The following is a 57,671-nucleotide window of genomic DNA, read 5'->3' on the forward strand; positions in this document are numbered from 1 at the left end:
CACGGTCGTCTGCTACCGGGCGTTCAACGAGCGTTCCGGCCGCCGCTTCGGGCAGCCGAGCTCCGGCCTGACCGGGCAGTCCACCTCGCAGGGGCTGGAGATGAGCTGGCACGTCCCGTACGGGCTGATGACGCCCGCCGCCTGGGTCGCCATGTTCGCCCGCCGCTACATGCACGTGTACGGCGCCGCCTCCGAGGACTTCGGCCGGGTGGCGGTGGCCATGCGCCGCCACGCCGCCACGAACCCGGCCGCCTGGTTCCACGGCCGGCCGATCACGCTGGAGGAGCACCAGGCGTCCCGGTGGATCGTGGAGCCGCTGCACCTGCTCGACTGCTGCCAGGAGAGCGACGGCGCGGTCGCCCTGGTCGTCACCTCGGCCGAGCGCGCCCGCGACCTGCGCAGGCCGCCCGTGCTGATCGCCGCCGCCGCGCAGGGGGCCGGGGCCGAGCAGATGATGATGACGAGCTACTACCGCGATGACATGACCGGCCTGCCGGAGATGTCCGTCGTCGGCCGGCAGCTCTGGGAGAGGTCGGGGCTGTCACCGGCCGACGTCCAGACGGCCATCCTGTACGACCACTTCACCCCGTTCGTGCTGACCCAGCTGGAGGAGCTGGGTTTCTGCGGGCGCGGCGAGGCCCCGGGCTTCGTCCGCGACGAGGGCATCGAGCTGGACGGCCGCCTGCCGGTCAACCCGCACGGCGGGCAGCTCGGGGAGGCGTACATCCACGGCATGAACGGCATCGCCGAGGCCGTCCGCCAGATCAGGGGAACCGCGGCCAACCAGATCCCGGACGTCTCCAACGTCCTGGTGACGGCCGGGACCGGCGTGCCGACCAGCGGGCTGATCCTGACCGCCGGCTGAGGACCTTCCCCGAGGGTTCCGGGGAAGGTCAGGGGCCGAGGACGCTCGGCATCGAGAAGAAGACGATCATCGCGATGGCCACGCAGAGCAGGAACCCGGCCGCCTCCCACACCCAGTCATAGTGGCGGTCCTTGCGGCGCTGCTTCGGCGGGCGGCGGGTCACCTCGGGACGGCGCTTGGGCACGGGACGCGCCCGCACCGGACGCGGCGCGATCGGCGACGTCTCCTGCCAGCCCGCCTCGAACACCAGCTCGCGGACGGCCCGCGCCCCGGCCTCGCGCGGGGTCTCCCGCACGACCCGCCGCTCCGCCGTGCCGGTGGAGCCTGGAACGGCGCCGGCCTCCTGGGCGGTCGCCTGCACGGCCTGGCCTCCCGGCTCCGGTGCGGACGGGCGCTCGGGGAGCCGGTAGACGGGCTCGTCCGCGGGCTTGCCGTGCCGCTCGCGCTTGGCGGCCTGCCTCCCGGAGGCGCGGCGCGCCGGCCCGTCCGGCCGCTCGCCGGGCCGGGTGCGCGGCTGGAACAGCGGCGCGGCGGGCTCGCGCACCGCATCCGGCGTCCGCACCGCGCCGAGCGGCGTCTCCGGCAGGCGGAGGAACTCCTCGGGCGTGGGCTGCGGCTCCAGGGAGGGCGGCCGCCGGTCGGACCGCTTCGGCCGTGGGGCCGGCCGGGCCGGACCCTTGTGCACGAGCACGTCGCCCGTCATGTACGGATCCGGCGCGTCCTTCGGCAGGATCACATCGCCGGTCATGAACGGATCGGTCGCGCTGGGCGCAGGCTCGGCCAGGTAGAACGGCCGCTCCACCGGCTTGCCCGCGCTGCCCGCGGCTCCGTCTGCCGTGCTGCCCGCTGTCGTGCCGGGCCAGGCCGGCACGTCGCCGACGTCGCGCGGATCGCGGGCGGACCCATGCTCGCCGAGTGGCAGCCCGGTGCGCGGGTCCCGGAACGGCCGGGTGGAGCCGAGCGGGTCGCGCAGCGGCAGATCCGGGTCGAGGATGTCGCCCGGCGGCCTGAGCGGGTCGCGCAGCTTGGGCATCGGGGCCGTGGTGGCGTCGTGCTCGGGCCTGCGCGACGAGGCGGGCGGCGTCAGCAGCTCGGCGGGGAAGATCACGGTGCTGGTGGCCGGGTCGGCCTCGGCCGGCGGCTGCGGCCAGACGGGCGGGCTGGGCCAGCGCGGCTTGGTGAACAGCGGGCCCGGCGCGGCCGGGCGCGAGCCGGCGAAGTGGATGCGCAGCGCCCCGGGCGGCTGTGGCCACGGCAGGCGGCCGAGCACGTCGGGCAGCGGCGCGACCCGCAGCGCGCCGTAGACGTCGGCGACCGGCTTGGGCAGGCGCGTCCCCGTCGAGGCCAGTGCCGTGCCCAGCGCCTGGCGGAACTGCTGCCCCGCCGCGGCCGTCAGCTCCTCGGCGGTGTCGGGTGCGACGTCGAGCACCCAGGCCAGCTCGTCCTTGCTCAGCCCGCACACCGCGCACAGCACCAGCACCTCGCGCTGGTGCGGGCGCAGCTCGCGCAGGGCGCGCTCGACGAGCGCCGTGGCCGGGTCGATGAACGGATCGACGGCAGGGGGCGTGTAGACGATGTCCCTGCGGTGGATCTCGCGGCGCGCGAACGCGTACAGGGCGGCGCGCGGCGGCGCGGTGTCCGGAACTCCGTTGAGCACGGCCGCCAGGACGTCGGACGCCGCGCCGAGATCGCCGAGCTGGTCGGCGCAGTACGCGAACAGCCCGGCGGCGTGGCGGTCGTAAAGCTCTGCGATCAGTTCTGCGCGCCGGCGCTGATCGGTGAGCGGCTGAGACACGGGCCGGTCCTCTTGTGGATGCGAACGCTGGGGGATGTGGTGCGCGTCGGGAGGTTATGAGCTGATGCGTCAGGATTCGTGAGGGTAATCATGCCAACTGGCGTGGTCCGGCGCAGCACCAGATAAAGAATTCATGTGAATCTCCCCCTCGAGGGCCACGTTCGGTCACGAGTCCACTGAAGCGTTTAAGGAAATCCCGAGGGGACACATCGGGAAGTATCGCCGTAGTCTGTGGGTTCAGGAGATCATGCGGCGGTCGTGGCACGGGGGCTGCGGCGCTGCCACCGAAAGCCCGAAGCGAGAGTTCGCGCGTGATCACATTCGAGTCTGTCACCAAACGCTATCCCGACGGCACCGTCGCCGTCGACAATCTTGATCTTGAGGCGCCCACGGGCGAGATCACCGTGCTCGTCGGCCCGTCGGGCTGCGGAAAGACCACCTCGCTCCGGATGATCAATCGGATGATCGACGCCTCGGAGGGCCGCATCCTCCTCGACGGCGTCCCCGTCCAGGGCATCGACCCGCCCACGCTGCGGCGCGGCATCGGGTACGTCATCCAGCAGGCCGGTCTCTTCCCGCACAGGAAGATCGTCGACAACATCGCCACCGTCCCCTACCTGCTCGGCTGGGACCGCAAGAAGGCCCGGTCGCGGGCCATGGAGCTGCTCGAACGCGTCGGGCTCGACGCCGCGCTCGGCCAGCGCTACCCGTTCCAGCTCTCCGGCGGCCAGCAGCAGCGCGTGGGCGTGGCCAGGGCGCTGGCGGCCGATCCGCCGGTGCTGCTCATGGACGAGCCGTTCAGCGCCGTCGACCCGATCGTCCGGGCGAGCCTGCAGGACGAGCTGCTGCGGCTGCAGAGCGAGCTCAACAAGACGATCGTGTTCGTCACCCACGACATCGACGAGGCCATCAAGCTCGGCGACCGGGTCGCGGTGATGCGGGTGGGCGGCAAGCTGGCCCAGCTCGCCGACCCCAAGACGCTGCTCGCCCAGCCCGCCGACGACTTCGTGCAGGAGTTCCTGGGGCGCGACCGGGGCATCAGGCGGCTGCAGTTCGTCTCCACGGACGGGCTGCGGCTGCGGACGGACCTGACCGTGCCCGAGGGGTCGCCGGCCGCGTCACCCGAGCCGTGGGTGCTGGAGGTGACCGGCGACGGCCGTCCGGTGGGCTGGCGCACGGGCGAGCCGGGCGGAAGGCTGGAGCCGTACGGCGCCTACCGCCACGGCCGCGACAGCATGCGGGCCGCGCTCGACGCCGCGCTGCTGTCGCCGTCCGGCTGCGCGGTGGCGCTCGGCGACGACGGCAAGGTCGTGGGCGTGGCCACCCGGCAGGCCCTCGACGAGGCGCTGGCGGAGGCCGCGGATGGGTGACGGTCCTCCCTCTTTGTGGGAGTGGATCGGGCGCAACTGGGACACCGGCCGGGCCGACAGCATCCGCAACCTGCTGGCCGACCACCTCGTGATGTCGTTCATGCCGATCCTGCTCGCGCTGATCGTGTCGGTGCCGCTCGGCCTGGCCTGCGCGCGCTGGCGCTGGCTCTACCAGCCGACGTCGGGGCTGATGAACGTGGTGTACGCGCTGCCGTCGCTGCCGGTCTTCATGCTGCTGATCTCGGTGACCGGGCTGTCGCAGACCACGGTGATCATCCCGCTGGCCTTCTACGGCACGGCGGTGCTGCTCCCTGCCGTGGTCGACGGCCTCGACTCGGTGCCCGACCACGTACGCCAGTCGGCGATCGCCATGGGCTACACCCCGCTGCGCCGCCTCCTCGCGGTCGAGCTGCCGATCGCGATCCCGGTGGTGCTCGCCGGGCTGCGGGTGGTCGCGGTCTCCAGCATCAGCCTGGTCAGCGTGGGCGCGCTGATCGGGCAGGGCGGGCTCGGCGGGCTGTTCACCCGCGCCTACCAGAACCCGTTCATGCCGCCGGTGATCGTCGGCATCGTGCTCATCGTGGTGCTCGCGCTGGTCGCCGACGGTCTGCTGGTCCTGGCGCAGCGGCTGCTGACCCCCTGGGTGCGCGCGCGGAAGGGATCGGCGTCGTGAACTGGCTGACCTCGTTCATCGGCTGGCTCGCCGAGTTCTTCGGCAACCCCGAGAACTGGTCGGGCTCCGGCGGCATCCCCGCCCGCCTGCTCGAACACCTGGAGTTCTCGGCCCTCGCGCTGGTGCTCGCGGTGCTGATCGCGGTGCCGCTCGGCCTGCTCATCGGCCACACCGGGCGCGGCGCGCTGCTGGTCGTCGTCTCGGCGAACCTGGCCAGGGCGCTGCCCACGCTGGGGCTGCTGGTGATGTTCGTGCTGCTGCTCGGCACCAGCTCGATCTGGCCGGTGATCATCCCGCTGGTGCTGCTGTCGGTGCCGCCGATCCTGGTCAACACCTTCGAGGGGATCAGGGGCGTCGATCCCGAGCTGCGCGACGCCGCGTACGGGATGGGGCTGCGCGGCGGGCAGGTGCTCGGACGGGTGCTGGTGCCGGTGGCGCTGCCGCTGATCCTGCTGGGCTGCCGCCTGTCGGCCATCCAGGTCGTGGCCACCACCACGGTGGCCGCCTACACCGGGCTCGGCGGGCTCGGCCGCTACGTCATCGACGGTTTCGCGACCAAGGATTACGCGAGCGTCGTCGGTGGTTCCGTACTGATTGTGCTGTTCGCGCTCGTCGTGCAGGCCCTGTTCGCCCTTGCCCAGAGGGTGGTGGTCTCTCCAGGGGTGAGCCGGCGCCTCAAGGTTCGCTAAGTTTTGCTGTATAACCTCCCGCTAAGAAGGGAAAAGTCATGAGACGCACGTACGGCATCGCGGGGGTGCTCCTGTCGGCGATGCTCGCACTGGCCGCCTGCGGTGGGGGTGGATCCACCGGGAGCAACCCGCTCGACACGACGAGCGCGGCGCCCTCCGGCTCGGCTTCCGGTGCGGGAGGCAAAGCGATCATCGGCTCCTTCGACTTCGACGAGAGCGTGCTGCTCGCCTCCATCTACGCCCAGGCCCTGGAGGCCAAGGGCGTGCAGGTGGAGGAGAAGCCCCGCATCGGCAGCCGTGAAGTCGTCTTCGACCAGGTCAAGAGCGGCGGCCTGACCATCGTCCCCGAGTACAACGGCAACCTGCTCGCCTACATCGACGTCAAGGACACCTCGGTGACCACCGACGAGGTGGACGCGGCGCTGAAGCAGAAGCTGCCGCCCGAGCTGGAGGTGCTCGACTCCTCGCCCGCCGAGGACAAGGACAGCCTGTCGGTCACCAAGGAGACCCAGGACAAGCAGGGGCTCAAGACCATCGAAGACCTCGCCAAGGTCTCGAAGGACATGGTGCTGGGGGCTCCGCCCGAGTTCAAGAAGCGCTGGGAGAGCCGCTTCAAGGAGGTCTACGGGCTGGAGTTCAAGGAGTGGAAGCCCACGGGGCCCACCACGGCCGACGCCCTCAAGGACGGCTCCATCCAGGTCGGCAACGTCTTCACCACCGACCCCAAGATGACGACCAACAACCTGGTCCCGCTCGAGGACACCAAGAACGTCTTCGCCGCTCAGAACGTGATCCCGCTGCTGCACAAGGCGTCCGCCGACGACACCATCAGGACCACGCTCAACGGCATCTCGGCCAAGCTCACCACGGACGCGCTGCTGCAGATGATGCAGAAGATCTCCGTCAACAAGGACGAGCCCGCTACTGTTGCCAAGGAATGGCTGACCAGCAACGGCCTCGCCTGAGCGCCGCCGTCCGTGCCAGGGGCCTCCGCCCGTGCGGAGGCCCGGCCGCGGCGTGCCGCCCGTCCGGAGGCCGCCCCTGCCGCCGGAGCCTTTCCCGCGGGCGCTCAGACCTGTCGACCCCGTCCGGCCGGTGGAGCCCGTCGCGGTGACCGAGCTGTTCACCGAGGCGATGGCCCAGCTCGCGGCCGGCGTGGCGGTGGTGACCGCCCGCGAGGGGCGCGACGACATCGGCACGACCGTCTCGACGCTGATGTCCGTCTCGCTGGAGCCGCCGCTGGTGCTGGTGAGCCTGGCCGGCACGGGCTACCTCAACGAGGTGCTGCTCCGGCAGGACCGCTGGGCCGCCTCCCTGCTGTCGTCCGATCAGACGGCCGTCGCCAGCCGCTTCGCCGCCGCGGGACGGCCGAGCGCCCGCCTGCTCGTGGCCGGCACCCCGCACCACCGGGGGCCGCACACGGAGGCGCTGGTGATCGAGGGCGGGGTGGCCGCCATCGAGGCCGAGACCACCAAGGTCGTCGTGGCCGGCGACCACACGATCTTCATCGCGGCCGTGCTCGCGGTCGACTACGTCGACGCGAGCCGGCAGCCGCTGGTCCGGCTGCGCAGCCGCTACCGCACCATCGCCACCTGAGCCCCGCCGTCCGGCCTGCCGCGAGACCGGCGGGACCCGGTACGCCCGCGGTCGGCTGATCCGGAACGCCGCGCGGTCGGCTGATCTGGAACGCCGCGCGGTCAGCTGATCCGGTACCAGGACGGCAGCAGCAGCGGGCCGCCCGCGGGCAGGCCCAGCTCGGCCGACAGCCGCGCCAGCGGCCCCCACGCGTCGAGCCGGATCCGCGCCAGCGCCGCCGCCTTGTCCTCGCTGGACTCGGGGCCGCGCAGCCGTTCGAGCGGGTTGAGCCGGGGATAGGTGCGTACGGGCGCGTCATCGGCCAGCCCCACCCGCTTCCTGGCCAGCGCCAGCGCGTCCTCAAGCCCGCCGAGCTCGTCCACCAGCCCGTGGGCGTGCGCGTCGGCGCCCGTCCAGACCCGGCCCCTGGCCAGCTCGTGCGTACGCTCGCGGCTGAGGTCTCGGCTCTTGGCGACCTTGCTCACGAAGTCGTCGTAGATGCGGTCGAGCCAGGCGTTCACCCGCTCCCACTGCTCGGGCGAGAAGCCCCTGGTGAGGGAGAACATGCCGGCGTTGGCGCCCTCGGCGAGCAGCTCGGAGTTGATCCCGGCCTTCTCCATCAGCTCCGACAGCACCGGCTTGCCGCCGTAGACGCCGATCGAGCCGGTCAGCGTGCCCGGCTGGGCCATGATCACGTCGGCCGCCATCGCCACGAAGTAGCCGCCGGAGGCCGCGTAGTCGCCCATCGAGACGATCACCGGCTTGACCTTGCGGGTCAGCGTCACCTCGCGCCAGATCGTGTCGCTGGCGACGTACGAGCCGCCTGGGCTGTCCACCCGGAACACCACGGCCTTGATGTGCTCGTCACGGCGGGCGGCGCGCAGCGAGGCGGCGATCGTGTCGGAGCCCATCGCGCCGCCGCCGCCAAGCGGGCTGCGGCCGCTGCGCCCGGTCCTGATCAGGCCGCTGCCGTGGACGAGCGCGATGCCGTCGGCCATGGGCTGCGGCAGCTTGCGCACGCCGGCGGCCCTGGCGTAACGCGCCAGGTACAGCAGGTGCGCGTCCTCGCCCGCGGCGCGCTTCAGCTCGTCGTACACCTCGTCGCGGTAGGCTAGCTTGTCGACCAGCCCAGCCTCCTGCGCCTCAGAGGCGATGAACGGCCCCCGGTCGATCAGCTCGCGCACCTTGTCCGGGTCGAGCCCGCGGCCGTCGGCGATGCCCGCCACGACCGTCTCGGTCAGCGACTCCAGCAGGCGGGCCGCGGACTCGCGGTGCGCGTCCGTCATGCGGTCCTCGGTGAAGGTGTTCATCGCCGTCTTGTACTCGTGGCGCCGGCCCGCCTCGTAACCGACGCCGAGCCTGGTCAGCGCGCCCTTCACGAAGCGCTGCTCCATGGCGAGGCCGGTCAGCCCGACATCGCCGCTCGGCTGGAGGTATAGGCGTTCGAACGCGGTGGCGAGGTAGTAGGGGACCGTGCCACCGCTGAACTCGCCGAACGTCTCGGCGTACGCGACGGTCAGCTTGCCCGCCGCCCGGAACCTGATCACCGCCTGGCGCAGCTCCTGCACCATGGCGAAGCCCAGCGGGTTGCCGCCGATCTTCACGACCAGCGCCTTGACCCGGGGGTCCTGGCGGGCCCGCTTGAGCCCGGACAGGACGTCGGCCAGGCGCGGCTTGCGCATGGACAGCACCGCGGCGAGCGGGTCGGCCGGCGGGCCTTCGGTGAGGCCCTCGGTCAGATCGAGCTCCAGCACGAGCGGGGCGGTGCGCCGCTGGCGGAGCTTGCCGACGGTGTCGAAGATCGCCTTGCCTGCGTCCATAGAAGCCACCCTAAGCGACACAATTCGAAAAGCACGTCTTTGCCGGAACAGGGCCGCCCGGACCCGTGAAGCGGCAGGTCAGGGACATCTCATCCGCTCTAGGCGAAAAGCCGGTCTCGGCGCGCGGGCGGCGGCCGATGCAGGAGCGCTCCCGATGGAGCCCGAGAGGCCGGGCACGTGCGTACGAGAGCGGAACCCCGCCGTCGCTGGGCGGAAACGCGCGACGGCCGGGCCCGCAGGTGCCGGGCCCGGCCGATGCGCCGGTCGCTCAGGGGGTCAGCGCAGCGCCGCCCAGACGTTGATCCTGGGCGTGGTCACCTGCGTGCCGCCGCTGTCGTACGTGATCGGCTTGCCGGTGCTCTTGAGCGCCTTGAGCAGCGTCTCGGCCGACGACCACGTGTCCTTCTGGCGCAGCAGGGCGAAGGCGCCGGCGACGTGCGGGGCGGCCATGGAGGTGCCGCTGAGGGTGGCGTACGCGTCGCCCGCGAGGGCGCCCGTGATGCTCACGCCCGGCGCGAACACGTCGAGGAGCGTGCCGCGGTTGGAGAAGGAGGCGACCGCGTCCTGCTTGTCCGTGGCGCCGACGGTCACGACGGAGGAGACGCAGGCAGGCCAGGAGACGCCCGCCTGGTTGCCCTCGTTGCCGGCCGCGACCACGGTGGGCACGCCCTTGGCGAGGAGCTTGTCCGCCTCGGCCTTGAAGTCCGCGCCGTCGTCCTCGTCGCAGTTGGAGGTGTACGCGCCGCCGCCGAGGCTGAGGTTGACGGAGGCGATGCGGTACTCGTGGGCCAGCAGCTCGGCGTAGGCCATGCCGGTCAGGATGGAGGAGTCGTAGGCGAGGATGCAGACCGGCTGGCCGTCACAGTACGGCGAGTCGTCGAAGCGGCTGAACACCTGCACCGCGATGATCTTGGCCTTGGGGGCGACGCCGTCGGCGGGGAAGTCGGCGGTCCGCTGCCCGGCGGCGATGCCGGCGACGTGCGTGCCGTGGTAGCACAGGCCGTACTGCGGCTGCGGCGCGCCGTTCATGCACGCCTCGGTCTCGGCGTCGGCGGCGCCGTCACCGAGCTGGAACTGGCTGCCGCTGGGGCAGAGCGGGCTGGAGCCGTCGGCGGGGTCGGCGGCGGAGAAGCACGCCTGCGCCACGATGCGGTCGCCGAAGGCGGGGTGGTCGGTGTCGATGCCGCTGTCGAGGATGGCGACGGCGCTGCCGTCACCGGTGACGCCGGCGTTGTGCGCCCGGTCGCCGCCGATGAGCGGGACGCTCTCGATCAGGCTGGGCTTGTTCAGCTTGTCCTTACGGATGGAGACGACGTCGGACTGCTCGGCGATCTTCTCCAGCTCCGCGCGGGTGCCGCGGTAGACGAAGAAGTCGAGCTTACCGGCGAGTGCGGAGGGCGGCTGCGCCTCGACGTTGCGCCGGTCGCGCGTGATCTGCTCGGCGCTGGACCTGACGGCCTGCACCTTGGAGGGCTGCCGGACGTGCACGATGGCGCGGTGCTCGCCCGCGGCCGTCAGCGCGGGGTCGATTTTGGTTTCCGGGTCGGCGTGGGCGGGGGTGGCCACCAGGGCCGCCGATGCGGCTGCTAACGCGATGGCTCCGGCGAAAAGGGACGGGAGACGCAAACCGTTCCTCCGGGGTCTCAGGGGGAATTTGTCTCCCGAAGTGTATTTATTCGACAAGAGATGTCAGAGGGGCGCAAGGGTTCCGTTACCGCTTCTTGTTCTGAACGGAAGCGCGCCGTAGGCCCCCCGAAGCGGGCGAGGCCGGGTCGTGGACGCGCGGGGCGGGCGGTGCACATGCTGGCGCGGGTCGCGCGCGGGGCGGGCCGTGACCGCGCCGAGCCAGGCGGTGCACATGCGGGGCGGGTCGCGCGCGGGGCGGGCCGTGACCGCGCCGAGCCAGGCGGTGCACATGCGGGGCGGGTCGCGCGCGGGGGCGGGTTGTGGACACGCGGGGCGGGCCGGACCGTGACGGTCCGGCCCCCGTCCGCTGAGACCCGCGTCCGCTGAGGCCCGCGTCCGCTCAGACTCGGGGATCCGCGCTCGCCTGTGTGGGGGCGGTGGCGCGTTCCAGGTCGATCCTGGAGGCGACGATCGGCGTACCCGCCGCGGTGTACCGGATCGCCGTCCCGGTGTCCCGCAGCCGCTCCAGGTTCTGCGCGACCGTGAAGTCCGGGTTGACCTGCCGCATCAGCGCGAACGCCCCCGCGACGTGCGGCGCGGCCATCGAGGTGCCGCTCTTGTTCCCGTAGGTGTTGTCCGGCACGGACGAGTTGATGGTCACGCCCGGGGCCAGCAGGTCGAGCAGCGGCCCCCGGTTGGTGAACGTGGCGAGCCGGTCGCTGTCGTCGGTGGCCCCGACGGCGACGGCGCTGGAGATGCAGGCGGGCGAGGCGACCCCGTTGGCGGCCCCGCTGTTGCCCGCCGCGACCACGGGGGCCACGCCCAGGCTCACCAGCACGTCGAACTCCGGCTTGACGGCCGCGGCGTCCGGGTCGGTGTCGCACGCCTCCGAGTACGCGGTGCTGCCGCCGAGGCTCATGTTCACCGCGGCGACGTTGAGCGTCCTGGCCACCCGCGACACGTACTCGAGCGCCAGCTTCTGGTCGGAGGTGTAGCTGAGGAAGCAGGGCGCGGTGGCGCCCCGCAGCATGCAGGTCAGGGCGTTGTCCACGCGGCTGAACACCTGGATCGGCAGCAGCCGCGCCTCGGGGGCGACGCCGCTGGCGGGTGCGCCGGTGGTCATCCTGCCCGCCGCGATGCCGGCCACGTGGGTGCCGTGTGAGCAGGCGTTCTGCCCGTTGACCAGGCACTGCGCGGTCTCGGCGTCGGCCGCGCCGGGGCCGGTCTGGCTGGGCTGGTTGTTGGGGCAGAGCGAGACCGTGCCGTCGGTGGCGCTGGCGGAGGAGAAGCAGGCCTCGTCCACGATGCGCCCGGCGAAGAACGGGTGGTCCCGGTCGATGCCGGTGTCGAGCACGGCGATGGTGGTGCCGGTGCCGGTCCAGCCCGCCTGGTTCGCCCGGTCCGAGCGGATCAGTGCGGTGCTGACGTCGAGAAAGGGCATGCTCAGCTCGTCCTTGTAGACCGAGTGGACGCGGTCGTCCTTTTTGAGCTTGTCGAGCGTGCGCCGGTCGACCTCGGCGACGAAGAAGTTCGCCGAGCCGGTCGCCTCGACGATGCGGCTGCCGTTGGAGGCCTTCTCCAGGTCGGCGGCGACCGCCTGGACGCTCTGGCCCGGTTTGAGCTGGATGATCGAGCGGACCCGGCTTTTGGCCTTCACCTCGGAGGCCAGCGCCGGGCTGATGATCGGGTCGCCCGCGTCGGCGGCTTCGGCGCGGAGCGTGGGCGCCGCGTAGAGCACGGCTGATGTCACGGCCAGCGTCATCGCGCCGGCCAGCAGAGACCGTAGCCTCACTTGTTCCTCCCGGAGGCTGGAGCCGTGAAGCGCTTCCGGCTCCCGGCTGGTTACAGCCGCTACCTCCCCGCCTGTGACAAGCGTGATGTCAGGGGCGTATGTGATGCAGAGAAACGATGGTGGCTTCTTTACGGCGAAGCAGGCAAAGAACAGAAGGCCGGTGCTGTTCGCCCGGCCTTCTCGCTAAATGTGGCTATTTGACGGTCTTCAGGAGGTTTTGTGTGGCTTTCTTCAGGGCCTTCGCGGAGGGCTTGCTCGCTATCCGCACCTTCTCCGCCGCCTTCAGCGCCTTCGTACCGTTCGTGCCGTGTGCCCAGTTGAGCCAGGCCGTGAGCAGCGCGCTGTCCAGCTTCGCCTTGCGGGTCCCGCTCTTGGCCTTCAGCACCCGGTACGCCTTGCCCAGCGACGACGCCTTCGTCAGCTCGGAGAACACCTTGCTCGACTTGGAGATCAGCTTCAGGTAGCAGGTGAGGGTGGCGTCGCTCAGCTTGCCGCTGCTGCGGTGCACCTCGACCGCCCACTTCTTGGCGTCGAGCTTCTTGGCCGCGGTGCCCCGCGTGCACACCGTCGCCGCCTTCGCCGCCGGGCTCGGCGACGCCGTGGCCGTCACGGTCACCGTGACCGTCACCGTGGGCAGCGGCACGGGGCTGGGCGGCGTGGACGGCTGCGGGCCGGGCTCCGAGGGCAGGCCGGGCTCCGGCGTGGGGCCGCTGCCGTCGGTCGGGTTCGGCTCCAGCGGGCCGGGCGGCGGCTCGGGCGCCGGGCTCTGCGAGATCGGCGGCTGCGGGGCGGCGCCCGTCAGGGCCGCGGCCAGGTCGAGGCGCGGCGTGGTGACCTGGGTCCCGGCGGCCTCGTAGGTGTACGGGCGGCCGCTGCTCTTCAGCGCCTCGATCAGCTCGGTCACCGGCCGGTCCGGGTACGCCTCGCGCATCAGCGCCAGCGCGCCCGTCACGTGCGGGGTGGACATCGAGGTGCCGCTGTAGGCGATCGTCGCGTCGTCCGGCACCGCCGAGACCACGTCCACGCCGGGGGCGAACAGGTCGAGCAGTGGGCCCCGGTTGGAGAAGTCGGCGATGCGGTCGTCGTTGTCGTTCGCGCCGACCGCGACGGCCGTGGAGACGCAGGCCGGGTGCGCCACGCCCTCGTAGTACTCGTTGCCCGCCGCCACCACGGTCGCGATGTTCCTGGCGAGCAGGGCGTCGATCTTCTCCTTGAAGACCGCTCCCTCCTCGTCGGCGTCGCAGTAGTCGTCGTACAGCCAGCCGCCCAGGCTCAGGTTGACCGCGGCGATGGGCCGGTCGAGGGTCAGGTTCGCCACGTAGTCGAGGGCCTGGCGCAGCGACGACTCGTACGCGAGCAGGCAGGCCGGCTCGCCGCACAGGTCCTCGTCGTCGATCCTGCTGAACACCTGCACCGCCACGATGCCGGCGCCGGGAGCGACGCCGCCGGTGCCGGCCGCGATGCCCGCGACGTGCGAGCCGTGGTCGCACAGGTTCACCGAGCCCGACAGGCAGGCCGGCGTGGTCGCGGCGGCGGCGTCGCCGTCGAGCTGCTGGTTCTGGCCGTTCGGGCAGAGCGAGCGCACGCCCGCGTCCTCGGTGGCGGAAAAGCACGCCTGGGCGAGGATACGGCCCTGGAACCACGGGTGGTCCACGTCGATGCCGGTGTCGATGATGGCCACGGCCTGGTCCGCGCCGGTCCTGCCGCTCTGGTGCGCCTGGCCGGCGCCGATCAGCGACAGGTTCGGCGCGACCTCGGCCGGGCTGTAGAGGCGGTCGCGATGGATGGACGACACGCGCGGGTCCTCGGCGAGCTTGGCCAGCTCATCGGCGGTGCCCTCCACGACCATGTACGGCTGGTCCTGCGGCTGCAGCACCACGTCCACGCTCTCGGTCGCGGCCAGCGTCGCGACGGTGGCGTGCGCGCCCGCGTCGGTCAGCTCGACGATGGCCCGCTCGGTGCCGCCGTCGACGCCTAACCCCTCCTCGATCTTCTCCTCGGGGGCCTTGGGCTCCTGAGGCGTCTGCGAGGTCTCCGGCGCCGGCGTCTGCTGAGGTGGCGGCGTCTGCTCCGGTAACGGCGCAGGCTGCTGCTGCTCAGGGGGCGCCTGGGTGACGCCGGGCGCGGGGGTGGGCGTCGGCTCGTCGGCGTACGCCGGGCCCGCGAGCGGCAGCAGGGCCAGCGCGATCGAGCTCACGAACAAGGGGCGGAATCGCACGCGTCCTCCGAGAGGGGATGATCTCGGAGTTTAGGGTGATTTTCCGGACGGGCACAGGTGTCCGCCGCGCTTTCTCACCGAACTTTCAGCGTGCGTCCCTCATTCGTTCAGCTCAGGACCCGGGTGGGTGAACCACACCGCGCCGAGCGGCGGCACCCGCAGCGTCGTCGAGTACGGCAGGCCGTGCCACGGCTCGCCGTCGGCCTCGACCGCCCCCAGGTTGCCCACGCCGCTGCCCCAGTAGTCGTAGGCGTCGGTGTTGATCGTCTCGGCCCAGCGGCCCGGGTACGGCAGGCCCAGCCGGTAGTGCTCGTGCGGCCCGCCGCTGAAGTTCACCACGCACGCCAGCGCGGACCCGTCGTTCGCGTACCGGACGAACGAGAACGTGTTGCCCGAGGCGTCGTCGGCGTCGATCCACCGGAAGCCCTCGGGCTTGGTGTCCTGCTCCCACAGCGCCGGGGTGTCGCGGTAGACCCGGTTGAGGTCGCGTACCAGCCGCTGCACGCCCTGGTGACCGTCGAACTCCAGCACCCACCAGTCGAGCCCGCGGCTCTCCGACCACTCCGAGCCCTGGCCGAACTCGCCGCCCATGAACAGCAGCTGCTTGCCGGGGTGCGCCCACATGAACGCGAGCAGCGCCCGCAGCTGCGCGAAGCGCTGCCACTCGTCGCCCGGCATCTTCGCGAGCAGCGAGCCCTTGCCGTGCACGACCTCGTCGTGGGACAGCGGCAGCACGTAGTTCTCGGAGTAGGCGTACAGCAGCGAGAACGTCATCTGGTGATGGTGGTACTGGCGGAAGATCGGGTCGTGGCGCAGGTACTCGAGCGTGTCGTGCATCCAGCCCATGTTCCACTTGAAGCCGAACCCCAGGCCGCCGAGGTGCACCGGCCGTGAGACCCCCGGCCAGGCCGTCGACTCCTCCGCGATCGTCGAGATGCCGGGCGCCTCGCGGTAGCAGACCGCGTTCATCTCCTTCAGGAACTCGACCGCGTCGAGGTTCTCCCTGCCGCCGAAGACGTTCGGCGTCCACTCGCCCTCGCGCCGCGAGTAGTCGAGGTAGAGCATCGAGGCCACCGCGTCCACCCGCAGGCCGTCGATGTGGAACTCCTTCAGCCAGAACAGCGCGTTGGCCACCAGGAAGTTGCGCACCTCCCTGCGGCCGAAGTCGAAGACGTACGTGCCCCAGTCGGGGTGCTCGCCCCTGGCCGGGTCGGCGTGCTCGTACAGCGGGGTGCCGTCGAAGCGGGCCAGCGCCCAGTCGTCCATCGGGAAGTGCGCGGGCACCCAGTCGAGCAGCACACCGATGCCGCGCTGGTGCATGACGTCGACGAAGTGGCGGAACTCGTCAGGCGTGCCGAACCTGGCCGTCGGCGCGTAGTAGGAGGTCACCTGGTAGCCCCACGAGCCGCCGAACGGGTGCTCGGCCACCGGCAGCAGCTCCACGTGGGTGAAGCCCATGTCCACGACGTAGTCGGAGAGCTGGTCGGCGAGCTCCACGTACGACAGGCCGGGCCGCCACGAGCCCAGATGCACCTCGTAGACGCTCATCGGCTCTTCCTGGGGCCGCCGCTCGCGCCGCGCCACCATCCAGGCGTCGTCCTGCCAGCTGTAGTCGGACTTGTCGATCACCGAGGCGGTCATCGGCGGCACCTCGGTGCGGCGCGCCATCGGGTCGGCCTTCTCCCGCCACACGCCGTCGGCGCCCAGGATCTGGTACTTGTACCGCTCACCGGCCCCGAGGCCCGGGATGAACAGCTCCCACACCCCGGAGCGGCCCAGCGAGCGCATCGGGTAGGCGGTGCCGTCCCAGTGGTTGAAGTCGCCGATCACGCGGATGCCGCGCGCGTTGGGCGCCCAGACGGCGAACGCGGTGCCCTCGACGTCCTCATGCTTCATCACGCGCGCGCCGAGCGCCTCCCACAGCCGCTCGTGCCGGCCCTCGCTGATGAGGTGCAGGTCCACCTCGCCGAGGGTCGGCCAGTGCCGGTACGGGTCGCGCATCTCGTACGGCTCCGCCCCCGGATACTTCACGCTCAACGTGTAGGGGGGCACCTTGTCCAGGCCCGGCACCGTCACCTCGAAGACGCCGTGCGCCTGGTGCTTCATGTCGTGAACAGAGCCGTCCTCCAGCACCACCCGCACGCGCTCGGCGAGCGGGCGCAGCGCGCGGAACACCACCCCGCCGTCCACGGGGTGCGCTCCGAGCACGGAGTGCGGATCGTGGTGCGCGCCGCCTGCGAGGCGGTCGAGCTCTGTCCTCATCGGCATGCTCCCAACCCTGCCCTAAGTTGACCGTTCATCCCAGGCACTGCCCGCTTTCACCCCGACAATCACTGCAAGTGCGGAAAACAGGGGGTGTTCTTGGGTTTAGACAAAAGGTGCGCCGGGGGCGCTTTCCGGCGATGCGCCCTTAACGGCGGCCGTGAACGCGTCATCCAGGTCATCGGCCGGCGGGCCCTCCCGCCCGGACAGCAGGGCGGCCAGTGACCCGGCGCCCTCGGGCAGGACGCTCACCAGCGCCTCCTCCAGCGGCGCGGCCGCGCCCTCGGCCGACTCGCCCGCGTACCCCTCCTCGCCCAGGGCCGCGCGGACAGCCGCTGTGATCCGGTCCACGTCGCCCCGCTCGCCGGGCGGCAGCGGCGCGCCCACCGATGCCCGCAGCGCGGCGGCCCGGCCGAGCAGCCGCGCCGCCTCCCCGTGACGGCCGGCGAGCGCCCGCGCACCCGCCAGGCCCTCGAGGGCGAGCGCCACCGCGCGGGGATCGCCGACCTTGCCTGCCATCGCCAGGCCGCGCAGCTGGAGGTCGAGCGCCGTGGCCGCGTCGCCGCGCTGCTCGGCCGCGAACCCCAGCTCGGCCAGGATCAGCGCCGCCCCGGGGTCGCCCGCCACGTCGTCGACCCAGCCGAGCCAGGCCCGCAACCGCCGCTCGGCCTCCTCCAGCCGGCCCTGCCTGCGCGCGCTCAGCGCCAGCCCCACCTCGGCGAACTGCTCGGCGAGCCGGTTCGACTGCGCCGCCGCAAGGCGCCTGGCCCGCTCGTGGTACTCGTCGGCCCGCACGTGGTCGCCGGTGAGCATGGCGATGCGGCCGAGCCGTGACAGAGCGTCCGGCACCGAGCTCCACAGGCCCAGCTCCTCGGCGAAGCGCAGCTGCTCGGCGCGCAGCGCCGCCGCGCGTGCGTAGTCGCCGGTGATCTCGGCGAGCGTGCTCAGATTCTCCGCCGCCCGCAGCTCGCCCCACCGGTCGCCGGCCGCCCTGAACAGCGCGAGACCGCGCTCGGCGCGGTCGCGCAGAGTGCCGAGGTCGCCCAGCATGGCGGCGTGCCGGCCGAGCACGGTCAGCGCGGCGGCGGTGCCCCAGCCGTCGCCCAGCTCGGCGAACTCCGCCAGCGCCGTCCGCGACAGCCCGACGCTCAGCGACAGGTCGTCGAAGCCGAAGAGGGCGTAACCGACGAACCACCGCACCAGCGCCCGCCGCCCGCGATCGGGGATCGCCGCGAAACGGCCGTGATCCACCGGTACGAGGACGCCCGCCAGCAGGCTCGTCCCCGCCAGCCACATCTCGGCCTCGGCCGCGCCGTCGTCGTCGGGCCCGGCGACCGACAGGGCGGACTCCAGGGCGCGCCTCGCCTCGCCGAGCCTGCCGCGCAGCACCCAGTACCAGCCCAGCGCGTTGACCAGGCGCAGCGCCTGCGCCGCCGCCCCCATCCCGACGGCGCTCTCCAGCGCCGCCCGCAGGTTCGCGGACTCGGCGTCGAGGCGGGCGAGCGCGTCCCGCTGGCCGCCGCCGCGCAGCGCGGACTCCAGGCGTTCGGCCAGCGCGGTGTAGTGGCGCAGGTGCCGCAGCCGCACCTCCTCCAGCTCTCCGGCCTCCGCCAGCCGTTCCACGCAGTACGCCGACACCGACTCCAGCAGCCGGTACCGGCTCTCCGCCCCGGGGGCCTCCGTGCGGATGACGAGCGAGCGGTCCACCAGGCGGGCCAGCAGGTCGAGCACGTCGAGACCGGGCTCCGCGCAGACGTCCTCGGCCGCCTCCAGCGTGCAGCCGTCGGCGTGCACGGCCAGGCGGCGCAGCACCACGCGTTCCGGACCGGTCAGCAGCTCCCAGCTCCAGTCGATCATCGCGCGCAGCGTGCGCTGCCTGGCCGGCGCGTCGCGATGCCCGGATGCGAGCAGCCGGAACCGGTCGTCCAGCCGCTCGGCGAGCTGCCGGGGCGTCAGCGTGCGCATGCGCGTGGCGGCCAGCTCCAGCGCGAGGGGGATGCCGTCCAGCCGCGCGCAGATCTCCACCACGTCGGGATCGGCCCCGCCGCTCGGGCGGGTGGAGAGCCCGGCGCGGGCGGTGAACAGCTCGACGGCCGCCTCCAGGTCGAGCGGTGGTACGGCGTGCACGGTCTCGCCCTCGATGCGCAGCGGCTCCTGGCCGGTGGCGAGCACGCGCAGCTCGGGCGCGGCCCGCAGCAGCCGCCCGGCCAGCTCGGCGACCTGCTCGACGACGTGCTCGCAGTTGTCCAGCACGAGCAGCGCGGGCCGGCCGGCGAGCGCGGCGGGCAGGCGGTCCTGGAGCGTGCCCGGCGCGTCGTCGCGCAGCCCGAGCACGGCGGCGACGGCCTCGGCGACCTCGGCGGGCCGCGCCCCCGGCCGGAGCGCGGCCAGCTCGACCAGCCACACCCCGCCGCCGAAGCGTTCGGCGGTCTCGGGTGCGCCGGCGGCGGCCAGGGCGAGGCGGGTCTTGCCGACGCCGCCGGGCCCGGTGAGCGTGACCAGGCGGTGCATGCGCAGCAGGTCGCGTACGTCCGCCACCGCAGCGTCCCGCCCGATCAGCGGCGACAACGGAGCGGGCAGATTCGTACGCGGCCTGTCATCGGGCCGGGGCACGCCGAGCGCCGGGTCCTGGCGCAGCACGGCCTGGTGCAGCGCCACCAGCTCAGGCCCGGGGTCGAGGCCCAGCTCTCCGGCCAGCCGGCTGCGCAGGTCCTGGTAGCCGGCCAGCGCCTCGCCCGGCCGCCCAGCGCCGTACAGGGCGCGGATGTGCGCGGCGCGCAGGCGTTCCCGCAGGGGATGCCGGGCCACCAGGTCGGCCAGCTCGGCGGCCACCAGCGCGTGCTCGCCGAGCCCGAGCCGCGCTTCGGCCAGCTCCTCGTACGCCACCAGCCGCTGCTCCTCCAGCCTGGCCACGGCCGCGACCGCGAAGGGCGCATCGGCGAACTCGGCGAAGGCCGGCCCCCGCCACAGGCCGAGCGCCTCGCGCAGGAGCGCCGCGCGCTCCTCCGGACCTGTGGCCTGGCGGGCGCGCTGGAGCAGGGAGGAGAACAGCCCGGCGTCGACGTCATCGGGCCCGGCCACGAGCGCGTACCCCGGCGGCCGGTACGCGACCAGCTCCCGGTCTCCGAGCGCCCGCCGCAGCTGCGACACCTTCACCCGCAGCGCGGCGCCCGCGTCGGCGGGCGGGAGCCCCTCCCACAGGTCCTCGACGAGGCGGTCGGCCGAGACGGTACGCCCGGGATCGAGCAGCAGCCGGGCGAGCAGCGCGCGGACCTTGATCTCGGGCACCCGCACCGCCCGTCCGCCCGCGTCCCACACCGCGAGCGGCCCCAGCACTCCGAACCGCATCGCACCCCCATGAGCGGCCCCCATAACAAGCTCAGAACCCGACCATAACCGCCGGGGAGCAGGCTGAAGCCCTAGCTGAACCTCCATTTTTCAGGACCATCTCAAGGAAGACTGACATGTCGGAGAACATCTCCGTGCTCGGACTCGGCCTCATGGGCTCCGCGCTCGCCAGGAGCCTGGTCGCGGCCGGTCACCAGGTCACCGTGTGGAACCGTACGGCCGCCAAGGCCGAGCCCCTCGTCGCCCTGGGCGCCGAACAGGCGCAGACGCCCGCCGAGGCGGTCGCGGCGAGCCCCCTCGTGCTCACCTGCCTGCTCGACGCGCCGTCCGTGACGGCCACGCTGGAGGGCGTGCCGCTGGAGGGGCGCACCATCGTGAACGTCACCACCGGCCGCCCCTCCACGGCCCGCGAGGTCGCGGCCCAGGTCACCGGGCGCGGCGGCGAGCACCTGTCGGGCGGCATCATGGCCGTGCCGCAGATGATCGCCACGCCGGGCGCGCTCATCCTCTACAGCGGCTCGAAGGCCGCCTACGACCGGTACGAGCAGGCGCTCTCCGCGATGGCCCGCCCGCTCTACACCGGCGCGGACCCGGGGATGGCGCCGCTGCTCGACCTGGCCATGCTGACCGGCATGTACGGCCAGATCGCCGGCTTCCTTGAGGCCGCCGCGCTGGTGCGCTCGGCGGGATACCCGCTGGTGGAGTTCACCTCCGAGCTGCTGATCCCGTGGCTGAACGCGATGGCCGCCCAGCAGGCGCCGTGGGCCGGGAAGATGGTCGCCGGCGACCACCGCACCGACGTGTCCAACCTGGAGATCAACAGGTCGGGCATGGTGAACCTGGTGCGCGCCTTCCGCGAGCAGGGCGTGCGGCCCGATCTGCTGCTGCCGATGCAGGAGATCCTGGAGCGCCGCGTCGCCCGCGGCCTGGCCCACGAGGGCCTGTCGGGGCTGGTCGAGGAGCTGGTCGGCTGACGGTGCTGCTCGACGGTGCTGCTCGACGGTGCTGCTCGACGGCGCTGCTCGACGGTGCTGTTGATGGCGCCGGCTGACGGCTACGCGGTGCGCGGGCGGAAGGCGGCCAGTGGGATGGGCAGCCACGTGGGGCGGTTGCGGGCCTCGTACACGACCTCGTAGACCGCCTTGGACAGCTCGAACGCCCGCAGCAGCGCCGCGTCGGCCGGGGAGATCACGCCGCCGCCCTCGGCGTAGCCGTCGAGGAAGGCGGCGCGGTTGCGGTCGGCCCACTCCTGGGCGCGGGGCTCCAGCTCCTCGGCCTCCTCGTGATCGGCGAGCAGGTGGCGGGCCGCGTAGTCGAACGAGCGCAGCATGCCCGCCACGTCACGCAGCGGCGAGGAGAGCGCGCGGCGCTCGGCGAGCGGCTGGCCCGGCTCGCCCTCGAAGTCGAGAATCACCCAGTCCGTCGGGGTGCGCATGACCTGCCCCAGGTGGAAGTCTCCGTGAACACGCTGCACGGGCACCTCGGTGGTGAGCAGCTCCACCTGGTGGTAGGCGTCCTCGATGACGCTCACATGCTCCCGCAGCTCGGGCACCTCGGCCACGGCCCGGCCCAGCCGCCGCCTGAACCCCTCCGCCATGCGCTTGACCTCGTGGATCTCCACGACGTCCGTGGGGAAGGCGGCGGCCAGCTCGTGGTGCACGCGGGCGGTGGCCATGCCGAGCCGCAGCGCCTCGGCGGCGAAGTCGCCGCCCGCCTCGGCGGCCGAGACCTCGGGCAAGGAGGCGTACAGGTCGCGCACGCTGGCCAGCGCGAGGTCCCAGCCGTCGTTGGCGGGCGTGAGGTACTCCTGCATGATCGCCAGCGTGGTGGCGGTGCCGTCGAGATCGGCCTCGATCCACCCGTACGGCTGCGCGATGTGCGGCGCGTTCCTGGCCGCCAGCGCGGTGAGGATCTCCAGCTCGGGGTTGACGCCGGGGATGAGCCGGCGGAAGAGCTTGCAGATGTAGGAGTCCCCGTACACCAGCGAGGTGTTGGACTGCTCGGCCCCGAGCACGAGGCTGCGGGGCGAGGTGTCGATGTCGTGATCGGGCACGTGCCGCATGCGCAGGCCGTTGCGGTCCTCCCCGGCGGCCATGCCTTCCAGCAGCACGTGCATCAGGTCGCTGTCGTGCACCGCGTCGTAGAGGTAGGTCTCGCCCGCGGTGCCGATGAGGGCGTGGCCGAGCCGGTCCGGCAGGTCCGTGCGCTCGCCCACCAGAAGCTGGTAGCGGTCGCGCGAGCCCTCCTGCCAGACCGCGATCACGAGGTGCCGCAGCCCGGGGGAGAGCTCGACGTCGGCCTCGATCGACAGGTGGTCGATCGGGCGCCCCTTGCCGCCGAACCAACGCTGGTGGCTGATCCATGCGGCAAGGAGCTCGTCAAGCACGCCCTACTCCTCCTGGGTGACGGCCGGCGGGAGTGTGAACCAATAGAACCCATGCCCGGGAAGCGTCAAAAGATACGGAAGTTCGCCAATCGGCGGGAATGGTACGCCGCCCATCGTCTCCACCGGTGACACGCCCACGAACCTGCGGAGGTCCAGCTCCACCGGCTGCGGGAAGCGTGACAGGTTGTTCACGCACAGCATCCGGTCGTCGCCCAGCTCCCGGACGAACGCGAGCACGCTGGGGTTGGAGGAGTTCAGCTCGGCGTAGCCGCCGAGCCCGAAGACCGGGTGCCGCTTGCGGATCTCGATCATCCGGCGGGTCCAGTGCAGCAGCGAGCCCGCGTTCTTCTGCTGGGCCTCGACGTTGATGGCCTGGTAGCCGTAGATCGGGTCCATGATGACCGGCAGGTAGAGCCGGCCGGGGTCGCAGTCGGAGAAGCCGGCGTTGCGGTCGGGGTCCCACTGCATGGGGGTGCGCACGCCGTCGCGGTCGCCGAGCCAGATGTTGTCGCCCATGCCGATCTCGTCACCGTAGTAGAGCACGGGGGAGCCGGGCAGCGAGAGCAACAGCGCGGTGAACAGCTCGATCTGGTTGCGGTCGTTCTCCAGCAGGGGCGCGAGGCGGCGGCGGATGCCGACGTTCGCCCGCATGCGCGGGTCCTTGGCGTACTCGGCGTACATGTAGTCGCGCTCTTCGTCCGTGACCATTTCGAGCGTGAGCTCGTCGTGGTTGCGGAGGAAGATCCCCCACTGGCAATTTTCCGGAATTTTCGGCGTTTGAGCCAAAATTTCGGAAATGGGGAAGCGGGACTCCCTGCGGACGGCCATGAAGATCCGCGGCATGAGCGGGAAATGGAAGGCCATGTGGCATTCGTCCCCGCCGTTGACCGGGTCGCCGAAGTACTCCACCACGTCCGACGGCCACTGGTTGGCCTCGGCGAGCAGGACCCGGTCGGGGTAGAGCCGGTCCACCTCGGCGCGGATGCGCTTGAGGTACTGGTGGGTCTTCGGCAGGTTCTCGCAGTTGGTGCCCTCCTCCTCGAAGAGGTACGGCACCGCGTCCAGGCGGAAGCCGTCGATGCCGAGGTCCAGCCAGAACCGCAGGACCTCCAGCATGGCCTCCTGCACCGCCGGGTTCTCGTAGTTGAGGTCCGGCTGGTGGTGGAAGAAACGGTGCCAGTAGTACTGGCCGCGTACCGGGTCGTAGGTCCAGTTGGAGGTCTCGGTGTCGATGAAGATGATCCGGGCGTCCTGGTACTTCTCGTCGGTGTCGGACCAGACGTAGAAGTCGCCGTACGGGCCTTCGGGGTCGTGCCGGGACGCCTGGAACCAGGGGTGCTGGTCGCTGGTGTGGTTCATGACCAGGTCGGCGATGACGCGCATGCCGCGTCTGTGCGCCTCGTCGACCAGCTTCACGAAGTCTCCGAGATCGCCGAACTCGGGAAGGATCTTCATGAAGTCCGAGATGTCGTAACCACCGTCGCGCAGCGGCGAGTCGTACAGCGGCAGCAGCCACAGACAGTCCACGCCCAGCCACTGCAGGTAGTCGAGCTTGTTGATGAGTCCCCGGATATCGCCGGTCCCGTCGCCGTTGGAGTCGGAGAACCCTCGGATCAGGACCTCGTAGAAGACCGCGCGCTTGTACCAATGGGGATCGCGCGGTTTTTCCTCATCGAAGGTGTTGGGAATGGGTGTGAGGCTCATGAGCCGCCTCGCAGGAGGCTCATGAGGGAGGCGCTTTCACACACGTCGAAGACTCCCCGCTGAATTCAGTTCTTACCGTGGCGCGGCTCTTACGGTGAGGATATGGGCAGGCTGGATGTGCGGGTCGAGGCGTACGTAGTTGCTCTGCCGCCAGCGGTACGACTCGCCTGACAACTCGTCGTCGACGACGAACTCGGCGTTCCAGTCGAGGCCGAGCGCAGGCAGGTCGAGATCGACGGTCGCCTCGTGGGTGTGGTGTGGATCGAGGTTGACGACCGCTATGACGACATCGCCCAGACCGTGCCTTCGTGTGGCCGGGTCATAGGCGCCCGGGAGTCGTTTGGAGAAGCAAACGATGTCCGGTGAGTCGACCCTGTGGAACCGTAGATTACGCAATTCCTGAAGCGCGGGATGCGCTCTTCGGAACAAATTCAGGTGGGTGATGAAGGGGGCGAGGGTCCGTCCTTCACGTTCGGCCGCGGCCCAATCGCGCGGTTTGTACTGATATTTTTCGCTATCTAGGTATTCTTCGCTGCCGGGGCGGACCGGTACGTTCTCGAAGAGCTCGTACCCGGAGTAGACGCCCCACGTCGGCGAGGCCAGCGCGGCGAGCACGGCCCTGATCTTGAACGCCGGCTCCCCGCCGTGCTGCAGGTATTCGTGCAGGATGTCCGGAGTGTTCACGAACAGGTTCGGCCGCAGGTACGCAGAGGTCTCCCTGGCCAGCTCGGTCAAGTAGCTCTCAACATCCCATTTGCTGTTCTTCCACGTGTAATACGTATAAGACTGGTGAAAACCGGTCTTCGCCAGCGTACGCAGCATCGCCGGCCGTGTGAACGCCTCCGCGAGGAAGATCACATCGGGGTCGGTGCGGTGAATGTCGGCCAGCAGCCGCTCCCAGAACGACACCGGCTTGGTGTGCGGGTTGTCCACCCGGAAGATCCGCACCCCGTGGTCCATCCAATGCCGCAGCACCCGCTTGACCTCGTTGTAGATCCCCTCGGGGTCCTTGTCGAAGTTGAGCGGGTAGATGTCCTGGTACTTCTTCGGCGGGTTCTCCGCGTACGCGATCGAGCCGTCGGCCCTGATCGTGAACCACTCGGGGTGCTCCTTCACCCACGGGTGGTCGGGCGAGCACTGCAGCGCGAAGTCCAGCGCGATCTCCATGCCCAGCTCGCGCGCACGCGCGACGAACGCGTCGAAGTCCTCGATCGTGCCCAGGTCGGGGTGGACCGCGTCGTGGCCGCCGTCCTCCGAGCCGATCGCCCACGGCGAGCCGGGGTCATCGGGCTCGGGGCTCAGCGTGTTGTTGCGCCCCTTGCGGAACGTCTTGCCGATCGGATGGATGGGCGGCAGGTAGACGACGTCGAAGCCCATCTTGGCGATCGCGGGCAGCCGCTTGGCGGCCGTCTGGAACGTGCCGGACTTCGACACGCCGTTCTCGCTGACGACGGCGCCCTCCGACCGGGGGAAGAACTCGTACCAGGAGCCGTAGAGCGCCCTGCGCCGGTGCACCCTGATCTTGTGCGACTTCGACCTGGTCACCAGCTCGCGGAACGGGTGCGCCTCAAGCAGCGCGGCCGTCTCGGGAAGCTGGGCGATCGACAGGCGGGCCCGCGGGTCGAGGTCGTCGTCGCGCAGCGTCGCCGAGATCGACAGCAGCGCGGCGCGGTGGCCGCAGGCGCCGTCACCGGTGCCGTTCTGCCGCGTGCCGTTTCTGGCCTGCTCGGCGTTGGGACAGTCGGCCGGGCGCACGGCCTTGGCCGCCCGCTCGAACAGCCTGGCGCCCTCCTCGCACATGAGGTCCACGTCCATGCCGCGCGGGATCTTGATCTCCGCGTCGTGCAGCCAGGTCGTGATCGGGTCGCTCCACGCCTCGACGCGGAACAGCCAGTCGCCTTCGGCGGGCAGCGAGACCTCGACGCCCCACCGATCGGTGCCGGGCGCCAGCTCGCGCATCTGTCTCAAACGTCCGCGCTGCCCGTCGGGCGAGGTCAGCACCACACCCGCCGCGACAGCGTCATGTCCTTCTCTGAACACGGTCGCCGAGATCTCGAAGGTCTCGCCGGCGACCGCCTTCGCGGGCCACTGCCCGCAGTCGACGACGGGGGAGATGTCCGTGATGGGAATTCGTCCGATCATCGCATTCAGAGGTTTGCGGCGACACTCCCGGTGCCGCCGGAGGCTTTCCCTGGCAGGATCGATCCTTGCATGTGATTTGTGGACAGCAGTGGATAGACCTCCCACGAGTGAGCGCGGGATAGCCCAACAACCTGGAAAGTTGCCCCAATAGTCGCTCTTCATGCTTGTTCCCGGAAGGGGTTTGAAGCGCCTTGATGAGGGTGAAGGACTCAGAGGTCCCTCCTAGCCCGTAGGGTGCAGAAACGTGAGAGCTATCCGCCGGTTTACCGTCCGCACCGTCCTGCCCGCGGAGCTGGCCGCGCTCGGCGAGCTCGTCCACAATCTCCGCTGGTCATGGCACCCGGAGACAATGGACCTCTTCGCAGAGGTCGACGCCGACCTGTGGGAACAGGTCGGCCATGACCCCGTGGCCCTCCTCGGCGCCGTCACCCCGGCCCGGCTCACCGAGCTGGCCGCCGACCGCCGGTTCCTGCGCCGCCTCGCCGACGCGGCGGACGACCTGCGCGAATACATGACCGCTCCACGCTGGTACCAGACGCTGCCCGACAGCGCCCGGGCCATCGCCTACTTCTCGCCGGAGTTCGGCATCGCCGCCGCGCTGCCTCAGTACTCCGGCGGCCTCGGCATCCTCGCCGGCGACCACCTCAAGGCCGCCAGCGACCTGGGCGTGCCCATCCTCGCGGTGGGCCTGCTCTACCGCCACGGCTACTTCACCCAGACGCTCTCGCCCGAGGGCTGGCAGCTCGAGCACTACCCGTCGCTCGACGCGGGCGGGCTGCCGCTCACCCTGCTCAAGGAGCCCGACGGCACGCCCGTCAAGATCCGCCTGTCGCTGCCCGAAGAGCGCGTCCTGCACGCCCAGGTGTGGGTGGCGCAGGTGGGCCGGGTGCCGCTGCTGCTGCTCGACTCCGACGTGGCCGAGAACGACAACGCCGCCAGAGACGTCACCGACCGCCTCTACGGCGGCGGCACCGACCACAGGCTCATGCAGGAGCTGCTGCTCGGAGTGGGCGGCGTGCGCGCGATCCGCGCCTTCTGCCGCATCACCGGCCACCCCGAGCCCGAGGTCTTCCACACCAACGAGGGCCACGCCGGCTTCCTCGGCCTCGAACGCATCCGCGAGCTGACCGAGGCCCGCATGTTGTTCGACGAGGCGCTGGAGGCGGTGCGCGCGGGCACCGTGTTCACCACCCACACGCCCGTGCCCGCCGGCATCGACCGCTTCCCCCGCGACATGATCGAGCGGCACTTCGGCGGCGCGAACGCCTGGCCGACCGTGCCCGTCGAGCGCATACTCGCGCTCGGCGCGGAGTCCGATCCGTCCCGCTTCAACATGGCCGTCATGGGCATGCGCCTGGCCCAGCGGGTCAACGGCGTCTCCAAACTCCACGGCGAGGTGAGCCGGGAGATGTTCAAAGATCTCTGGCCCGGATTTGACGTGGACGAGGTGCCGATCGGGTCGATCACCAACGGCGTCCACGCCCCCACCTGGGTCGGCCGCGAGCTCATGGAGCTGGCCGGGCGCGAGGTGCCCGCGCTGGTGGAGCGGGGCCGCGGCTGGGAGGACATCCAGAAGATCCCCGACGAGGAGATCTGGCGCATCCGCGGCCGGCTGCGCAGGCGGCTGGTCGAAGGGGCCCGCGTACGGCTGCGCAAGTCGTGGCGCGAGCGCGGCGCCTCCGACGCCGAGCTCGGCTGGATCGACGACGCGCTCGACCCCGAGGTGCTGACCATCGGCTTCGCGCGGCGCGTGCCGTCGTACAAGCGGCTCACGCTCATGCTGCGCGACCCGGCGCGGCTCAGGGAGCTGCTGCTGCACCCCGACCGCCCGGTGCAGATCGTGATCGCCGGCAAGGCGCATCCCGCCGACGAGGGCGGCAAGAAGCTCATCCAGCAGATCGTCAAGTTCGCCGACCAGCCGGAGGTCCGCCACCGGATCGTGTTCCTGCCCGACTACGACATGGCACTCGGGCAGCTCATGGTGCAGGGCTGCGACGTCTGGCTGAACAACCCGCTGCGCCCGCTGGAGGCGTCCGGCACCTCGGGCATGAAGTCCGCCCTTAACGGCGGGCTCAACCTGTCCATCCGCGACGGCTGGTGGGACGAGTGGTACGACGGCACCAACGGCTGGGCCATCCCCACCGCCGACGGCGTCGCCAACCCCGACCGCCGTGACGAGCTGGAGGCCGCCGCGCTCTACGACCTCATCGAGCACGAGGTCTCCGACCGCTTCTACGACCGCGCCTACGACGGCCTGCCCCGGCGCTGGATGGAGATGGTCAAGCACACGCTGGCCTCGCTCGGCCCGAAGGTGCTCGCCGGGCGCATGCTCCGCGAGTACGTGCTCAACCTCTACAACCCGGCCGCCGCCTCCGCCCGCGCGCTGTCGGCCGACTCCTACGCCCCGGCCAAGGCGTTCGCCGCCTGGCGCGTGCGGGTGACCAGGGCCTGGCCCGGCGTGCGGGTCGAGCACGTCGAGGCGACCGGGGTGGGCGACACGCCGGAGGTCGGGGCCTCGATCGAGCTGCACGCCACGATCGCGCTCGGCGACCTCGATCCCGACGATGTGCAGGTGCAGGCCGCGTACGGCAAGGTCGGGCCGCACGACGAGCTGGAGCGCCCGTCGTACGCGACGCTGTCGGTGCAGTCGGTGGACGACGACCGGCGCGCCCACTACACCGGGAAGGTGCCGCTCGACCGCACCGGCGCGTTCGGCTACACCGTGCGCGTCGTCCCGCACCACCCGCTGCTCGTCACTCCGGCGGAGCTGGGGCTCGTCACCGTGCCCGAGGAACCGGCCGGCATGACGAACGGGACATTGCGCTAGCGGTACGCGCGCTCTTTCCGCTTACGCGGTCAACGCCTGCAACGCGGCATAATCGGGGGGTGGACGACAGCGGGAACGGCCTGCGGGCCGACACTCTGGTGGCCACGGTTCGCGGTGTGCTGCCGTCGCTGACGCCTGCCGCCCAGACCGTCGCCCGCCTCATCCTCGAAGACCCCGCGATGGTGGCCAAGAGCACGATCACCGAGCTCTCGGCCGCCTCCGGCACCAGCGAGGCCACGATCGTGCGCACCGCGCGGCTGCTCGGCTTCTCCGGATACCCGCAGCTCAGGCTGGCCTTAGCGGCGGCCGCAGCGCAGCCCGACCGGCTGGTGCCCGGCGACCTCGCCCCCGACGACCCCCTGTCGGAGGTCATCCACAAGGTGGCGCGGGCCGAGTCGGAGGCGATCAACGACACCGTCGCCCAGCTCACCTCCGAGCGCCTCGGCCTGGTGGTCGACGCCATCGTCGGCGCCCGCAGGATCGACGCCTACGGCGTCAGCGCCTCTGGCCTGGTGGCCGAGGACGTCGCACAGAAGCTCATGCGCATCGGCCTGTCCAGCCACGCCTTCCAGGACGCCCACCTCGCGCTGACCAGCGCCGTGCTGCTGCGCGAAGGCGACGTCGCCATCGGCATCAGCACCTCGGGCGAGACCCCCGACGTGCTGGAGCCGCTGAGCCGGGCCAAGGAGGCGGGGGCCACGACGGTCGCCATCACCAACAACCCCCGCTCCTCGATCGCGGAGCTGGCCGAACACGTGCTGATCTCGGCCGGGCGCGAGACGGAGTTCCGTCCCGGCGCCCTGGCCAGCAGGATCAGCCAGCTCCTCGTCGTCGACTGCCTGTTCGTCGGCGTCGCCCAGCGCACGTTCGACTCCTCTCAGGAGGCGCTCGAAAGCACCAGGCGCGCCGTCACCGAGTTCACCCGGAGAACATCACCCGCACGTCGTCAGCCTTGACGAACATGACGCGGTGGCCGAACTGGATCTGCAGGTACTTGGTCTTGCCGCGCACGACCACGTGGTCCTCCAGGTTGAAGGTGACCGCCCGGTAGTACTCCGCCGGCGCCACGCCCGCGAGCGTGTACTTCTCGCCCGCCGAGAACGTGTACTGCAGCGGGGTCACCTCCTGGTACGGGATGCCCTCCGGGTACGCCTCCTGCTCCGGGTAGGCCCTGCCGTACACCGGCACGGTCTCCTTGCCCGGCTTCGGCGTGACCACCAGGCCCATGGACGGCACGGCGGTCGGGTTCGACGCCGGGTTGTGGAACCACGCCTTCTGACCCAGGTACCAGATGGCCGTCCAGTCGCCGCGGCGCTCGGCCACGGCGAAGCGCTGGCCGGTGCTGGCGCGGGCGCTGTGGTCGTACACGCTGTAGAGGGACTCGCCGGTCGGGTGCTTGCCGATGTCCTTCACCAGCGGCGCGTCCTCGCGCGGCTCCGTGCGCAGCCACACGGTGCCGGCCGGCAGCGGCGGGCAGTCGGCCTCGGGGTTCTGCCGGTCACAGCCGTAGAAGTACGGCTTGTTCGTGGCGAAGTCCGGCTTGATCATCACGGCGCCGGAGCGCGGGCCGCCCAGGCCGTGCAGCGGCGCGCCCATGAGGTTGAAGTAGTGCGTCCAGTCCCAGAACGGCCCCGGGTCCTCGTGCATGCCCTGCACCGTGGACGGCAGGGTGCCGGGGACGTTGTCGTGGCCGAGGATGTGGGCCCGGTCGAGCGGCACGCCGTGCCTGAGCGCCAGGTAGCGGACCAGGCGGGCCGACGAGCGGTACATCGCCTCGGTGAACCAGGTGCCGCCCTCCGCCAGGAAGCCCTCGTGCTCGATGCCGACGGACTTGGCGTTGATGTACCAGTTGCCCGCCTGCCAGGCGACGTCCTTGGTCTTGATGTGCTGGGCGATGTGGCCGTCGGTGGAGCGGACGGAGTAGTGCCAGCTCGCGCCGTAGGTGGGGTCCTGGTTGAGGCCGATGGAGGGCAGGAAATATCCCTCCATGTCGTGAATGATGATGTATTCGATCTTCTGGCTGGCCGGGCGGTTCGCCAGGTCGTAGTGGCCGTAGTCGTCGTTCGGCAGCTGCTCGTACGCGGCCGGGATCCACTCGCAGGAGATCGAGGCCGGGCACTCGATGCCGTCAGGGCGCACCGGCGGGCGCAGGCCCAGCTTCTCCAGCCACTTCGTGATCGCGTTCAGGCGCGGCACGGCGGGCAGCCGGACCCGCTGGCCGTCGTCCGTCGTCCGCTCGGCCCCCTCCTTGATGATCGAGAAGACCTCGTCGGCGAAGAACTTGGCCGCGCTCGCCTCCTCGGCGCCCGAGTACTTCGCCACCGCTCCGTACCACTGGGCGGGGTCGTCGCTGAGCGGCGCGCCGAGCTCCTTCTGGTAGTGCGCGAGCAACGCCGCGCCGCCGCGGATGTTGGCGGCGGCGTCCGTACGCAGCCGGTCGCGGCTCTCGCCGGTCAGCTGCGCGGCTTGCTCCATGGTGCGCAGCGAGGCCGGCAGCTCCTTGGGCGCGGGCCTGGGCTCGGGTGCGGGCAGCGGGCGGCTCTCGTCGCCGCGCGCGTCCTCCGCGCCCGCGTCATGATGGTTGCCCTGAGTGAAGGCGGCGGCGTCGGTCAGGTGCATGGGGCCGAAGCCGGCGTCCACCGACGGCTGCCCGGCGTGCGCGTCCCACCGGGACGCCAGATAGGAGACGCCCAGCAGCACGCTCTCGGGGACTCCGAACTCCTTCGCCGCCGCCGCGAACGCCTGCTGCCGATCGGCCGGCGCCTGCGCCTCCGCCTGGGCGGGGCTCGCCGGCGTTAAGGTCAGCAGGGCGACCAGCGAGGTCGCCAGTAGTCTGCGCATGAACCACTCCTCGGGACTGGGGGGCGCATATCGCGACTCAGCGTCTCAACATTTTCCTTCTCAGGCGAGATCTTTGCGAAGATATTTTTCAGCTCTTAATGCGCACCACCGCCGCCCACGACCCCGGCACCACCCGGCTTCCCGCCGCCCGCGTCCGCGTCCCCACGCCCTACGTCGCCCATGCCCCGCGCAGGCTGCGCCGCCCCGCGCGCTGGTCTCGTCGCCCGTGCCGATCGTGTGGCAAGGGTGGAGCGAGTCGCCGGGCCGAGCGCGGGTCGCGGTGGCGTCTGGGGCGGGGAGACGCGCGCGTTGCCGGCCGCGCCGGAAAGCGAGATGAGTCGCGGGCGCGGCGCGGCGGACGGCCGCGTTACGGGATGAGCACGACCTTGCCCGTGGTGCGCCGGGATTCGAGAGCGGCGTGGGCCTGGGCGGCCTGCTCCAGCGGGAACGTCTGCACGGCCGGCACGAGGGTGCCGTCGGCTGCGGCGGCCAGAGCCCTGGCCTGGTGCCCGGGGCGCCTGTCCGGGTGCTCGTGCAGGAGCTCCAGTGCACTGGTGGCGGTGAGACCACGCGCGGACAGCTCCTCGTCCGAGGGCCAGAAGTCCTGGCGGGAGGCGTTGCCGATGGTGACGTACCGGCCGCCGTCGGCCGGCAGCTCGAACGCGGCGCGCCCCTTGTCGCCGCCCACCCCGTCGAGCACCGCGTCGGCGGCGGTGAGCGCGGCAACGTCCAGGAAGTGGATCGTGGTGGCGCCGGTGACGATCATCGCGGCGGCCGTCACGTGGTCCATCCCCTCGGGCAGCGGGTGCAGGGCGGTCACGTCGGCGACGGCCAGCTCGGCGTACCCGCCGGGACGGCCGCCCGAGATCACCACGTCACGGCCGAGCCGGGACGGATCGACGTCCGGGCCGACCGCGTCCACCCGGCCCGCGACCTCCCCACCGAAGATCGTCGGCAGCTCGGGCAGTGGCGGCATGATCCCTCCGGTCGCCCCGGATCGCATGACCGTCTCGATGACGTGCACCCCGGCCGCCTTGACGGCGATGCGCACCTGGCCGGGACCGGGCTCGAGGTCGGGGACCACCTCGTAGCGCAGGTTCTCGGCGGGACCGAAGGAGTGCAGAACGACGGCATGCGTGGGAGCTCCAGGAGAAGACGGTTCGGGCTCGCCTTCCGAGCCTGCAACCTCAAGCGAGCTTCAGGTCGATTCCGTGCGGCTCGGACCGGCCCTCGCCCGTGGCCTATCGCCCGGCGGCCCGCTGCCGACGAGCCGGTGACGTGGGGGTTGTCGGTCGTCGTCCGGTGTCGCCGGGCCGGTGATGTCGGGGTTGTCGGTCGTCGTCCGGTGTCGCCGGGCCGGTGTCGTCGGGGTGTCAGGCCGCTTCCGTCGTCGGCGGGGCCAGTCGTCGGCGGGGCGATGTGAACATTCGCCGCGTGGTCAGGGAGCGAGTCTGAGCGCGGGCCGGTGCGGTGGAGGCCGCGCCGCCCCGGCGCGGGCGGGTGGCGTACGGTGTGCCACGATGCCATCTCGACCAGGAGTGGGCGCGGGCCCCTCGGGAGGCCCGCCCGACCGGAAGAGGCTCTGCGCGTGACCAGGTGGACCGTCAACTGCTCTCTCCTCTACACCGACCTGCCGCTGCTGGAGCGACCGCGCGCGGCGGCGGCCGACGGGTTCGGCGCGGTCGAGTTCTGGTGGCCGTGGCCGGTGGCGGTGCCGGAGGACCGCGAGGTGGAGGCGTTCGTACGCGCGATCGAGGACGCGGGCGTCCGCCTGACCGGGCTCAACTTCTTCGCCGGCGACATGGCGGCGGGAGACCGCGGCCTGGTGTCGTGGCCGGGCCGTACGCGCGAGCTGCTCGACAACATCCCGGTCGTGGCCGCCATCGGCGAGCGGCTGGGCTGCCGTGCCTTCAATGCCCTGTACGGCAACCGCATCGACGGCGTCGCCCCGGAGGAGCAGGACGAGCTGGCCCTGGAGTCGCTGGCCGCCTGCGCCGCCGGAGTGCCCGGCACCGTGCTGCTCGAACCGGTCAGCGGCGCGCCCCGCTACCCGCTGCTGACCGCCGCCGACGCGGTGGCCGTGCTCGACCGGCTGCCCGGCGTGCGCAACGCGGGCCTGCTCGCCGACTTCTACCACCTGGCCGTGAACGGTGACGACGTGGCGGCGGCCATCGACCGGTACGCGGGCCGCATCGCGCACGTCCAGATCGCCGACGCACCGGGTAGAGGAGCGCCGGGCACCGGGGAGCTGCCGCTGCGGCAGTGGCTCGACGCCCTGCACGCCGCCGGCTACGACGGGTACGTCGGCCTGGAGTACCGCGCGGAGACCGCCGGCGCCTTCGACTGGCTACCCAGGGAGCAGCGCGGCGGTTCCCGATAGAGCGTCTGACACAGGGTCGTCCGACACAGGGTCCGGGATCGCGACCGACAGGGGAGGAGCATCGCAGTGACCGCCATCGCCTTCATCGGCCTGGGCATCATGGGCAGTCCCATGGCCGTGCACCTGGTCAAGGCCGGGCACGACGTGACCGGTTACAACCGCACACCGGCGAAGGCGCGCCCGCTGGCGGAGGCGGGCGGCCGGGTGGCCGGATCGGTCGCGCAGGCCGTGACGGGCGCCGAAGTCGTCGCGATCATGGTGCCGGACTCGCCGGACGTCCAGAGCGTGCTGACCGGTGACGACGGCGTCTTCGCCCACGCCGCGCCCGGCACGCTGATCATCGACTTCTCCACCATCCGCCCCGACGTCACGCGCGAGCTGGCCGAGGAGGCGGGGCGCAGGGGCCTGCGCTACCTCGACGCACCGGTCTCCGGCGGAGAGGCGGGCGCGCGCAACGCCACCCTGTCGATCATGGTGGGCGGGGACGCCGAGGCGTTCGAGGCGGCCAAGCCGATCTTCGACGTGGTGGGCAAGACCGTCGTGCACGTGGGGCCCAGCGGGGCCGGGCAGACGGTCAAGGCCGCGAACCAGCTCATGGTCGCGGCGCACATCGAGGCGCTGGCGGAGGCGGTGGTGTTCCTGCGGGCGTACGGAGTGGACCTGGAGGCGGCGCTGGAGGTGCTGGGCGGCGGGCTCGCCGGGTCGGCGGTGCTCGCGCAGAAGCGGAAGAACATGATCGAGCGCACCTTCGAGCCCGGGTTCCGCATCGAGCTGCACCACAAGGACATGGGCATCGTCACCTCGGCCGCCCGCGAGGCCGGCGTCGTGCTGCCGCTGGGCGCCCTGGTGGCGCAGCTCGTGGCCGCCGCCGACGCGAACGGCGACGGCGGCCTCGACCACTCGGCCCTGCTGCGCGGCGTCGAACGCCTCTCCGGCAAGGCGTAGCTCTCCGGCAGGGCGTGGCACTCCGGCAGGGCGTGGCACTCCGGCAGGGCGTGGCACTCCGGCAGGGCGTGGCACTCCGGCAGGGCGTGGCGCTCAGGGATGGGGCGGGCTCGCCGGCCGGGCGGCCCGTCACCGGCCCGGAGCGGGCGCGTGTGCGGGCCGCATCCCGGGGACGGTCCGGGTCGTCAGGGAAGCCGGGCGCGGTAGACGGCCCTGGCGCGCTCGTACAGCCGCAGGTGGTCGTCGAGCTGCTCGGGCGAGCCGAACACGCCGAACCTGCGCACCAGCTCCGCCAGCCGGTCGAGCCAGGCCAGGCACCACCGCACGTCGGCCTCCCTGGCCACCGCGCGCCCCGCGACGTCGAGGTGGACGGGGCTGGTATGCGCGTAGGCGCCGTCGGCGCGCATGGCACGCGGGTGCGGCCCGCCGGTGGCGACGGCCACCACGTACGTCGGCTCCGTCACCTCCAGCGTGGCCGTGAGCCGTCCCGGCGGTCCCTGGGCGAGCACGCCGCCGGCGGTCCGGATCTCCAGCGTTTCGACCTCGGGCCCGATGGACTCGGCCACGATCTCCACCCGCTGCCCTGGGGCCAGGTCGAGCCGGTCGCCTGGCCCGTGCCCGTCCACGGTGAGATCCAGCCACGGCCCGGTGGTGGCGAAGGTCCGCCCCGCCTTGATCGCCGCGGCGTACGACTCCGCGGTCAGCGGTCCGTCGACGCGGGCGTAGACGCGTTCCCAGCCGGGCGGCCCCGAGGAGGTGCCCCGGCGGCAGAACGACAGCACGGCGTCGGTCCCCGCGGTGACGGCGAGCCGGTTGCCCGCGCCGATGAGCCGCCGGTACACGGCCGCGGTCGCGGCGATCGAGGAGTGGTTGAGCACGTCGAGCGAGTCGATCAGGCCGAGCGCCGCGTCGGCGACGATCTCCCTGGCCGAGCAGTTGCGCGCCCTGTCGAGGACGACGTCGGGCGGGTCGTCGTCGGTGAACGGGGTGTGGAAGGGGTGCCCGTACCCGGTGAGCCCGCCGAGCGAGCGCAGCTCCTCCAGCGCGGCCGCGTTGGTCGGCCAGTCCACGTCGCCCGCGAACCCGGTGTGATAGCGGCTCGGCGTCCGCCGCAGCCCGAACGCGGTGAAGTGGCCGAGCAGGTCGCTGCGGTACTCGACGCCGATCCTGGCCAGGTGGCGTTCGTCCGACCAGGGCAGGTCCTCGCCCACCCAGTGTTCGAGCGCCTCCACGTCGTAGACCCGCTCGCTCGCCACGTTGCCCGCGACGAGGTTGAGCACGTGCAGGTCCTCGCCGTGCTGCGCGGCGGCGGCCAGCGCGGGCGCGGCCGGTTCCTCGCCCATCCAGTTGAGGTGGACGTGCATGTCGCCGCCGTACCAGCCGCGCGCGGCGGAGTCGTAGATGCGCTCGGGGGTCAGCTCGACGAGCGTCTCGCCGCCCGCCTGCGGGGTGACGACGGTCTCCGCGGTGCCGTACTCCATGCCGCGGGTGACGGTCACGGTCAGCGGCTCCGCCGGTACGTCGAGCACGATGTCGTCGCCGTGGAAGTACGGCCGCCGCAGCCCGTCGAGCTTGGGCGGCGCGCCTTCGGGGTACCAGCCCTGGCCGTTGCCGCCGGTGACGCTCCACCGGCACGGGAACCCGGCGCGCACGCGCAGCCTGGCCGCCGGCGCCCGCCTGGTCAGCGGCGCGAGGTCGACCGGCCGCCCGTCCACGCTGACGGACCCGGTCACGTCGACCACCTTGGCGCCGCCGGGCTCGATCACGTGCAGGGTGTCGTCCACGACGACCGTGGCCGGCTTGTCGCGGCTGGAGTCCAGCAGCAGCGGTGTCCGTAAGGGGCGGTCGTCCACCACGACCCGGGGTTCGGCGGCCACGGCGTGGCCGTCCGGGGTGAGCCGCAGCGCCGGCAGGTGGAGCGGGGTCTCGCCGGCGAGCGCGTCGCGGACGAGCCGGTCGAGTTCCACGTCGCCGAGGTGGTCTTCCAGCTCCTCCTCGGGCACGCCGGGCAGCCGCGCGGCCATCTGCCGCAGGCCCATGGGCCAGAAGTCGCGGTCGTTGCGCAGGTAGAGGGTGGCCCATGCCTGGACCACGTACGACAGGGGCGGCTCGCCCCAGCGGACGTCATGTGCGTCGCGTAAGGATCGGTAGTCGGCCAGTGCGGCGGCCACGGGCGGAGGAAGCAGCGGATCGTGACACATCGGACACTCCCTGAAATCGGACGCGCCGTCATCGTCACACGAAACGCCCGCTGTGTCCCGCGTTTTCGCAAGGGGCGGTGCTGCGGAGACGGGCCCGGCGGGGAGCGCCGAGCCCGCGTGCGGTCAGGACCGCCGGTCGAGCCGGAACGACGGTTGCCCCGGCCGGCCCGGCTGGGCGTCCAGCGACTTGTCATCGAGGATCCGCACGGCCTCCTCGGCGACGAACACGCGTACGTCCTCCTTCTCGACGACCTGGTCACCGGCGTGCGGCATGCTCGCCAGCGTGACCTCTAGCGTTCCCGCCTTGTCTGCCTTCGGGGCGATGCGCAGGCCCGCCTCGGCAGGCACGTTCTCCCCGACCAAGAGGTCGCGGATGGCGACCACGGCGTTATCGGTCAATGTCAGCACGGGCTGCTCCTTTGTCCTCCTGGAACCCTCCGACTCCCCCGGCGGGCAGGCGGCAAACACCTCCGCGCGGCGGTCGCGGCGCGAGGTCCAGGCCGTCTGGCCGCAGGTCGTGCCGCGGCGGCGGCCAGGTGATCTCCGGCTGTTAGGTTCGGGTCATGGGTGACTTTGTGAGCGTCGAAGTGGCCGACCAGATCGCCACGATCCGTCTCGACCGTCCGAAGATGAACGCGCTCAACGGCCAGGTCCAGCGGGAGCTGGCCGAGGCGGCGACGCTGATCGACGCCGATCCGCAGGCCGAGGCGGTGATCCTGTACGGCGGTGAGCGGGTGTTCGCCGCCGGGGCCGACATCAAGGAGATGTCCACCATGTCGTACACCGACATGGCCGCCCACTCCGCCGCCCTCCAGGGCGCGCTCAACGCGGTGGCCCGCATCGGCAAGCCGGTGATCGCCGCCATCACCGGCTACGCCCTGGGCGGCGGCTGCGAGCTCGCGCTGTGCGCCGACTTCCGGGTGGCGGGCGAGTCGGCCAAGCTGGGCCAGCCCGAGGTGCAGCTCGGCCTGATCCCCGGCGCGGGCGGCACCCAGCGCCTGCCCCGGCTGATCGGCCCGGCCCGCGCCAAGGACCTCATCTTCTCCGGGCGGCACGTCGACGCCGCCGAGGCGCTCGCCATCGGCCTGGTCGACCGGGTGGTGCCGGACGATCAGGTCTACATCGCCGCGCTCGAATGGGCGGCGACCTTCGTCGGCGGGCCGTCCTTCGCGCTGCGCGCCGCCAAGCGGGCCATCGACGACGGGCTCGAGACCGACCTGGAGACGGGCCTGGAGATCGAGCGGCTGCACTTCTCGGCGATGTTCGCGACCGAGGACGCCAAGATCGGCATGCGGGCGTTCACGGAGCGGACCAAGCCGAAGTTCACCGGTCGCTGAGCCTTACTCAGGGCCTATCTGGGCGGATATCCGCGAGAAGCCAGAACATCCGGTTAACCGCGGTCAAAGGTGGATTCGATTGCCACTATGGTGGCCTTCCATGAAGCGCGTCCCGGTCCCGGCGCGGCTCAAAAAGGCCGTGCGCACGTGGTTCGATTCTCGTTACATCTCGATCGCCGATCACCGGCAGGACATCAAGGACGCGCTCTGGGAGGTCCAGACGCTGCGGCGGGAGATGGCCACGCTCCAGCAGGAGGTCAAGCGCCTGCAGCAGGAGACCGAACGGCTGCGCAAGGCCCGCCAGCCGGTGATCGACAAGAAGAAGATCGACGACACCCACCGCCTCGCCCAGGAGACCGCCAAGGCGCTCGACGGCGTGCTGCAGAACGAGGTGCTCGTCTGGCAGGCCATCGACCAGCTCAAGGACCGGCTCCAAGACGAGCGCGCCGGCCGGCGCGGCGACGAGCAGGGCCGTACGGAGGAGCAGCCGTGCGCGTGACCTGGACGGGCGCCGCGCACCTGAGCTTCCGCCTCGACCCCGAGGACGAGATCACCGGCAAGGCGTCCGACGAGTACCCGATCAAGCTGGCCATCAACTCCTGCTCGATCCGCGGGGTCCCGGAGGACGCACACCCCGACCTGTACGCCGTCGCCGCCTGGACGGTCATCGCCCCGTGGACGCGCAGGCGCGTCACGTTCGACCGGGCGATCTCCGCCGAGCTGGCCGAGGCGCTGCACGACGGCTGGGGTGTCGAGGCGGGTCCGGTGGGGGCCGAGCGGCGGCGTCCCGGGTCGCGGCTGGCGATCTCCTACAGCGGCGGCGCCGACTCGGTGGCGGCCGCGACGATGTACCCGGAGGCGCCGTTCGTGCACTTCCGCCGGGTGGCGCATCCCCGCGTGCCGAACCGCTGGCCCCACTACCGCTCCGACGTGCTGGCCAAGCTGGCCGCCCAGACCGGCCGCGAGCTGACCGTGGTGGAGTCCGACCTGGAGTACACCCTCGCCGAGCCGCGCCCCGGCTACCCCGAGCACCACGCGGTCGCCGCCGGCGCGCTGCTGCTCGCCGACGCGCTCGACATCGGCGGCCTGGGGTTCGGCTACGAGATGGGCTCGCGCTGGCTCGGCGGCGGCCGCTACCTGTGGCGGTTCACCCCCGACAACCCCATGTGGGCGCCGCACGGCCGCTGGGGCCGGTTGTTCGCGGCGGCGGGCGTGCACATCGTGCTGCCCGTCGGCGGGGTCAGCGAGGCGACCACGATGCGGCTCGCGCTCGGCTCGCCGCTGCGCGAGCAGGTGCGCTGGTGCCTGCGCGGCGTGGACGGCCCCTGCCGCAACTGCGGCAAGTGCCTCTACAAGGAGCTCATCCAGGCCGCCGTGGAGCGCCGCCCGCTGGACACGCCGATGAAGCCCGACCATCCCGCGGTCAAGAAGTACCTGAAGAAGCCGCCGTACGGCGGCCAGGAGATGATCCAGTACGGCCTGGCCCGCGTCCCCGGCATCGAGAACACCGTCTTCGCCCCCGCGCTCGACTACTTCGACGTCAGCGAGGAGACGACGCGCTGGCTCGACCACTGCTACCCGCCGGCGCTCGAGGAGATCCCGGAGCCGTGGCGCGCGCAGGCGGCCGCGTTCATCGAGGCGAACGTCGGGTTGATGACGGAGTCCGAAGTGCGCCAGGTGGAGACCTGGGGGAGTGGAGCGACGGCGTGAAGGTCTATCTGTCGGTCGACATGGAGGGCGTGACCGGGCTGACCGACCCGGAGGAGATGCACGCGGGCAAGCGCGGCTACGAGCGCGGCTGTGAGCTGATGACGGCCGACGCGAACGCCGCGATCGAGGGAGCGTACGCGGCCGGGGCGAGCACCGTGCTCGTCAACGACGCCCACGGCTCCACCAAGAACCTCAGGATCGACCTGCTCGACCCGAGGGCCACCCTGGTCAGGGGCCCCGGCAAGGCGCAGCGGATGGCGCAGGGGCTCGACGGGTCGTTCCAGGCGGCCTGCTTCGTCGGCTACCACGCCCGCGCCGGGGTGCCCGACGGCGTGCTCAACCACACGTGGATGGGCAAGGAGATCCAGAACGTCTACCTCAACGGCGAGCTGTGCGGCGAGACCCGGCTGGTCGCGGCGTGCGCCGGCTTCCACGGGGTGCCGGTGGTGCTGGTGACCGGGGACGAGGCGGTCGGCGATGAGGCCCGCGAGCTGCTCGGCGACGTCGAGACCGTGGCGGTCAAGAAGGGCATCGACAAGTTCTCGGCCGAGCTGCTGCCGCCGAGCGTCGCCCAGGCCAGGATCCGTGAGGCCGCCGAGCGGGCGCTGAACAGGTTGAGCGACTTCACGCCGTACGTCGTGGAGCCGCCGTACACGCTGGGCGTGGAGTGGAACTCGACCGCGATCGCCGCGGCCGTCGGGCTCGTGCCGGGCGTCAAGCTCGCCGGGACCCGCCACACCGAGTTCACCACCGACGACTTCAGGCAGATCATGGCCCTGTTCGGCATCTTCGCCACGATCGGCGGCCAGGTCGCGTGCGGCAGTGGGCCCTATGGCTGACGGCGAGACCGGCGGCAAGGAAGCCGTCAAGGAGACGCGCAAAGGGGCCGGTAAGGGCGGCGCGCTCACCCGGCGCGGCCTGCTCGTCGGCATCGGCGCGGCGGGCGGCGCGGGCGCCATGTACGCCGCCATGGGCGCGCTCGGCCTGGCGCCCACCGGACAGGACAAGGAGTTCACGCCGCCGCGCGAGGGCGACTTCACGCTGCGCGGCAAGGCCTCGGCCAGCGTCGTGATCCTGGGCGCCGGGGTGGCGGGGCTCACCGCGGCGTACGAGCTGGGCAAGGCCGGCTACGACTGCACGCTGCTGGAGGCCAGGCCCAAGGCCGGCGGCAGGAACCTCACGCTGCGCGGCGGCGACCGCGTGACCGAGCTGAACGGCCCGGCCCAGGACGTGACGTTCGGCGAGGGCGTCTACTTCAACGCGGGCCCGGGCCGCATCGCGCCGTGGATGGTCACCCTCGACTACTGCCGCGAGCTGGGCGTGCCCATCGAGACGTTCGTCAACAGCAACGCCGCCGCGTACGTGCATGTCAACGGCAAGACGATGAGGGCCCGCACCGCCCGCGCTGACATGTACGGATATGTCGCCGAACTCCTCGCGAAGGCCACCGACACCGGCGCGCTCGACAGAACCCTCACCAAAGACGACAAAGAGCGCCTGCTGGAGTTCCTGCGGCGCTTCGGCGACCTCGGGCCCAGGCTCGACTACACCGGCTCCGACCGGCGCGGCTTCACCGAGTGGCCCGCGACCGGCGCCGGCACCCCGCTCGACGGCCCGGGCACCCTCCACCAGGTGCTGGCCGCGGGCACCGGCCGCGCCATCACCAACGACTTCGGCTTCGAGCAGGCCACGCCCATGTTCCAGCCCGTCGGCGGCATGGACGCGATCGTCACCGCGCTCCAGCGGGCCGTCGGTGAGGACCGGATCAAGACCGGCGCCAAGGTCACCAAGATCACCACGATGGACGACGGCGTCGAGGTCGCCTACACCGGCGGCGTGATGAAGGCCGACTACTGCATCGCCACGCTGCCCCCGCACATCCTCGCCAGGATCCCGCACAACCTCGGCCCCCAGGTCACCAGCGCCCTCGCCAAGCCGACCCCGGTCGCCGCCGGCAAGATCGGCCTGGAGTACGCCACCCGCTGGTGGGAGCGCGAGGACCGCATCTACGGCGGCGTCACCGAGACCGACCTCGACATCACCCACATCTGGTACCCCTCGCACGACTACCACGCCGAGCGCGGCCTGCTCGTCGGCTATTACAACACCGGCCCCGAGGCCGAGCTGTACGGCGCGCTCAGCCCCGAGGACCGCAGGCGCAGGGCGCTCACTCAGGGCAAGAAGATCCACGGCGAGAAGTACCGCCGGAACGTCCTGTCCAGCGCCTCCATCGCCTGGCACCGGCAGGAGCACATCGAGGGCGGCTGGGTGCGCTGGCCCGCCTTTGATTCGTCGTTCACTCTTCTGCAACGCCCGGCCGGAAGGGTCTACTTCGCGGGCGACTGGCTCACCCATCTCATCGCCTGGCAGGCGGGGGCCATGGAGTCGGCCCGCGCCGTCGTCACCAAGCTGCACCAGCGAGTGCTGCAGTCGCCGTGACGCCGCACGCTGCTTCTGACGGCCGCAATAGGCTCGGCAGGAGAAGCGATCCAAGGAGTGGAAGATGACGTTGCAGTGGGTGCCCGCGACCGAACGGCTCGACCTTCTCGCCGAGCCCGTGGCCCGCGCCGTGCCCGAGCTGGAGGGTGCCGAGGTCGCCGAGATCGATCCCGAGCTGGCCGATACGGCCGCGTTCTGCGAGCGCTACGGCGTGGGCATGGACGAGTCGGCCAACTGCGTCGTGGTGGCGGCCAAGCGGGGCGGCGAGACGCGCTACGCCGCCTGCATGGTGCTCGCGACGATGCGGGTCGACGTCAACGGCGTCGTGCGCAGGCATCTCGGCGCGCGCAAGGCCAGCTTCGCTCCGATGGCCGACGCGGTGGAGCTCACCGGCATGGAGTACGGCGGCATCACCCCCGTCGGCCTGCCTGAAGAGTGGCCGATCCTGGTGGACACCAGGGTCGCCGAGCATCCGCGGGTCGTGATCGGCAGCGGGGTGCGCAGGTCGAAGCTCGCCGTCTCCGGCGCCACGCTGGCCGGGCTGAAGCAGGCAGAGGTGCTCACACTGGCCGGCTGACGACGAAATCGAGGCCGATTCGAGACCGTCGTTTGGGAAACCGGAGGGGGCTTCGTGGACGTTGTACGAGTGGGAATGTGGCCTCATGGTTCATCTCGTGGGCGGGGATTAAGCCGGTATGGTGCTTCATGCCATGAACGATGACCGACTAGGCCCTTACCGGCTGCTCAGGCGGCTCGGTGAAGGCGGGATGGGCGTTGTCCACCTCGCTGTCGACCCCCAGGGGCGGCAGGTGGCGGTCAAGGTCCTGCGCTCGGAGGTCGCCGGCGACGAGGTCGCCAGGCGGCGGCTCTCGCGCGAGGTCGAGACCATGCGCAGGGTGCGCAGCGCGTACATCGCCGAGGTCCTCGACGCCGACGTCACCGGTCATCGCCCCTACATCGTCACCCGCTACGTCCCCGGCCGGCCGCTCGACGAGATCGTCAAGGACGACGGGCCGCTCGACCTGCCCGCGCTGGTCAAGGTGGCGCACGGCGTGGCGACCGCACTGGCCGCCGTCCACTCGGTGGGCGTGATCCACCGTGACCTCAAGCCCGGCAACGTGCTGCTGCTCGACGGCGAGCCCGTGCTGATCGACTTCGGCATCGCCCAGGCGGTCGACGCCACGCGGCTGACGCAGACCGGCATGTTCATCGGCACCCCCGGCTACCTCGCGCCCGAGATCATCGAGGGCCAGGAGGCCGGGCCGGAGGTCGACATCCACGCGTGGGCGGGCACCATGCTCTACGCCTGCACGGGCCAGCCGCCCTTCGGCAAGGGCACGCTGGAGATGATCTTCTACAACATCACCGCGGGCAAGGCCGACATCAGCGCCGCGCCGCCCGAGCTGCAGCCGCTGCTCAAGGCCGCGTTCTCGCGCGATCCCGCCAAGCGGCCCAAGGCCGCCGAGCTGGCCGAGCAGACCGCGCGCATGCTGCCCAAGCCGCCGCCGGGCGGCGCGCCCGAGGAGATCTCCACGGTGCCGCACCCCGACGCGCACAAGGCGGCCCCGCCGCGTGTCGCCGACAAGCCGTCCTACGACATCTCCACACCGCCGGTGACGCCGCAGCGGCTGATCGAGAGCCAGGACCACCAGGCGGGCACGCCCGCGCCGCCGCAGCCCGGGCAGCAGTACGTCTCGCTGCTGCCCGACCAGGGCGACCCGTGGCCGACCCGCCGGGTCTCGCCCGAGGAGCTGCGGCGCATCCAGCAGGAGGCGGCCGCCCAGTCCCAAGGAGCCCCGCCTCAGGGCACTCCGTCCCAGGGGCTGCCCCAGCAAGGCTTCCAGCAGAGCCTGCCCGTGCCGCCGCCGAGCGAGGGCGACGTGCCCACCCGGCGGGTACGCCCCGACTCGCCCGAGTTCCGCCGGCTGCTGCAGCCGGGGGCGTCCGGCCCGAACCGGCCCACCGCGCCTCCCCACGCCGGGCCTCCCGGCCCGCCGCCCAGCACGCCGCCGGCCGTGAGCGGCCCGAACGCCGCGCCACCGGTCGCGAGCGGTCCGAACGCCATGCCCCCGCGCACCAGCGGGCCGAACGCCGTGCCTCCGCAGGCGGGGCCGTTTCCGCCCGCGGGCGCCGCGCCCCACGGCGGCATGCCCAACCTGAGCCGGCCCAGCGCGGGCCCGCCCGAGTACGCGCGGCCCAACCCGGTGCCGGTGCAGCCGCCGCCCTACATCCCGGCGCAGCAGCCGCCGTACGCGCCGCCGCAGTCCGACCCGAGCACCATGCGGGAGCCGTACATCCAGAGCGTGCCGCCGGGCAAGGTGCTGCAGCGCTCCCGCGCGTACGGGATCTCCGCGGCCATGCTGCTGGTCCTGATGATCGTGGCGGCCGTGCTCGCGCCCGTCATCGTGGCGGCCGTCGCGCTGCCCGCGGTGATCCTGCTGCGCGCGGCCGACCTGGCGCAGCCGCAGCTCGTGGCCCGCAGGGCCGCGGGAGCGGCGGCGCTCGACGTGGTCAGGGTGCTCGCGTTCCCCGCCGTGCTCGCCAAATCGGCGGGCATCACGCTGGCGCTGACGCTCTACGCGCTGATACTCGGGCTGCCGGTGACGCTGCTGCTCACCGTGGTGGTCCACATGAGTCCCTACTACGCCCTGTCCTGGGGCGCCTCCATCGCCCTGTGGACCCTCTGCGCGGGCCCCGGAGTCGAAGGCCCGGGCAAACAAATGCGCAGAACGCTCTCTTCGCTCGTACCCTCGAGAACAGCGGCGATGGTGATGGCAGGGGTGCTGGGCGCCGCGGCCGCGCTCTCGCTGATCCTCGCCTACAGCACGTTCGGGGACAAGCCAGAGGGGGCTGGGGTATGGACTCCACTGAACGTCGATTTCGTCGTGGAGCAACTGGAAGGACTGAGGGGGAATTCGGGGGGATGACGCGGGGAAGGTGGCGATGAACACCCAAGCACCAGAACGCCTCGGGCCTTACCGCCTGGTCAGGAAGATCGGCGAAGGTGGCATGGGGGTCGTCCACCTCGGTCTCGACGGCGAAGGCAGGGAAGTCGCCATCAAAGTCCTCCATCCCCACGTCGCCGCCGACCTCAAGGCGCGCGACCGGCTCACCCGCGAGGTCGAGACCATGCGGCGGGTGCGCAGCCCCTACGTCGCCGAGGTCATCGACGCCGAGCTGGTGGGCGGCCAGCCGTACATCGTGACCCGGTTCGCGCCCGGCCGCACGCTCGAGGACACCGTGCTCACCGAGGGGCCGCTCGAGGCCCGCCAGGTCATCAGGCTCGCCAAAGGGCTGTGCCATGCGCTCGTGGCCATCCACGCCGCCGACGTGATCCACCGCGACTTCAAGCCGTCCAACGTCATGCTGGTCGACGGCGAGCCGCTGGTCATCGACTTCGGCATCGCCCACCTGGTCAACGCCACCCGGCTGACCCAGACCGGCATGTTCGTGGGCACGCCCGGCTACCTCGCCCCCGAGATCATCCGCGACTCCGACATCACCCAGGCGGCCGACGTGCACGCGCTGGCCTCCACCGTGTTCTTCGCCGCCACGGGGACGCCGCCGTTCGGCACGGGGACGTTCGAGTCGGTGTGCTTCAACATCATGGAAGGGCGGGCGCAGCTCGACAAGGCGCCGGCCTGGTTGCGCGGCTGGCTCAGCAAGGCGCTGCAGGTCGACGCCGCGGCCCGGCCCACCGCGCCCGAGCTGCTGCGCATGGCCGAACAACTCGACCCGTCGGTGACGACGTTCAACGAGGCCTCCTTCGACGGCCCGACGGGCACCAAGCGGCTGGCCGACCGCACCCGCGTGATGGACACCTTCTCCGACCTGCTGCCGCCGGTCGAGTACGGCGAGCCCGCCCCGCCGCCCGCGCCGGCGCCGGCACCGACCAGGCGCGAGGAGCGCCCGCCGCTGACGCCCACGCGGCGCGAGGAGCGCCCGCCTCCCTACATCCCCGCGCCGGTGACGGCCAGCCCGCCCGCGCCGCGCCCCGACCAGCGCGTGGCCGGCTACCCCGCGCCGCCGCAGAACGCGCCGGCGCAGGCCAGGCCCTACGCGCCGCCGCCGCAGTACACCCCGCCCGCCGAGCGCAAGCGCTACCTGTTCGGCGCCCAGGTCACGGGCCTGCTGCTGCTCGTCACGCTGGTGGCGATGACCGTGGTGATGCCGGTCGTGGCGGGCACCATCGCCGTCGCGCTCGCGCTCGTGCTGCGCATCGGCGAATACCTGTTCGGTGACATGGTCAAGCGGCGGCAGATCCGCGGCAGCAGCGCCGCCGACCCGCTGCTCGTCCTCATCGGCACACCATGGGCGCTGATCAAATCGGCGCTCGTCACCGTCGTGCACGTGCCGCTCGCGCTGCTGTTCGGCGTGTGCGCCTGGGGCGTGCTCTATTGGGCCGGGTCGATGAGCGTCAACGAGGCCGCCGCCTATGCCGCGGGCGCCTTCGCCGCCGGCCTGTTCGTGCTGCCCGGTGGCGGCGCGCCGCGCAAGGCCGTCACCCGCTCGCTCACCGGCATGCTGCGCAGCCCCGGCGCGGCTCTCGTCGCGGTCCTGCTGGTGGGCACCGCGGCGCTGTTCGCGGTGATGTTCGCGATGGCGCAGCCGACCGACTGGTACCCGTGGCGGCCGCCGGAGTCGGTCATCGACGACCTCGCAAGCGATGCGAGACAGAGCACGATCGGCCTGATCGCGGGCCTCATCGGCAGCCTGATGGACGGTCTGGGGCTGAGCTTCCTGAACTTCTGGTCCTGAGTGTCCGCCTGGTCCCACGGGGGGAGAGACGAAGTATGAGCGAGCACCTCGGCCCGTACGAGCTTCTCTCCCGTCTCGGATCGGGCGGCTTCGGCGAGGTGCACCTGGCGCTCGACCCCGAGGGGCGCACGGTCGCGGTCAAGGTGCTGCACCCCCACGTCGCCGCCGACAAGGCGGCGGTGGCGCGGCTGGCCCGCGAGGTCGAGACCATGCGCAGGGTCGGCGGGGCCCACATCGCCGAAGTGCTCGACGCCTCGCTGGAGGGCGACCGCCCGTACATCGTCACCCGCTACGTGCAGGGCCGCCCGCTCAGCGCGGTGCCCGTGCCGGTCGCCGACCTGCGGCGGCTGGCCGCCGGGCTGGCCGACGCGCTGCAGGCCATGCACCAGGCGGGCGTCGTCCACCGCGACCTCAAGCCGGCCAACGTGATCGTGACCGAGGGCGAGCCGGTCGTCATCGACTTCGGTATCGCCAGCGCGCTCGACTCGCTGTCGGTCACCGCCTCGGGCGCGGTCGTCGGCACGCCCGGCTACCTCGCTCCCGAGGTGCTGGAGGGGCGGCCCGCCGGCATGGAGGCCGACGTCTTCTCGTTCGGCGCGACGCTCGCGTACGCGGCCACCGGGCGGCAGCCGTACGGGCAGGGGCCCGCCTCCGCCGTCGCCTACCGCGTCGTGCACCACCCGCCCGACCTGGAGGGCGCGCCCGGCTGGCTGGAGCCGCTGTTACGCGCGTGCCTGGCCACCGACCCGGCCGAGCGGCCCACGGCCGTGGAGATCTGTGACCGGCTCGGTGTCGAGCCCGTCGCCCAGCTGCCCTCGCCCCGCCCGATGCCCGCGCGGTCCCGCGCGTCCGAGCAGGACGAGATGGCCACCAGGGAGTGGCGGCCGGGCAAGGAGCGGTACCGGCGGTCGGTGGAGGAGTCCAGGGCCAGGCACCGGGAGAAGGTGCGCAGGCGGTGGGTGATCGGGTCGGCGCTGTTCGTGGCGCTGCTCGCCGCCGCGGCGCGGGAGCCGCTGCCCGAGGTGTCGCTGTTCCTGCTGGCGGCGTACTCGCTCGCCGTGGTGAGCGACGCGAGCGTGGCGCTGTTCTCGAAGAGTCTCTACCGGCGGAGCCGGATCATCACCGATCTGGCCGCCGTGGCGGGGACGGTGGGGCTGTGCTTCGGGCTGGCGGCGTGGTTCAGCACGTTCACGCTGGCCCTGTTCGGGATCACGGCGCTGGTGGTGGGGATCGTCTTCCTGCTGTCGGCGTAAGGGATGTCACAGGGTGCTGACCGAATAAAGTTCGGTATGGTGGGGAGAGCTTTCGTGCCCGGTTTGCGCGAAAGCTACCCATGGGTAACATAACGGCGAAACCACGGCAGACCCTCTGTCGGATGCCCCCGGGGCACCTGGCAGTCTGGACAGATGGATTCGGCGCCGCCGCAACGAGGCGGAGGCGCACGCGAACTACGGGAGGTCGGCCACCGGCCATGAACATCGTCGTCTGCGTGAAGCAGGTCCCCGACACGGCGACCGAGCGCAAGCTGCGGTCCGATGACAACACGCTCGACCGGGACGCCGCCGACGGCGTGGTCAACGAGCTTGACGAGTATGCGGTCGAGGAGGCGCTGAGGATCAAGGAGGCCCACGGCGGTGAGGTCACCGTCCTGACCATGGGCCCCGCCAAGGCCACCGAGACCATCCGCAAGGCCCTGGCCATGGGCGCCGACAAGGCCGTCCACCTCAGCGACGACGCGCTGCACGGCTCCGACGCGCTGTCCACCTCGTACGCGATGTCCCAGGTGCTCAAGAAGATCGGGTTCGACCTGGTCATCCTGGGCTCCGAGTCGACCGACGCCCGCACCGGCATGCTGCCCGCCATGCTCGCCGAGCGGCTCGGCGCGCCGCAGCTCACGCTCGCCAACAAGGTCGACATCCAGGACGGCACCATCACGGTGCAGCGGCTGGCCGACTACGGCTACGACCGGGTCGAGGCCACGCTGCCCGCCGTGGTCTCCGTGGTGGAGAAGATCAACGAGCCTCGCTACCCGTCGTTCAAGGGCATCATGGCGGCCAAGAAGAAGCCGGTCGAGACGCTCTCCATCGGCGACGCCTCCATCGACCCCGGTCAGGTGGGCCTGGAGGCCGCCTGGTCCGAGGTGGTCGACTTCGCCCCTGCCCCGCCACGCGCGGCCGGCACGATCGTCAAGGACGAGGGCGACGGCGGCGTGAAGACGGCCGACTTCCTGGCATCCAAGAAGTTCATCTGAGAACGGGGGGTTTAACTGAAATGTCGGACGTTCTCGTTCTCGTCGAGCAGGCCGACGGTGAGGTCAAGAAGGTCACGCTCGAACTGCTGACCCTGGCCCGCACCCTCGGCACGCCCGCCGCCGTCTGGGCCGGCCCCGGCTACACGCCCGAGGCCAAGGCCCGCCTCGCCGAATACGGCGCCGAAAAGATCTACGTCGCCGCCTCCGACGAGCTCGTCGACCACGTCGTCGCCCCCAAGGCCGAGCTGCTCGCCAAGCTCGTCACCGAGAAGTCGGCGGCCGGCGTGCTCATCGCCGCCACCGCCGAGGGCAAGGAGATCGCCGGCCGGCTGGCCATCAAGACCGACTCCGGCGTCATCACCGACGCCGTCGGGGTCGGCGAGGGCTTCGTCGCCGACCAGTCGATCTTCGGTGGCGGCATCAACGTGCACTCCAGGGTTCGCAAGGGCACGCCGATCATCGCCGTACGCCCCAACTCCACCGCCCCCGTCCCGTCCGCCGGCGCGGGAGCCGAGGAGGAGGTCACGGTCGCGCTCTCCGACGCCGCCAAGGCCACCCGCGTCGTCGAGCGCGTCAAGCAGGAGAAGGGCGCCAGGCCGGAGCTGACCGAGGCCGCCATCGTCGTCTCCGGCGGCCGCGGCGTCGGCTCCGCCGAGAACTTCGCCGTCATCGAAGAGCTCGCCGACGCGCTCGGCGCCGCCGTCGGCGCCTCCCGCGCCGCCACCGACGCCGGCTGGTACCCGCACCAGTTCCAGGTGGGCCAGACGGGCAAGACCGTCTCGCCGCAGCTCTACATCGCGGCCGGCATCTCCGGTGCCATCCAGCACCGGGCCGGCATGCAGACGGCCAAGACGATCGTCGCCATCAACAAGGACCCGGAGGCGCCGATCTTCGAGCTGGCCGACTACGGCGTGGTCGGCGACCTCCACCAGGTCGTCCCGCAGCTCACGGAAGAGATCAAGAAGCGCAAGTAGCGCACGTGGAAAGGGTCGGGGCCTGTCACCCCGGCCCTTTTCGCTTGCCCGGTAGCGGCCCCCTCGCTGCTCGGAGGTGGTCCAGCTCGGTGGCGGGTCCGTTTCAAGCGCCCGGAGCGGCCTGCTTCCGCTGTCCGATGAGTGCCTGCTGCCGGCGGCCGGCAGGGGCCCGCTTCCGCCGTCCGGCGGTGTTCCCATGCTCCGAGCCCGGGCCGGATGTGCCCGCGTCGCGGCCACGCCGCTGATGGTCGCGTTGCGGTGCGCGCCTGGCCGCGTGGCCGCCTGCCCGGGGTAGTGGTGCGAGCGTCCCGGCGGGTCCTCAGCCGGGAGGGTGGCCCTCGTGTGCGGAGCGAGGGGTCAGGAGGTGGCGGTGGGGAGGCGGATGGTGAAGGCGGCGCCCTGGCCGGGGGCGGTGCGGAGGCCGACGCTGCCTCCGTGGGCGGCCACGATCGAGCGGACGATCGCCAGCCCCAGTCCCGCGCCGCCCGTCGCGCGGGCGCGGGAGGCGTCGGCGCGGTAGAAGCGGTCGAAGACGCGGGCCGCCTCCTCGGGGGCGAGCCCGGGACCCTGATCCTCGATGACCAGCACCGAGTCGCCGCCCTCCGTTCCGACCCCGATTCTGACCGGCGTGCCGGCGGGGGTGTGGGTGACGGCGTTGCCGACGAGGTTGCTGACGACCTGCCGCAGCCGGGCCTCGTCGCCGAGGACGGGCGCGGTGGCGGCGGGCCCGCCGGAGGGGCCGGTGAAGGTGATGGGGCGGGTGGGGTCGAGGGCGGTGAGGTCGTGGCGGGCGTCGGCGGCCAGCGTGCGCAGGTCCATGGGGGTCAGTTCGAGCCCGGGCCCGTCGTCGTCTTCGATGCCGGCGAGGAGCAGCAGGTCGTTCACCAGCTTGGCGAGCCGCCCCGACTCGCTTTCGATGCGGGCGAGCGCGGTCGCCGCCTCGATGCCGCCCATGCGGTACAGCTCGGAGAAGCCCTTGATGCCGAAGAGCGGCGTGCGCAGCTCGTGGCTGACGTCCGCGACGAACCTGCGCATGCGCGCCTCAGAATCGATCTTGGCGGCGACGCCCTGCTCGATCTGGGCGAGCATCGTGTTGAGCGAGCGGGCCAGCCGGCCGACCTCGGTGGTGGGCGGTCCTGGCTCAGGTACGCGTCTGGACAGGTCGCCGCCGGCGATGGCGGCCGCCGTCTCCTCCACTCGCCGCAGCGGGGTCAGCCCGGCGCGGATGGCCAGGCCACCGGCAAGGGCGAGTACGGCGAGCAGGATCGCCCCGGCGACGAGGCAGACGGCCCGCATGCGATCGACGGTGGAGCGCAGGCCGTCCAGCGACACCGCCGCCACCACGCCCGTGTACCGGAACTCGGTGCTGCCCCGCCGGGCGGGCAGCGCCACCGCCCGCCACTCGCCGCCGTCCGCGTCCCGCACGGTGAACGGCCGCCCGTCTCGCCGGGCGATGGCGGCCGTGTCGAGGCGGGGCCAGGCGATGTCGGCGGCCCCGCCGTAGGCGCGCAGCACGCGGCCGTCGGGCGCGAGGTAGGCCGCGTAGCCCTTGGTGGCGAGATCGAGGCCGGTGAAGACGGTCCCGGCGCCGCCGAGCCGGGAGCCGAGTGCGGAGGCCAGCTCGGGCGGCACCATCGACATCGCCGTTCCCATGGGCGTGAGCTGGGCGTCCGTGCGGGCCATGAGCTGCGTTTCGAGCTGCCGTACGAACACCGAACCGATCAGCGCCAGCCCCGCGACCAGCAGCAGGACCGTGATGGCGAGCAGCCGCGCACGCAGCGAGAGCCCGCGCAGGAGGCCGTTCACGGCCTCGGCCGCCGCAGGACGTAGCCGACTCCGTGCACGGTGTGGATCAGCCTGGGCGAGTCGCCGATGTCGAGCTTGCGGCGCAGGTAGCTGATGTAGGTGTCGACGATGCTGGTGTCGCCCGAGAAGTCGTAGCGCCACACGGCGTCGAGGATGGACGCCTTCGGCAGCACCCGGCCCGCGTTGAGCACCAGGTGGTGCAGGAGCCGGTATTCGGTGGGCGACAAGCGTACGGGACGTCCCGCCCTGGTGACCTGGTGGCCCTCGGGGTCGAGCTCCAGGTCGCCGACCACCAGCGTGTGATCGCCGGGGGTGCCGCCCGTGCGCCGCAGGATGGCCCGGATCCTGGCCAGCAGCTCTTCCAGGTCGAACGGCTTGGTGACGTAGTCGTCGCCGCCCAGCCGCAGCCCGTTGACCTTGTCGGCCTTGGCGTCGCGGGCGGTCAGGAACAGCACCGGAACCGGCCCTGGGCGGCCGCCCGCCCGGGGCAGGGCGCGCAGCCTGCGCAGGACCTCGAAGCCGTCGAGATCGGGCAGCATGACGTCGAGCAGCACCAGGTCGGGCGGGTCGCGCCGGGCCTCGTCGAGCGCCTGGCGGCCGTCTGCGGCCGAGCTCACGGAGAAGCCCGCGAAGCGCAGCGTCGCCGAGAGCAGCTCTCTGACGGTGGGCTCGTCATCGACCACCAGCAGCCGCTCGGCCACGTGAGCCACCTCCCGTTTGCACACTCATCAGGCGTCCTTCCGGGTGAACCGGACGTAGGCCGCCGCCAGCATGAGTACGACAAACGCCACAATAAGCCCATATCCCAACAAACCAGGCACGTTCTCCGCTCCGTACATCGCCTGGAACGGCGCCGCGTTGGGCCAGAAGAACCTGACGGCCACCTGCAGGAAGCCCGGCATCACGCTCGACAGGATGGGCAGCAGCAGGAACACGACGGAGACGTTGACCGCAGCGGCCGTGCTGCGCACCAGCACGCCGAGCGCCAGCCCGAACAGCGCGATCAGCGTCAGCACGATCGGCCCGCCGAACAGCAGCCGCAGCGCCGTCGCATCGCCGGGAGTCGCGGCCATGGCACCGCCGGCCGCCAGCGTGCTCTGGCTGACCGTGAACATCAGGACGATCGAGGCCACGCTCACCGGCAGGGCGCTCAGCACCGTCATGCCGGCCTTGGCGGCCAGGAGCCGGCCGCGCCTGCCCATGGCGGCCACGCTCGCGGTGATGGTGCCGGAGCCGTACTCGGTGGAGACGATCAGCGCACCCAGGCCCGCGAGCAGCACCTGGACCAGGAACACGCCGCGCATGCCCTGCTCGACGGGGTTGAAGCCGAGCCGCTCCTGCGGGGTGAGCGTGGCGTACTCGGTGGCGGCGGCGTTGCCGAACATCCAGCCGAACAGGCCCGACACCAGCACCGCCGCCACCGACAGCGCCATGGTCGCCCGGAGGCTGCTGAACTTCGTCCACTCGGCCTTGAGCGCTCCTGCGTCGATCATCGGGCCGCACCCCACTCGACGGCGTCGCGGGTCAGTTCCATGAATGCCTCCTCCAGTGAGGGCTCTCGGATGCTCAGCTCGTGAAGCGTGACGTTCTCGGCCGCGGCCAGCCTGCCGACGTCGCGTGGTGACATGCCGTTGACCAGCAGCTCGCCGGTGTCTCCCGGCTCGACGAAGGCGCCCGCGAGCACGAGCCGCCGGGCGAAGTGACCGGCGTCAGGCGTACGGACGACCACGACCGACCCCCGCGCGGTGAAGTCCGCGATGGCGCCCTCGGCGAGCAGCCGCCCCCTGCCGATCACCACCAGCCGGTCGGCGGTCAGCGCCATCTCGCTCATGAGATGGCTGGAGACCAGAACGGTGCGTCCTTCGGCGCCCCACCCGCGCATCAGGTTGCGCGCCCACAGCACCCCCTCGGGATCCAGCCCGTTGATCGGCTCGTCGAGCAGCAGCACCGGAGGGTCGCCGAGCATGGCGGCGGCGATGCCCAGCCGCTGGCCCATCCCGAGGGAGAACCCGCCGGCCGGCCGGTCCGCCGCGTCCGCCAGCCCGACCAGCTCCAGCACCTCGCCGACGCGGGACTCGGGGATGCCGTTCGACTGCGCCAGGTAGAGCAGGTGCTTGTACGCGCTCCGCCGCGGGTGCACGGCCCGCGCATCCAGCATGGCGCCGATCGTGCGCAACGGGTGCCGCAGCTCGTGGTAGCGCCGGCCGTTGATCGTGACCGTGCCGGACGTGGGCAGGTCGAGGCCCATGATCATCCGCATGGTCGTGCTCTTGCCGGCGCCGTTGGGACCGAGGAAGCCGGTGACCAGACCCGGCTGCACGGTGAAGGTGAGGTGGTCCACGGCGACGGTTTCGCCGTAGCGCTTGGTCAGTCCATTGAGCTGGATCATGCGATCCAGCCTGAAGCGACTGGTTGGAGGTGTTCTGAGGGGTTCTGTGAGTTCTCTGTGAGTGCGGGCGGCGCAGAGGGCGAGATGCCGGGCCGCCCGCGCCGATCCACAGAGAACTCTCAGGCGGCGGCCCTGACCGGCTCGCGCTCCGGCTCCGGCTCCGGCTCGGGCTCGGGCAGGCGGGTCACCTGGGCGGGCTCGCCGTGCGGGAGCAGGCGGGCGGCCAGCGCGATCAGCACGCCGAGGCCCACGCCGATGCTCAGCGCCGTACGCAGGCCGGCCGCGTCCGACAGGAACCCGATCACCACGGGGCCGAGCAGCAGCCCGGCGTAGCCCATGGCGCCTGACTGCGCGATCGCCGGGCCGGGCGCGTCGGTCGCGGTGCCCGCCAGCGACATCGTCAGCGGCGAGATCGTCGCCACGCCGAGCCCGACGAAGAACATCGCCGACACGGCGACCACCGCGGAAGGCGCGAGCAGCACGACCGCGAAGAACCCGGCCGTCGCGACGCCCGACACGCTGAGCATGCCGCGCACCCCGAACCTGACCCGCAGCCGGTCACCGGTCAGCCGGGCGATGAGCATGCCCACCTCGAACACCGGGTAGCCGAGCGCCGCGACGGCCTCGGGCGCGCCCAGCTCGTTGCGCATGTAGAGACCGTTCCAGTCGGCAACGGTGCCCTCAACCATGAACGCGAAGAACATGATCGCGCCCAGCAGGTAGACGACCGGAGGCATGCGGCGCCGCCCCTGCGCCGCGGCGGCCACGGAGGGCTGCTCCGGCAGGTACGTACGGCCGAGCAGCACCAGGACCGGCAGCGCGAGCAGCGCGATCAGCGTGACGTGCGTGGTGAACGGCAGGCCTGCGGTGATCGCGAGGCTGCCGAGCGCGCCCGCCGAGATGGCGCCCACGCACCAGCCGGCGTGCATGCCGTTCATCAGCGGCCGGCGGTAGGCCTGCTCGACGGTCGACCCCTGGGAGTTCATGGCGACGTCCATGACACCGAACGCCATGCCGAACAGCACCACGGCCGTCACCAGCAGCGGCAGGTCGGGAGCGAGGCCCACGCCGAGGAGGGCCAGCGCCGTCAGTGGACCACCTGCCCGCAACACCGCCCGGCTGCCCACGCGCGCCATGACGCGGCGCATGGACTGCATCGTCACCAGGGCGCCCAGGCCCCATGCCAGCAGGATCGTCCCGACCATGGCCTCGGAGAGGCCGAGCTTGTCGGTCAGGGCGGGGATGCGCACGGTCATCGTGCCCACCATCAGGCCGGCAAGGACAAAGGTGAGGACCGCCCCGTGACGGGCACTCCTCAGCTCGCGGGTCATAAGGCCACACCTCACTGAAGTCGTCGTACGTGTACGTCTGGGTCACTGCTTGTGGGCACGCCGAAGCCGCAGGACCGGCACACGCCGGGCCGCGTCTCGGCACGCCGAGCGCCGCACCGGGAGCCGGTGCGGCGCAGGTCGGAACGGGCGCCCGTGAAGGCGCCATGGGGGGATGAGGGGGTGAGAAGAGCCGTTGTGGGGCGCTCGCCCTGGGGGCACAGCGAAAGGTCCCGGCCTCCAGCCTCGGCTCCGGTCCTCGGCTACTGCTTCGGCTCCGGTCCTCGGCCTCGGTCCTCGGCCTCGGTCCCACGGCTTCGGTCGCAGCCTCTGCTCGTGTCGCCGGCGGCGTCACTCAGCCTCGGCCGTCAGTCTCGGCCGTCAGTCTCGGCCGTCAGCCTCGGCTTCGGTCCGGGTTCCGGCCCTGGCCTTCCTGCCTCTGGGCTTCGGCTCCGATGGAGCCTCGGCCTCGGCGGAGCGCCGGGGCGGCGGTCAGCCGGGGGTGAGCATCGCCGTCAGGCGGCGCTCCAGGGCCTGAAGGTCCTCGTCGCTGTACAGCTCGGGGTCGTGGCTTGCGACGTCCCACAGCCCTTCACACGCCAGCCGGACGATCTGTGAGGCCAGCGGATCGGGCTCGTCGTCCAGCCCTTCGCGGTGCCAGCGGGCCATCGCCTCGCGCAGCGGTGCGAGCAGCAGCACGTTGCCCGACGCCCCCGTGACGACGGCCCAGCGTCGCAGACGGCCGGAGCGTACGGCGGCCAGCGTGGCGGCCAGGTAGCGCTCGGTGTAGGTCGCGCCCGTCTGGGCGGCCACCAGCTCGTCGAAGTCGTCGATCAGCCGCTCCACCATGCCCTTGATCAGGGCTTCCTTGGAGCCGTAGTGATACAGCAGGCCGCCTTTGCTGACGCCCGCCCGTTCGGCCACCGCGGCCAGGGTGAGCGCGGTCGAGCCCTGGTCGCAGAGGATCTCCTCCGCCGCGTCCAAAAGCTCGTTCCTTCGCATGCCTCTACTGTACCGTCCGGACGGTACAGCTGCAAACGAGATACCCTGAACGGGTGACCAGACCGTCGGCCTATCTTGATCACGCGGCGACCACCCCCATGCTGCCCGAAGCGATCGAGGCCATGACGGATCAACTCAAACGCGTGGGAAATGCTTCCTCGCTGCACGCGGCCGGTCGTCAGGCACGCAGGGTGGTCGAGGAGTCGCGTGAAACGATA

Annotated in this window: 42 protein-coding genes and 1 pseudogene (2 of these 43 running past the window's edge); 23 read left to right on the forward strand and 20 right to left on the reverse strand. The window is 71.8% G+C overall.

Annotated elements, in window-relative coordinates; translation table 11 throughout:
- On the forward strand, nucleotides 1-865 hold the 3' portion of the coding sequence (locus ACGFIM_RS32235) for a lipid-transfer protein (protein WP_393208105.1). 293 nt of this gene lie to the left of the window's left edge; 865 of the gene's 1,158 nt are visible here — the last part of the coding sequence; its start codon lies off the left edge, out of view; its stop codon occupies nucleotides 863-865.
- Nucleotides 866-893: 28 nt separating this feature from the next.
- Here ACGFIM_RS32235 and ACGFIM_RS32240 read toward each other — a convergent pair whose 3' ends face one another.
- Nucleotides 894-2,660 carry a hypothetical protein gene (locus tag ACGFIM_RS32240; RefSeq protein WP_393208108.1) on the reverse strand — a complete coding sequence of 589 codons (1,767 nt, stop codon included), beginning with the start codon at nucleotides 2,658-2,660 and terminating at the stop codon, nucleotides 894-896.
- 311 nt (nucleotides 2,661-2,971) lie between these two features.
- Between ACGFIM_RS32240 and ACGFIM_RS32245 the strand changes: the two genes are divergently transcribed.
- The 5 genes from ACGFIM_RS32245 to ACGFIM_RS32265 all read left to right on the forward strand — a co-directional run bounded on the left by ACGFIM_RS32245 (nucleotide 2,972) and on the right by ACGFIM_RS32265 (nucleotide 6,988).
- Nucleotides 2,972-4,030, forward strand: coding sequence for an ABC transporter ATP-binding protein (locus tag ACGFIM_RS32245; RefSeq protein WP_393208111.1), 1,059 nt, complete (start codon nucleotides 2,972-2,974; stop codon nucleotides 4,028-4,030).
- Nucleotides 4,023-4,703: an ABC transporter permease gene (locus ACGFIM_RS32250; RefSeq protein WP_393208114.1), complete on the forward strand. Its 681-nt coding sequence runs from the start codon at nucleotides 4,023-4,025 to the stop codon at nucleotides 4,701-4,703. Before ACGFIM_RS32245 ends, ACGFIM_RS32250 begins: the two co-directional genes overlap by 8 nt.
- Nucleotides 4,700-5,392, forward strand: a complete 693-nt coding sequence (locus tag ACGFIM_RS32255) for an ABC transporter permease (RefSeq protein WP_393208117.1) — start codon at nucleotides 4,700-4,702, stop codon at nucleotides 5,390-5,392. The genes ACGFIM_RS32250 and ACGFIM_RS32255 overlap by 4 nt, the downstream gene beginning before the upstream one ends.
- A 38-nt stretch (nucleotides 5,393-5,430) precedes the next feature.
- A complete protein-coding gene (locus ACGFIM_RS32260; protein WP_393208120.1) occupies nucleotides 5,431-6,357 on the forward strand; it encodes an ABC transporter substrate-binding protein in 927 nt (308 codons plus the stop codon).
- A 169-nt stretch (nucleotides 6,358-6,526) separates the two neighbouring features.
- Entirely contained in the window at nucleotides 6,527-6,988 is a 462-nt protein-coding gene (locus ACGFIM_RS32265) for a flavin reductase family protein (RefSeq protein ID WP_393209242.1), read from the forward strand.
- Between the two features lie 101 nt (nucleotides 6,989-7,089).
- Here ACGFIM_RS32265 and sppA read toward each other — a convergent pair whose 3' ends face one another.
- The 6 genes from sppA to ACGFIM_RS32295 all read right to left on the reverse strand — a co-directional run bounded on the left by sppA (nucleotide 7,090) and on the right by ACGFIM_RS32295 (nucleotide 20,033).
- Nucleotides 7,090-8,787 carry a signal peptide peptidase SppA gene (gene sppA / locus ACGFIM_RS32270; protein WP_393208123.1) on the reverse strand — a complete coding sequence of 566 codons (1,698 nt, stop codon included), beginning with the start codon at nucleotides 8,785-8,787 and terminating at the stop codon, nucleotides 7,090-7,092.
- Between the two features lie 276 nt (nucleotides 8,788-9,063).
- Nucleotides 9,064-10,413 carry a S8 family serine peptidase gene (locus tag ACGFIM_RS32275; RefSeq protein ID WP_393208126.1) on the reverse strand — a complete coding sequence of 450 codons (1,350 nt, stop codon included), beginning with the start codon at nucleotides 10,411-10,413 and terminating at the stop codon, nucleotides 9,064-9,066.
- Between the two features lie 400 nt (nucleotides 10,414-10,813).
- Complete coding sequence (locus ACGFIM_RS32280) at nucleotides 10,814-12,205, reverse strand: S8 family serine peptidase (RefSeq protein WP_393208129.1); 1,392 nt, start codon at nucleotides 12,203-12,205, stop codon at nucleotides 10,814-10,816.
- Nucleotides 12,206-12,398: 193 nt separating this feature from the next.
- Nucleotides 12,399-14,423 carry a S8 family serine peptidase gene (locus ACGFIM_RS32285; RefSeq protein WP_393208132.1) on the reverse strand — a complete coding sequence of 675 codons (2,025 nt, stop codon included), beginning with the start codon at nucleotides 14,421-14,423 and terminating at the stop codon, nucleotides 12,399-12,401.
- Between the two features lie 99 nt (nucleotides 14,424-14,522).
- Entirely contained in the window at nucleotides 14,523-16,685 is a 2,163-nt protein-coding gene (gene glgB, locus ACGFIM_RS32290; RefSeq protein WP_393208135.1) for a 1,4-alpha-glucan branching protein GlgB, read from the reverse strand.
- Nucleotides 16,686-16,790: 105 nt separating this feature from the next.
- Nucleotides 16,791-20,033 (reverse strand): BTAD domain-containing putative transcriptional regulator, encoded by a 3,243-nt coding sequence (locus tag ACGFIM_RS32295; protein ID WP_393208138.1) that lies wholly within the window; start codon nucleotides 20,031-20,033, stop codon nucleotides 16,791-16,793.
- Between the two features lie 116 nt (nucleotides 20,034-20,149).
- On the opposite strand from ACGFIM_RS32295, the gene ACGFIM_RS32300 reads away from it, so the two are divergent.
- Nucleotides 20,150-21,007, forward strand: a complete 858-nt coding sequence (locus ACGFIM_RS32300) for an NAD(P)-dependent oxidoreductase (protein ID WP_393208141.1) — start codon at nucleotides 20,150-20,152, stop codon at nucleotides 21,005-21,007.
- Between the two features lie 80 nt (nucleotides 21,008-21,087).
- Here the strand turns inward: ACGFIM_RS32300 and ACGFIM_RS32305 are convergent, their stop codons facing one another.
- From ACGFIM_RS32305 to ACGFIM_RS32315, 3 genes are all read right to left on the reverse strand, one after another.
- Nucleotides 21,088-22,419, reverse strand: coding sequence for an aminoglycoside phosphotransferase (locus ACGFIM_RS32305; RefSeq protein WP_393208144.1), 1,332 nt, complete (start codon nucleotides 22,417-22,419; stop codon nucleotides 21,088-21,090).
- Between the two features lie 3 nt (nucleotides 22,420-22,422).
- The gene (gene treS, locus ACGFIM_RS32310; RefSeq protein ID WP_393208147.1) at nucleotides 22,423-24,123 is read right to left on the reverse strand and encodes a maltose alpha-D-glucosyltransferase; all 1,701 of its coding nucleotides are present in this window, start codon (nucleotides 24,121-24,123) and stop codon (nucleotides 22,423-22,425) included.
- Nucleotides 24,124-24,195: 72 nt separating this feature from the next.
- Nucleotides 24,196-26,265, reverse strand: a complete 2,070-nt coding sequence (locus tag ACGFIM_RS32315) for an alpha-1,4-glucan--maltose-1-phosphate maltosyltransferase (RefSeq protein WP_393208150.1) — start codon at nucleotides 26,263-26,265, stop codon at nucleotides 24,196-24,198.
- A gap of 244 nt (nucleotides 26,266-26,509) precedes the next feature.
- Here ACGFIM_RS32315 and glgP point away from each other — a divergent pair, with 244 nt between their 5' ends.
- Both glgP and ACGFIM_RS32325 read left to right on the forward strand, forming a co-directional pair.
- Nucleotides 26,510-29,092: an alpha-glucan family phosphorylase gene (glgP, locus tag ACGFIM_RS32320; RefSeq protein ID WP_393208153.1), complete on the forward strand. Its 2,583-nt coding sequence runs from the start codon at nucleotides 26,510-26,512 to the stop codon at nucleotides 29,090-29,092.
- A gap of 59 nt (nucleotides 29,093-29,151) precedes the next feature.
- The gene (locus tag ACGFIM_RS32325) at nucleotides 29,152-30,048 is read left to right on the forward strand and encodes a MurR/RpiR family transcriptional regulator (protein WP_393208156.1); all 897 of its coding nucleotides are present in this window, start codon (nucleotides 29,152-29,154) and stop codon (nucleotides 30,046-30,048) included.
- On the opposite strand, the gene ACGFIM_RS32330 is transcribed toward ACGFIM_RS32325, so the two are convergent.
- The gene (locus ACGFIM_RS32330; protein WP_393208159.1) at nucleotides 30,011-31,933 is read right to left on the reverse strand and encodes an N-acetylmuramoyl-L-alanine amidase; all 1,923 of its coding nucleotides are present in this window, start codon (nucleotides 31,931-31,933) and stop codon (nucleotides 30,011-30,013) included. The two genes, ACGFIM_RS32325 and ACGFIM_RS32330, sit on opposite strands and share 38 nt — an antisense overlap.
- A 367-nt stretch (nucleotides 31,934-32,300) precedes the next feature.
- The gene (locus ACGFIM_RS32335) at nucleotides 32,301-33,017 is read right to left on the reverse strand and encodes a zinc-binding dehydrogenase (protein ID WP_393208162.1); all 717 of its coding nucleotides are present in this window, start codon (nucleotides 33,015-33,017) and stop codon (nucleotides 32,301-32,303) included.
- 498 nt (nucleotides 33,018-33,515) lie between these two features.
- On the opposite strand from ACGFIM_RS32335, the gene ACGFIM_RS32340 reads away from it, so the two are divergent.
- Together ACGFIM_RS32340 and ACGFIM_RS32345 are read left to right on the forward strand one after the other, a co-directional pair.
- A complete protein-coding gene (locus tag ACGFIM_RS32340) occupies nucleotides 33,516-34,313 on the forward strand; it encodes a hydroxypyruvate isomerase family protein (RefSeq protein WP_393209245.1) in 798 nt (265 codons plus the stop codon).
- Nucleotides 34,314-34,346: 33 nt separating this feature from the next.
- Nucleotides 34,347-35,258, forward strand: a pseudogene (locus tag ACGFIM_RS32345) (2-hydroxy-3-oxopropionate reductase); the annotation flags it as partial.
- Between the two features lie 185 nt (nucleotides 35,259-35,443).
- On the opposite strand, the gene ACGFIM_RS32350 reads toward ACGFIM_RS32345, so the two are convergent.
- Nucleotides 35,444-37,459, reverse strand: coding sequence for a CehA/McbA family metallohydrolase (locus tag ACGFIM_RS32350; RefSeq protein WP_393208165.1), 2,016 nt, complete (start codon nucleotides 37,457-37,459; stop codon nucleotides 35,444-35,446).
- A 123-nt stretch (nucleotides 37,460-37,582) separates the two neighbouring features.
- A complete protein-coding gene (locus ACGFIM_RS32355) occupies nucleotides 37,583-37,867 on the reverse strand; it encodes a Fe-S cluster assembly protein HesB (RefSeq protein ID WP_393208168.1) in 285 nt (94 codons plus the stop codon).
- A 155-nt stretch (nucleotides 37,868-38,022) separates the two neighbouring features.
- On the opposite strand from ACGFIM_RS32355, the gene ACGFIM_RS32360 reads away from it, so the two are divergent.
- The 11 genes from ACGFIM_RS32360 (at nucleotide 38,023) to ACGFIM_RS32410 (ending at nucleotide 50,928) form a co-directional block, all read left to right on the forward strand.
- Nucleotides 38,023-38,796, forward strand: coding sequence for an enoyl-CoA hydratase/isomerase family protein (locus ACGFIM_RS32360; RefSeq protein WP_393208171.1), 774 nt, complete (start codon nucleotides 38,023-38,025; stop codon nucleotides 38,794-38,796).
- Nucleotides 38,797-38,896: 100 nt separating this feature from the next.
- Complete coding sequence (locus ACGFIM_RS32365; RefSeq protein WP_393208174.1) at nucleotides 38,897-39,295, forward strand: hypothetical protein; 399 nt, start codon at nucleotides 38,897-38,899, stop codon at nucleotides 39,293-39,295.
- Nucleotides 39,286-40,506, forward strand: a complete 1,221-nt coding sequence (locus ACGFIM_RS32370) for a DUF6395 domain-containing protein (protein WP_393208177.1) — start codon at nucleotides 39,286-39,288, stop codon at nucleotides 40,504-40,506. Before ACGFIM_RS32365 ends, ACGFIM_RS32370 begins: the two co-directional genes overlap by 10 nt.
- Nucleotides 40,503-41,345 (forward strand): M55 family metallopeptidase, encoded by an 843-nt coding sequence (locus ACGFIM_RS32375; protein WP_393208180.1) that lies wholly within the window; start codon nucleotides 40,503-40,505, stop codon nucleotides 41,343-41,345. The genes ACGFIM_RS32370 and ACGFIM_RS32375 overlap by 4 nt, the downstream gene beginning before the upstream one ends.
- Complete coding sequence (locus ACGFIM_RS32380) at nucleotides 41,338-42,945, forward strand: flavin monoamine oxidase family protein (protein WP_393208182.1); 1,608 nt, start codon at nucleotides 41,338-41,340, stop codon at nucleotides 42,943-42,945. Before ACGFIM_RS32375 ends, ACGFIM_RS32380 begins: the two co-directional genes overlap by 8 nt.
- Nucleotides 42,946-43,009: 64 nt before the next feature.
- Nucleotides 43,010-43,522, forward strand: coding sequence for a YbaK/EbsC family protein (locus tag ACGFIM_RS32385; protein WP_364059132.1), 513 nt, complete (start codon nucleotides 43,010-43,012; stop codon nucleotides 43,520-43,522).
- A 133-nt stretch (nucleotides 43,523-43,655) separates the two neighbouring features.
- On the forward strand, nucleotides 43,656-45,872 hold the full coding sequence (locus ACGFIM_RS32390; protein ID WP_393208186.1) for a protein kinase: 2,217 nt from the start codon (nucleotides 43,656-43,658) through the stop codon (nucleotides 45,870-45,872).
- Between the two features lie 16 nt (nucleotides 45,873-45,888).
- Nucleotides 45,889-47,703, forward strand: coding sequence for a protein kinase (locus ACGFIM_RS32395; RefSeq protein WP_393208189.1), 1,815 nt, complete (start codon nucleotides 45,889-45,891; stop codon nucleotides 47,701-47,703).
- 35 nt (nucleotides 47,704-47,738) lie between these two features.
- Entirely contained in the window at nucleotides 47,739-48,956 is a 1,218-nt protein-coding gene (locus ACGFIM_RS32400; RefSeq protein WP_393208192.1) for a serine/threonine-protein kinase, read from the forward strand.
- Nucleotides 48,957-49,174: 218 nt separating this feature from the next.
- Complete coding sequence (locus ACGFIM_RS32405) at nucleotides 49,175-49,954, forward strand: electron transfer flavoprotein subunit beta/FixA family protein (protein ID WP_393208195.1); 780 nt, start codon at nucleotides 49,175-49,177, stop codon at nucleotides 49,952-49,954.
- 20 nt (nucleotides 49,955-49,974) lie between these two features.
- On the forward strand, nucleotides 49,975-50,928 hold the full coding sequence (locus ACGFIM_RS32410; RefSeq protein ID WP_393208198.1) for an electron transfer flavoprotein subunit alpha/FixB family protein: 954 nt from the start codon (nucleotides 49,975-49,977) through the stop codon (nucleotides 50,926-50,928).
- A 357-nt stretch (nucleotides 50,929-51,285) separates the two neighbouring features.
- On the opposite strand, the gene ACGFIM_RS32415 is transcribed toward ACGFIM_RS32410, so the two are convergent.
- From ACGFIM_RS32415 to ACGFIM_RS32440, 6 genes are all read right to left on the reverse strand, one after another.
- A complete protein-coding gene (locus tag ACGFIM_RS32415) occupies nucleotides 51,286-52,734 on the reverse strand; it encodes an ATP-binding protein (RefSeq protein ID WP_393208200.1) in 1,449 nt (482 codons plus the stop codon).
- On the reverse strand, nucleotides 52,731-53,435 hold the full coding sequence (locus ACGFIM_RS32420) for a response regulator transcription factor (protein WP_393208203.1): 705 nt from the start codon (nucleotides 53,433-53,435) through the stop codon (nucleotides 52,731-52,733). Before ACGFIM_RS32420 ends, ACGFIM_RS32415 begins: the two co-directional genes overlap by 4 nt.
- Nucleotides 53,436-53,462: 27 nt before the next feature.
- Nucleotides 53,463-54,227 (reverse strand): hypothetical protein, encoded by a 765-nt coding sequence (locus tag ACGFIM_RS32425; protein WP_393208205.1) that lies wholly within the window; start codon nucleotides 54,225-54,227, stop codon nucleotides 53,463-53,465.
- Complete coding sequence (locus tag ACGFIM_RS32430) at nucleotides 54,224-55,123, reverse strand: ABC transporter ATP-binding protein (RefSeq protein WP_393208208.1); 900 nt, start codon at nucleotides 55,121-55,123, stop codon at nucleotides 54,224-54,226. Before ACGFIM_RS32430 ends, ACGFIM_RS32425 begins: the two co-directional genes overlap by 4 nt.
- Before the next feature lie 119 nt (nucleotides 55,124-55,242).
- Nucleotides 55,243-56,454 carry an MFS transporter gene (locus ACGFIM_RS32435; RefSeq protein WP_393208211.1) on the reverse strand — a complete coding sequence of 404 codons (1,212 nt, stop codon included), beginning with the start codon at nucleotides 56,452-56,454 and terminating at the stop codon, nucleotides 55,243-55,245.
- A gap of 489 nt (nucleotides 56,455-56,943) precedes the next feature.
- Nucleotides 56,944-57,453: a TetR/AcrR family transcriptional regulator gene (locus tag ACGFIM_RS32440; RefSeq protein ID WP_393208214.1), complete on the reverse strand. Its 510-nt coding sequence runs from the start codon at nucleotides 57,451-57,453 to the stop codon at nucleotides 56,944-56,946.
- A gap of 53 nt (nucleotides 57,454-57,506) precedes the next feature.
- Between ACGFIM_RS32440 and ACGFIM_RS32445 the strand changes: the two genes are divergently transcribed.
- Nucleotides 57,507-57,671, forward strand: the 5' portion of a protein-coding gene (locus ACGFIM_RS32445) for a cysteine desulfurase family protein (protein ID WP_393208217.1). It continues 999 nt past the right edge of the window; only the first 165 of its 1,164 coding nucleotides appear in the window; it begins with the start codon at nucleotides 57,507-57,509; the stop codon falls past the right edge of the window.

Origin of the sequence: Nonomuraea sp. NPDC049309 (assembly GCF_043196965.1) — a bacterium.
Lineage (GTDB): Bacteria > Actinomycetota > Actinomycetes > Streptosporangiales > Streptosporangiaceae > Nonomuraea > Nonomuraea fastidiosa.

Coding starts and splice junctions, on each gene's coding strand:
- ACGFIM_RS32315 (WP_393208150.1), bottom strand. CDS start 26,265: ATGATCGGACGAATTCCCATCACGGACATCTCCCCCGTCGTCGACTGC.
- ACGFIM_RS32265 (WP_393209242.1), top strand. CDS start 6,527: ATGGCCCAGCTCGCGGCCGGCGTGGCGGTGGTGACCGCCCGCGAGGGG.
- ACGFIM_RS32380 (WP_393208182.1), top strand. CDS start 41,338: ATGGCTGACGGCGAGACCGGCGGCAAGGAAGCCGTCAAGGAGACGCGC.
- glgB (WP_393208135.1), bottom strand. CDS start 16,685: ATGAGGACAGAGCTCGACCGCCTCGCAGGCGGCGCGCACCACGATCCG.
- ACGFIM_RS32405 (WP_393208195.1), top strand. CDS start 49,175: ATGAACATCGTCGTCTGCGTGAAGCAGGTCCCCGACACGGCGACCGAG.
- ACGFIM_RS32435 (WP_393208211.1), bottom strand. CDS start 56,454: ATGACCCGCGAGCTGAGGAGTGCCCGTCACGGGGCGGTCCTCACCTTT.
- ACGFIM_RS32400 (WP_393208192.1), top strand. CDS start 47,739: ATGAGCGAGCACCTCGGCCCGTACGAGCTTCTCTCCCGTCTCGGATCG.
- ACGFIM_RS32390 (WP_393208186.1), top strand. CDS start 43,656: ATGAACGATGACCGACTAGGCCCTTACCGGCTGCTCAGGCGGCTCGGT.
- ACGFIM_RS32395 (WP_393208189.1), top strand. CDS start 45,889: ATGAACACCCAAGCACCAGAACGCCTCGGGCCTTACCGCCTGGTCAGG.
- ACGFIM_RS32260 (WP_393208120.1), top strand. CDS start 5,431: ATGAGACGCACGTACGGCATCGCGGGGGTGCTCCTGTCGGCGATGCTC.
- ACGFIM_RS32350 (WP_393208165.1), bottom strand. CDS start 37,459: ATGTGTCACGATCCGCTGCTTCCTCCGCCCGTGGCCGCCGCACTGGCC.
- ACGFIM_RS32330 (WP_393208159.1), bottom strand. CDS start 31,933: ATGCGCAGACTACTGGCGACCTCGCTGGTCGCCCTGCTGACCTTAACG.
- treS (WP_393208147.1), bottom strand. CDS start 24,123: ATGAGCCTCACACCCATTCCCAACACCTTCGATGAGGAAAAACCGCGC.
- ACGFIM_RS32360 (WP_393208171.1), top strand. CDS start 38,023: ATGGGTGACTTTGTGAGCGTCGAAGTGGCCGACCAGATCGCCACGATC.
- ACGFIM_RS32410 (WP_393208198.1), top strand. CDS start 49,975: ATGTCGGACGTTCTCGTTCTCGTCGAGCAGGCCGACGGTGAGGTCAAG.
- ACGFIM_RS32365 (WP_393208174.1), top strand. CDS start 38,897: ATGAAGCGCGTCCCGGTCCCGGCGCGGCTCAAAAAGGCCGTGCGCACG.
- sppA (WP_393208123.1), bottom strand. CDS start 8,787: ATGGACGCAGGCAAGGCGATCTTCGACACCGTCGGCAAGCTCCGCCAG.
- ACGFIM_RS32295 (WP_393208138.1), bottom strand. CDS start 20,033: ATGCGGTTCGGAGTGCTGGGGCCGCTCGCGGTGTGGGACGCGGGCGGA.
- ACGFIM_RS32250 (WP_393208114.1), top strand. CDS start 4,023: ATGGGTGACGGTCCTCCCTCTTTGTGGGAGTGGATCGGGCGCAACTGG.
- ACGFIM_RS32425 (WP_393208205.1), bottom strand. CDS start 54,227: ATGATCGACGCAGGAGCGCTCAAGGCCGAGTGGACGAAGTTCAGCAGC.
- ACGFIM_RS32385 (WP_364059132.1), top strand. CDS start 43,010: ATGACGTTGCAGTGGGTGCCCGCGACCGAACGGCTCGACCTTCTCGCC.
- ACGFIM_RS32430 (WP_393208208.1), bottom strand. CDS start 55,123: ATGATCCAGCTCAATGGACTGACCAAGCGCTACGGCGAAACCGTCGCC.
- ACGFIM_RS32440 (WP_393208214.1), bottom strand. CDS start 57,453: ATGCGAAGGAACGAGCTTTTGGACGCGGCGGAGGAGATCCTCTGCGAC.
- ACGFIM_RS32300 (WP_393208141.1), top strand. CDS start 20,150: ATGTCGGAGAACATCTCCGTGCTCGGACTCGGCCTCATGGGCTCCGCG.